Origin of the sequence: Catenovulum agarivorans DS-2, from assembly GCF_000568405.1 — a bacterium.
In the GTDB taxonomy this organism is placed as follows: domain Bacteria; phylum Pseudomonadota; class Gammaproteobacteria; order Enterobacterales; family Alteromonadaceae; genus Catenovulum; species Catenovulum agarivorans_A.
In genome coordinates, this window is sequence record NZ_ARZY01000013.1 from 57,672 (window position 1) to 101,938 (window position 44,267).

General features: G+C 40.9%; 37 protein-coding genes and 1 tRNA gene (1 of these 38 only partly in view). 20 read left to right on the plus strand and 18 right to left on the minus strand.

The features are described from left to right. The 5 genes from panP to DS2_RS19805 all read left to right on the plus strand — a co-directional run. On the plus strand, positions 1-512 hold the 3' end of the coding sequence (gene panP, locus DS2_RS08615) for a pyridoxal-dependent aspartate 1-decarboxylase PanP (protein ID WP_051479741.1). Its footprint begins 1,165 nt before the window's first position; the window shows 512 of its 1,677 coding nt (coding positions 1,166-1,677); its start codon lies off the left edge, out of view; the stop codon is at positions 510-512. A gap of 1 nt (position 513) precedes the next feature. Then, on the plus strand, positions 514-2,913 hold the full coding sequence (gene rnr / locus DS2_RS08620; protein WP_035014321.1) for a ribonuclease R: 2,400 nt from the start codon (positions 514-516) through the stop codon (positions 2,911-2,913). A 3-nt stretch (positions 2,914-2,916) separates the two neighbouring features. Further along, positions 2,917-3,660, plus strand: coding sequence for a 23S rRNA (guanosine(2251)-2'-O)-methyltransferase RlmB (rlmB, locus tag DS2_RS08625; RefSeq protein ID WP_035014322.1), 744 nt, complete (start codon positions 2,917-2,919; stop codon positions 3,658-3,660). A 15-nt stretch (positions 3,661-3,675) separates the two neighbouring features. Then, positions 3,676-4,461, plus strand: a complete 786-nt coding sequence (locus DS2_RS08630; protein ID WP_081754231.1) for a CLCA_X family protein — start codon at positions 3,676-3,678, stop codon at positions 4,459-4,461. Between the two features lie 140 nt (positions 4,462-4,601). Further along, complete coding sequence (locus tag DS2_RS19805; protein ID WP_081754232.1) at positions 4,602-7,409, plus strand: EAL domain-containing protein; 2,808 nt, start codon at positions 4,602-4,604, stop codon at positions 7,407-7,409. Here the strand turns inward: DS2_RS19805 and DS2_RS19810 are convergent. Then, positions 7,377-7,868: a TIGR02444 family protein gene (locus tag DS2_RS19810; RefSeq protein WP_051479743.1), complete on the minus strand. Its 492-nt coding sequence runs from the start codon at positions 7,866-7,868 to the stop codon at positions 7,377-7,379. The genes DS2_RS19805 and DS2_RS19810 overlap by 33 nt on opposite strands. A gap of 27 nt (positions 7,869-7,895) precedes the next feature. Continuing rightward, complete coding sequence (locus DS2_RS08645; RefSeq protein ID WP_035014323.1) at positions 7,896-9,818, minus strand: ABC transporter ATP-binding protein; 1,923 nt, start codon at positions 9,816-9,818, stop codon at positions 7,896-7,898. A gap of 40 nt (positions 9,819-9,858) precedes the next feature. Here DS2_RS08645 and DS2_RS08650 point away from each other — a divergent pair, with 40 nt between their 5' ends. Further along, complete coding sequence (locus DS2_RS08650; RefSeq protein ID WP_419177440.1) at positions 9,859-10,083, plus strand: YheV family putative zinc ribbon protein; 225 nt, start codon at positions 9,859-9,861, stop codon at positions 10,081-10,083. Positions 10,084-10,199: 116 nt separating this feature from the next. Here DS2_RS08650 and DS2_RS08655 read toward each other — a convergent pair whose 3' ends face one another. Together DS2_RS08655 and DS2_RS08660 are read right to left on the minus strand one after the other, a co-directional pair. After that, positions 10,200-10,415: a SlyX family protein gene (locus DS2_RS08655; protein ID WP_035014326.1), complete on the minus strand. Its 216-nt coding sequence runs from the start codon at positions 10,413-10,415 to the stop codon at positions 10,200-10,202. Then, a complete protein-coding gene (locus DS2_RS08660; RefSeq protein ID WP_035014327.1) occupies positions 10,412-11,389 on the minus strand; it encodes a WD40 repeat domain-containing protein in 978 nt (325 codons plus the stop codon). Before DS2_RS08660 ends, DS2_RS08655 begins: the two co-directional genes overlap by 4 nt. Positions 11,390-11,515: 126 nt before the next feature. Here DS2_RS08660 and DS2_RS08665 point away from each other — a divergent pair, with 126 nt between their 5' ends. Further along, complete coding sequence (locus tag DS2_RS08665) at positions 11,516-12,286, plus strand: FKBP-type peptidyl-prolyl cis-trans isomerase (protein ID WP_035014328.1); 771 nt, start codon at positions 11,516-11,518, stop codon at positions 12,284-12,286. 153 nt (positions 12,287-12,439) lie between these two features. On the opposite strand, the gene DS2_RS08670 is transcribed toward DS2_RS08665, so the two are convergent. Then, entirely contained in the window at positions 12,440-12,916 is a 477-nt protein-coding gene (locus DS2_RS08670) for an Rsd/AlgQ family anti-sigma factor (protein ID WP_035014329.1), read from the minus strand. Between the two features lie 159 nt (positions 12,917-13,075). Between DS2_RS08670 and nudC the strand changes: the two genes are divergently transcribed. The 3 genes from nudC to DS2_RS08685 all read left to right on the plus strand — a co-directional run bounded on the left by nudC (position 13,076) and on the right by DS2_RS08685 (position 16,718). Next, positions 13,076-13,903: an NAD(+) diphosphatase gene (gene nudC / locus DS2_RS08675; protein WP_051479744.1), complete on the plus strand. Its 828-nt coding sequence runs from the start codon at positions 13,076-13,078 to the stop codon at positions 13,901-13,903. 213 nt (positions 13,904-14,116) lie between these two features. Next, positions 14,117-15,184, plus strand: a complete 1,068-nt coding sequence (gene hemE, locus DS2_RS08680; protein WP_035014330.1) for a uroporphyrinogen decarboxylase — start codon at positions 14,117-14,119, stop codon at positions 15,182-15,184. A gap of 136 nt (positions 15,185-15,320) precedes the next feature. After that, positions 15,321-16,718 carry an SLC13 family permease gene (locus DS2_RS08685; RefSeq protein WP_035014331.1) on the plus strand — a complete coding sequence of 466 codons (1,398 nt, stop codon included), beginning with the start codon at positions 15,321-15,323 and terminating at the stop codon, positions 16,716-16,718. 13 nt (positions 16,719-16,731) lie between these two features. On the opposite strand, the gene DS2_RS08690 is transcribed toward DS2_RS08685, so the two are convergent. The 4 genes from DS2_RS08690 to hemC are packed head-to-tail and all read right to left on the minus strand — an operon-like array spanning position 16,732 to position 20,841. Continuing rightward, positions 16,732-17,934, minus strand: coding sequence for a heme biosynthesis HemY N-terminal domain-containing protein (locus tag DS2_RS08690; RefSeq protein WP_035014332.1), 1,203 nt, complete (start codon positions 17,932-17,934; stop codon positions 16,732-16,734). Beyond that, a complete protein-coding gene (locus DS2_RS08695; RefSeq protein WP_035014333.1) occupies positions 17,927-19,168 on the minus strand; it encodes a uroporphyrinogen-III C-methyltransferase in 1,242 nt (413 codons plus the stop codon). The genes DS2_RS08690 and DS2_RS08695 overlap by 8 nt, the downstream gene beginning before the upstream one ends. Then, the gene (locus DS2_RS08700; RefSeq protein WP_035014334.1) at positions 19,158-19,925 is read right to left on the minus strand and encodes a uroporphyrinogen-III synthase; all 768 of its coding nucleotides are present in this window, start codon (positions 19,923-19,925) and stop codon (positions 19,158-19,160) included. The genes DS2_RS08695 and DS2_RS08700 overlap by 11 nt, the downstream gene beginning before the upstream one ends. Then, positions 19,909-20,841 carry a hydroxymethylbilane synthase gene (gene hemC / locus DS2_RS08705; RefSeq protein ID WP_035014335.1) on the minus strand — a complete coding sequence of 311 codons (933 nt, stop codon included), beginning with the start codon at positions 20,839-20,841 and terminating at the stop codon, positions 19,909-19,911. Before hemC ends, DS2_RS08700 begins: the two co-directional genes overlap by 17 nt. A gap of 245 nt (positions 20,842-21,086) precedes the next feature. Between hemC and DS2_RS08710 the strand changes: the two genes are divergently transcribed. Further along, the gene (locus DS2_RS08710; RefSeq protein WP_035014336.1) at positions 21,087-21,926 is read left to right on the plus strand and encodes a DUF6279 family lipoprotein; all 840 of its coding nucleotides are present in this window, start codon (positions 21,087-21,089) and stop codon (positions 21,924-21,926) included. Positions 21,927-22,373: 447 nt separating this feature from the next. Here DS2_RS08710 and gppA read toward each other — a convergent pair whose 3' ends face one another. Then, the gene (gene gppA, locus DS2_RS08715; RefSeq protein ID WP_035014338.1) at positions 22,374-23,867 is read right to left on the minus strand and encodes a guanosine-5'-triphosphate,3'-diphosphate diphosphatase; all 1,494 of its coding nucleotides are present in this window, start codon (positions 23,865-23,867) and stop codon (positions 22,374-22,376) included. 18 nt (positions 23,868-23,885) lie between these two features. After that, complete coding sequence (gene rhlB, locus DS2_RS08720) at positions 23,886-25,148, minus strand: ATP-dependent RNA helicase RhlB (RefSeq protein ID WP_035014339.1); 1,263 nt, start codon at positions 25,146-25,148, stop codon at positions 23,886-23,888. A 106-nt stretch (positions 25,149-25,254) separates the two neighbouring features. Between rhlB and trxA the strand changes: the two genes are divergently transcribed. From trxA to DS2_RS08745, 5 genes are all read left to right on the plus strand, one after another. Next, entirely contained in the window at positions 25,255-25,584 is a 330-nt protein-coding gene (gene trxA, locus DS2_RS08725; RefSeq protein ID WP_035014341.1) for a thioredoxin TrxA, read from the plus strand. Between the two features lie 192 nt (positions 25,585-25,776). Continuing rightward, positions 25,777-27,045, plus strand: coding sequence for a transcription termination factor Rho (gene rho, locus DS2_RS08730; protein WP_035014342.1), 1,269 nt, complete (start codon positions 25,777-25,779; stop codon positions 27,043-27,045). A 139-nt stretch (positions 27,046-27,184) separates the two neighbouring features. Then, positions 27,185-29,140: a CASTOR/POLLUX-related putative ion channel gene (locus DS2_RS08735; RefSeq protein WP_035014343.1), complete on the plus strand. Its 1,956-nt coding sequence runs from the start codon at positions 27,185-27,187 to the stop codon at positions 29,138-29,140. An 88-nt stretch (positions 29,141-29,228) separates the two neighbouring features. Then, positions 29,229-29,305, plus strand: a tRNA-Arg gene (locus DS2_RS08740). 119 nt (positions 29,306-29,424) lie between these two features. Next, the gene (locus DS2_RS08745) at positions 29,425-30,141 is read left to right on the plus strand and encodes a sulfite exporter TauE/SafE family protein (RefSeq protein ID WP_235188569.1); all 717 of its coding nucleotides are present in this window, start codon (positions 29,425-29,427) and stop codon (positions 30,139-30,141) included. Positions 30,142-30,163: 22 nt separating this feature from the next. Here the strand turns inward: DS2_RS08745 and DS2_RS08750 are convergent, their stop codons facing one another. Next, positions 30,164-31,117, minus strand: a complete 954-nt coding sequence (locus DS2_RS08750; RefSeq protein WP_051479745.1) for an AEC family transporter — start codon at positions 31,115-31,117, stop codon at positions 30,164-30,166. A gap of 153 nt (positions 31,118-31,270) precedes the next feature. On the opposite strand from DS2_RS08750, the gene DS2_RS08755 reads away from it, so the two are divergent. Further along, positions 31,271-32,005 carry a FadR/GntR family transcriptional regulator gene (locus DS2_RS08755; protein WP_051479746.1) on the plus strand — a complete coding sequence of 245 codons (735 nt, stop codon included), beginning with the start codon at positions 31,271-31,273 and terminating at the stop codon, positions 32,003-32,005. A 127-nt stretch (positions 32,006-32,132) separates the two neighbouring features. After that, complete coding sequence (locus tag DS2_RS08760; protein WP_035014345.1) at positions 32,133-32,765, plus strand: RpiB/LacA/LacB family sugar-phosphate isomerase; 633 nt, start codon at positions 32,133-32,135, stop codon at positions 32,763-32,765. Positions 32,766-32,826: 61 nt separating this feature from the next. Here the strand turns inward: DS2_RS08760 and DS2_RS08765 are convergent, their stop codons facing one another. The 4 genes from DS2_RS08765 to DS2_RS08780 all read right to left on the minus strand — a co-directional run bounded on the left by DS2_RS08765 (position 32,827) and on the right by DS2_RS08780 (position 40,227). Further along, positions 32,827-35,352 carry a chemotaxis protein CheB gene (locus DS2_RS08765; RefSeq protein ID WP_035014347.1) on the minus strand — a complete coding sequence of 842 codons (2,526 nt, stop codon included), beginning with the start codon at positions 35,350-35,352 and terminating at the stop codon, positions 32,827-32,829. After that, a complete protein-coding gene (locus DS2_RS08770; protein WP_035014348.1) occupies positions 35,339-37,360 on the minus strand; it encodes an EAL domain-containing protein in 2,022 nt (673 codons plus the stop codon). Before DS2_RS08770 ends, DS2_RS08765 begins: the two co-directional genes overlap by 14 nt. A 119-nt stretch (positions 37,361-37,479) precedes the next feature. Further along, positions 37,480-38,907 carry a Si-specific NAD(P)(+) transhydrogenase gene (gene sthA, locus DS2_RS08775; RefSeq protein WP_035014349.1) on the minus strand — a complete coding sequence of 476 codons (1,428 nt, stop codon included), beginning with the start codon at positions 38,905-38,907 and terminating at the stop codon, positions 37,480-37,482. A gap of 198 nt (positions 38,908-39,105) precedes the next feature. Further along, positions 39,106-40,227, minus strand: coding sequence for a fatty acid desaturase (locus DS2_RS08780; protein WP_035014350.1), 1,122 nt, complete (start codon positions 40,225-40,227; stop codon positions 39,106-39,108). Positions 40,228-40,396: 169 nt separating this feature from the next. Between DS2_RS08780 and fabR the strand changes: the two genes are divergently transcribed. Beyond that, positions 40,397-41,014 carry an HTH-type transcriptional repressor FabR gene (gene fabR, locus DS2_RS08785; protein WP_035014351.1) on the plus strand — a complete coding sequence of 206 codons (618 nt, stop codon included), beginning with the start codon at positions 40,397-40,399 and terminating at the stop codon, positions 41,012-41,014. Here the strand turns inward: fabR and trmA are convergent. Then, entirely contained in the window at positions 41,011-42,108 is a 1,098-nt protein-coding gene (gene trmA / locus DS2_RS08790) for a tRNA (uridine(54)-C5)-methyltransferase TrmA (protein WP_035014352.1), read from the minus strand. The two genes, fabR and trmA, sit on opposite strands and share 4 nt — an antisense overlap. A 156-nt stretch (positions 42,109-42,264) precedes the next feature. Here trmA and DS2_RS08795 point away from each other — a divergent pair, with 156 nt between their 5' ends. Next, entirely contained in the window at positions 42,265-43,521 is a 1,257-nt protein-coding gene (locus DS2_RS08795; protein WP_035014354.1) for a DUF5610 domain-containing protein, read from the plus strand. A gap of 22 nt (positions 43,522-43,543) precedes the next feature. Here the strand turns inward: DS2_RS08795 and DS2_RS08800 are convergent, their stop codons facing one another. After that, entirely contained in the window at positions 43,544-44,005 is a 462-nt protein-coding gene (locus DS2_RS08800) for an RNA recognition motif domain-containing protein (protein ID WP_035014355.1), read from the minus strand. Positions 44,006-44,267: the final 262 nt, after the last annotated feature.

Below are 44,267 nucleotides of genomic sequence, written 5' to 3' on the forward strand. Positions count from 1 at the left end.
CTTTAGAAGGCTCTCGCCCTGGCATGGCTATGCTGGTTTATTCTGCGTTGAATATTCTTGGCCGCCAAGGATATCAATTGTTGATTGACCAAAGCTTACAAAAAGCGCAATATTTCGCCCAAAGTATCAAGCTGCATGATGATTTTGAGTTAGTCACAGAGCCAGAGTTATGTATACTGACATACAGGTATGTACCAGCTAAGGTGCAAAAATTGCTGGCCAGTGCAGACGAAGCACTGAGCCAAAGCATTAATGAATATTTAGACGACCTGACACGCTTTGTGCAAAAACGTCAGCGTGAAGCAGGTAAGTCTTTTGTCAGTCGTACGCGTATTAATGTGGCAAAGTATCATGGTCAAGTTGTAACTGTGTTTCGTGTAGTTTTAGCTAACCCATTAACGACACAGCAGATTTTGCAAGAAATCATGATAGAACAACAAGCACTAGCGCAAGAAAGTGAAATCGCCTTGCCTAAATTAAACCAATTAATCCAGAGGTTAGTAGCCAACTAGAATGAATTCACCGTTAACCACGCAACAACTCAATTATCATCCTCTACTGGCTGAAAAAGTCAGTCAATTCGTAAGTGAACAAACGCAGCCAATTTCATATTTAGAGCTGTGCAATCAGTTCAATATTGCTGACAAAGACGCTCAGCATGAGCTGACTGCCTGCTTGAAAGCACTTGAAGCTGAAGGCAGAGTGATAATTGATAAACAGCAAAACTATGCTACCCCTGAGGTTCTTGGGCTTGTTGTTGGTAAAGTGGTGGGCCATAAGGATGGTTTTGGTTTTGTTACGCTACCTAGAGGGCAAAAAGATTTATACCTATCGCAAAGCCAAATGGCGACCGTTTTACATGGTGACTTGGTTTTAGCTAAAGCATTAGGCAGCGACAACCGCGGCCGTAAAGAAGGTCGAGTAGTTCGAGTGTTGCAGCCTCGAAATGAGTCTATCGTCGGGCGCATATTTATCGAACATGGTATCGCGTATGTGATGCCAGATGATGGCCGCATTAGCCAAGAAATTATTGTCGCGAATGAACATAAAAATGGCGCACGCAGTGGTCAGATGGTGGTGGTAACCCTGCTCACCCGTCCAAATAAAAAAATGAATGCAACGGGTAAAATCAGCGAAATTTTAGGTGAGCATATGGCGCCTGGGATGGAAATTGAAATTGCCTTGCGCAAATATGAAATCCCGCATGAGTGGCCTAAAGCCGTTACTAAAGCTGCGCAGCGTGTACCTGAATTTGTTAGTGATAAAGACAAACAAGATAGAGTCGATTTGCGCGATTTACCTTTAGTGACCATAGATGGTGAAGATGCACGAGATTTTGATGATGCGGTATACTGTGAACGCAAAAAGTCAGGTGGCTGGCGTTTGTGGGTTGCAATCGCTGATGTTAGTTTTTATGTCCGTAGCAACACAGCATTAGATGCAGAAGCTCAATTGCGCGGTACTTCAGTGTATTTTCCAGACCAAGTTGTTCCTATGTTGCCTGAGCAACTATCTAATGGTTTATGTTCACTTAACCCACAAGTAGACCGATTATGTATGGTTTGCGAAATGACTGTGAGTGAACAAGGGCGCTTGTCAGGTTATAAGTTTTATCAAGCTGTGATGAACTCGCACGCTAGACTGACTTACAACAAAGTGAGTCAAATATTGCAGGGCGACGAGAGGTTAATTGAGCGCTACCAAACGCTAGTGCCGCACCTGCAAGAATTGCATTTAATGTACAAAGCTTTAAAAGGCGCAAGGCATCAACGCGGCGCCATTGAATTTGAGACTGCTGAAGCTAAATTTATCTTTAACGCGCAACGTAAAATTGATTCGATAGAATTGGTTGTACGTAATGATGCTCACAAGATTATTGAAGAGTGTATGATCCAGGCAAATGTTGCCGCTGCGCGTTTTATTGCAAAACACAATGGCAACGCACTGTATCGAGTTCATGATGCGCCTGACGGCGAAAAGCTCACGCAATTCGTCCAGTTCTTGGCTGAGTTGGGGATTGAAAGCCAATTTTTCGCTGGTGAAATTAAACCGATTCATTTCAAACAATTGGTTGAGCGTATTCAAGGTCGGCCCGATCAAGAGTTAATTCAAACTATGTTGCTGCGCTCAATGAAACAAGCTGTATATAGCCCAGACAATAATGGCCATTTCGGTTTAGCTTTACCAGCATATGCACACTTTACTTCACCTATTCGTCGATACCCTGATTTAGTGGTACATAGAACCATTAAAGCAATATTACTAGAGCAAAAGCTCATGCAAGGTCATAGTGGAGAACATGTCTATTCAGAAGCTGAAGCCGAAAATTTGGGTATAAACACTTCTATGGCCGAACGCCGTGCAGATGAAGCAACTAGAGATGTGGCGGGTTGGTTAAAGTGCGAGTTTATGCAAGATCATGTCGGTGATGTATTTAACGGTGTTATTTCGGCGGTGACCAGTTTTGGCTTTTTTGTTCGATTGGATGATATTCATGTTGAAGGACTTGTTCACGTCGCTAACCTTGAAAACGACTTTTATATCTATGACAACGCCAAACAGCGTTTAATCGGTGAGCAAAAACGTAAAGTTTACAAATTGGGCGACGAGGTGACGATTCAAGTGTTATCCGCCAACTTAGACGAACGCAAAATTGACTTTGTGTTGTACCAAAATGACACCGACAAACATCAGAAGAGCCAAACAAATCGCAAAAAATCATCTGGAAGCAAAACGCAACAACTGATGCAAAACGATGATAAGTATCAAAAACAGCCAAGTGACAAAAAAAGTAAAGGCGCTGGCAAACGCAGTGCAAAAGCCGGAAAAAAAAGCGGTGGTAAAAAATCCTCTGCTACCAGCAAAAAACACGCAAAGAAAACCAGCCGTAAATCGGCGAAAAAGCGGAGATAAGCTTTGAGCAAATCTGAAATAATTTTTGGCATACATGCTGTAGAGTCATTAATGAATACCCACCCTGAACGATTCATCGAACTATTTTGTTTAAAAGGTCGTCAGGATGATAGAGTCAATACCATTATCAACTTGGCGCGCAAGCAAGGTGTGTCAGTGCAGTTTGCCCAACGCAAAGCGCTGGATGATAAATGCCATAGCCCTCAGCACCAAGGTATAGTCGCACGCGTTAGACCCGCACCTGTTTTAAATGAGAATGATCTAGAAACGCTGTTAGAGAATTTGAATAAACCAGCATTTTTATTGGTGTTAGATGGTATTACCGACCCACACAACTTAGGGGCTTGTTTGCGCACTGCTGATGCCGCTGGTGTCGATGCAGTAATTGCACCTAAGGATAAATCTGTTGGGTTAAACGCCACCGCGAAAAAAGTCGCCTGTGGCGCAGCAGAAACCGTGCCTTTTATTCAAGTGACTAATTTAGCGCGCACGCTAAAAGCAATTCAGCAAATGGGCGTGTGGGTTGTCGGTACAGCAGGTGAAGCTACTCAAGATGTGTACCAAGCAAATTTAACCGGACCTATCGCTTTAGTTATGGGGGCCGAAGGAGACGGAATGCGTCGTCTTACTCGAGAAACCTGTGATGAGCTAATCTCAATTCCTATGGCGGGCAGTGTGTCTAGCTTGAATGTTAGTGTAGCGACGGGTGTAACATTATTTGAAATTGTACGCCAACGTTTAGCTTAAATTTGCCCTGAAACTTTGCTTTATTCAATAACTTTAGCAAGCAAAAGCTATTATCGAAATGGTCAGCAGTATCGGCAGGCGGATGTCACCTTTGCCGATATACGCCGCCAATTTGGTTTTAGAGCAATACATATTGGTCGTTGGGTTACGCAACAAGAGCAGACTAAAGCTGCTAACTTAATTTATGATGCGCTGATGGATTTAGCCACAATTTTGCAAGTCCCTCCGCAAGTGTTATCACTGCGCAATACTTTGTCGTTAGCATTTGGTACAGGAGGACAACTTGGTGTCCAGGCTCATTATGAACTCAACCGCAATATGTTGGCTTTGGCAAAAAATGCAGGTGCAGGCGCATTGGCACACGAATGGTTCCATGCATTTGATCACTACATCACCGACAAAGTATTTACCAGTGCAAAACAAAAATTTGCCTCACATGCATGGCTGTTAGATCGTGATTTTATCAATCACCCGTTGAACTTATTGTTGGTTGATGTTTATAAACAGATCTTTTTATCCACCGATGGTACAAAGGTCAGTCAACTATTTAGTCATTGTGCTCAAGTAGATAATCAGCTTGGCCAAGTTTATTACGCCCTACCTGAAGAGCTTGCCGCGCGCTGCTTTGAAGCTTTCATACAAGATCACAAGGTGAAGAATCAATACTTGGTCAGTGGCACCAAACAAACTCAAGAAGCGAAACTGGGTTTATTTCCAACAGACCAGCATAGGTCTCAAATCAATCAAGCATTTAGCCGCTATTTTTCTCAACTGGGTTATGTTCTATCTGCAGCACAATAATAGTTATCCAGAGTTCAGGTTAGTTTGATTATTTTTTTGATTAAAAAGTAATCAGGTTGGCGTGAGAACTTGTTAAATTGCAAATGTAGTGTTATAAAAACGTAAATTATACCCCACCACTTAATATTAGATTTTCGCACATGGAATACACTGATGCATTTTTCAAAAAAATAGTGCAAAGCGCCCGTTATGGAATATGGGTAATAGATGAGTGCTGTATAACTCAATATGTCAATCCGAGTATGGCAAACATGCTGGGCTATCAAGTTGATGAAATACTTAACCAACACCTGTTTAACTTTCTAGATGCGCAAAGTGTTGAAGTGGCCAAAGTTAACTTAGCTAGGCGCCGCCAAGGTTATGAAGAGCAGCGTGAAGCAAAATTTCAACACAAAGAAGGATTTGCCGTTTATACCATGCTGGTTACATGGCCAGTTTTTGATGAAAAAGGCCAGTACAAGGGCGCGATAGCTGGGGTTGTCGATGACGCTCAACGGCAAACTATGCTGCACGAGCTAACCGAAATAAAAGAGAAGTTACAGTTGTTTGATAAGGTCACCTTAGATGGCATTATCATTCATCAAGGTGGACGCATTATTGAGTTAAATGATGCAAGTTGCCGAATGCTTGAGGGGTGTCGAACTGAGCTGATGCAGCGAGATTTCACGGCTATGTGTGTGCCAGAATCCAAGCAGTTGGTTATTCAGGCAATGCAGAGCGAAAGTATCAACAAATTCGAAGTTAAAATACAAACCACTACAGGCAAAGTGCTGAATATTGAATGGACCTGCAGGCGGATGAATTACCGTGGTGATTCGGTTCGTGTTAGTGTACTACGCAATGTGACTCAATATCGTCAAGCACAAACTGCACTAGAACAAATTGAGTTAACCAATCAAGCGCTTATAGAAAATGCTCCCGAAGCCATTGTGCTTTTCGACCCAGCTAGCGGCAAAATTTTACAAGCGAATACTAAGTCGCAAGCTATTTTTGGTTTAACAGGTCAAAGCATTTTCGACTACTCGATTCAAGATTTGCTGGCAGAGCAAGACGGCAAATTAGTTGGTTATGGGCATGAATTTGAAAGTTTACTCGAGTTAGCTAACTCATGTTTAGCGCCAATGGCTGAAGTGAAAATAAAACATGCTTCGGGCGCACTGATTGACTGTGAATTAAGGCTAGTGGCCATTCAGTGGCAAGGGCGTAGTTTGCTGCGGGCATCTTTGCTCGATATCCGAGCCCGAAAACAAGCGCAAAGCAAAATGCGCCAGTTATCTAGTGCATTGGAACAAAGCGCGGATATGGTACTGATTACCAATCGGCAGGGCACCATAGAGTATGTTAATCAGGCTACAACTTTAATTACCGGCTACAATCAGGCTGAATTAATTGGTCAACAGCCAGATATTTTTAATTCTGGTCAGCATGATAAAACATTCATTAAAAATTTATGGAGCACCATTCTAAAAGGCAAAGCGTATCGAGATGTGTTGGTTAACCGTAAAAAAAATGGCGACATTTATTACGAAGAGAAAACCATCACCCCTTTAAAAAATGACCAAGGTGAAATAACCCATTTTGTTTCGACTGGTAAAGATATTACCGAACGCATGGAAATTCAGGCAAATTTGCGTCATTTGGCGTTCCACGATGTGTTAACTGATTTACCGAACCGTGCTCTGTTTAATGATAGGCTCAAAACAGGTTTGTTGAATACTAAGCGCCGCAGACAACAAATGGCGTTATTGTTTTTTGATATTGACCATTTTAAACGGATAAACGACACCCTAGGTCACGACATTGGTGATGTATTGTTGCAACAAGTGGCCAAAAAGCTGAAAAAAGGCTTGCGAGGTAGTGATACAGTTGCACGTTTAGGTGGAGATGAATTTGCCGTTATCCTGAATGACTGTCAAGACGAAAATGCAATTCGACATACCGCAGAAAAAATTATTGAGCTGATAAATAAGCCTGTTAAGTTGGCCGATAGAGAGTTGTTTGTCACCACAAGCATAGGTATTGCGGTGTACCCACAAGATGGCACAGATAGCCAAGCCTTGCTGAAAAATGCGGATGTTGCTATGTACCGTGCCAAGTCATCAGGGCGAAATACTTATATGTTTTATCGCCAAGAAATGAATGCACATGCTTTTGAAAGGTTGACGCTTGAATCTGAACTGCATAGAGCGATACAGCAACAAGAGTTTGTTTTATATTATCAACCTAAAGTTTGCCTGCAAACAGGCCTGATACTCGGTGTTGAAGCTTTGCTGCGCTGGCGCCACCCTGAGTTGGGTATTTTATTGCCTGAGAAGTTTATTCCGTTATTAGAAGACACAGGATTGATTGTGCCAGTTGGTCAGTGGGTTATAGAACAAGCTTTAGCTGATTGTAATCAGTGGTACGAACAAGGGCTTGAGCATATTAAAATGGCGGTCAACTTATCACCGAATCAATTGAAAGACGTTAAGTTTATTGAAGGTTTGCAAAATGCACTGGCACAACACCAGTTATCGACCAGTTGTTTAGAGTTAGAAATTACTGAAAATACTATGATGGCTGATGGTGAAAAAGCTTTTGTGCTGATGCAACAGCTACAACAAATAGGCATTAAGTTTTCGGTAGATGATTTTGGCACTGGTTATTCATCTTTAGCTTATTTAAAGCGTTTACCGGTCGAAACCATTAAAATTGATCGCTCTTTTATTCAAGACATAGGCATTGAACAGGAAGATGAGATTATCGTCAAAACTGTGATTGCGATGGCTAAAAGTCTTGGTTATCGAGTGGTTGCAGAAGGTGTTGAAAACCTAGAGCAAGTGAATTTTTTAAAGTCGCTCAATTGTGATATTGCGCAAGGCTTCTTGTTTAGCCGTCCTATTCCATCCGCTGAATTAGTTTCGCATTTACAGGATTTACAGCACCAAGCGTCTAACCTGTGCCATTAATTTAGCTATTTGTTGTTTGGGGAGTTGGTATTGCTCCAATAGCCAGTCTAGCGGCAGATGTTTGCTGGTGTTTTGTTCTGTGTTTTGCGTTTTTTCCGCTGTATTTAACTGTTCCAGTATCAGTTGTTGCTCTAGTTGTTCAAACAATAATTCTGTTTGTAGTAGCTGTTGTTTTATTTGTTGGTAGTTTTGATGTTGCTCTGAATTTCGCCAGTTGTAGCGGCATTGACGAAGAAGCCGCGTATGCTGCTGGCTGAAACTTTCAAGTTGCTGGCTTGTTTGTTCGAGAGTCGCTTGTGAATAACTGTGCTTTTGCTGCTGTAAAATAGCAGCTAACAACAGCCAATTGACGTTGACTCCGTAGCTATCTTGCCAGCTTAAACATAGCTGTTGTATTGGTTTATTTGCGTATAGCTCACAAATTATTGGCCAGTAAGGATTTGTGGTGGAGTTGGTCATGTATATTCCAGTTTTGTTTGATGAATCCTACTCAGCGTCAAATTGCGCCTGTAATTCTGCCAATTCTTCTTCCAGCTCCAACCATGTTTCTTCGGCCTGTTGCAGCTTAGGTTTGATATCAGCTTGTTCAGCCAATAATTTAGTTAATTTGTCTTTATTTTCAGCCAAATATAAATCATTGTCTGCAAGCTGCTGTTCTATTGCTGACAACCCACTCTGTAACTTATCGACTTGTTGCTCTGTCTGCTCTAGTTTTTTGCGCAACGGGCGCGTTTGTTGTCTAAACTCGGCTTCTCGGCGCTTTTTATCTTGGCGGCTTTGCGCGGAGTTCGACTTATTTTCTAGTTTATCCTGTGATCTTACGGCTGATTTTTCTTGGCGACTTTGCTCAACTAACCAAGTTTCGTAATCATCTAAGTCACCATCAAAAGGGGTAACTTGCCCATCGGCTACAAGATAAAAATCATCACAGGTACTGCGTAAAATATGTCTGTCATGCGATACAATAATCATCGCGCCTTCGTAACCTTGTAATGCAACAGTTAGTGCATGGCGCATGTCTAAATCTAAATGGTTAGTTGGCTCATCGAGTAATAGCAAATTTGGCTTTTGCCAGACTAATAATGCTAAAACTAGTCGCGCTTTCTCTCCACCAGAAAATGGTGCAACTGCACTGGTGGCTTGATCGCCATTAAAGCCAAATCCACCGAGGTAATCACGCAGCTGCTGTTCTGTATGCTTAGGTGCTAAGCGTTGTAAATGTAATAATGGTGATGCTTCGTCATCTAATTGTTCGAGTTGATGCTGAGCAAAATAACCAATATTTAAGCCTGTACTGCGGCGCACATCACCAGATAGAGGCGCTAAATCATTCGCCAGTAATTTAATTAGGGTTGATTTACCGGCACCATTGCGACCCAATAACCCGATACGACTGCCAGGAACTAGGTTGAAAGCGATTTTATCTAAAATGATATTTTGCTCATAGCCTGCAACCACTTTGTCCAAATTGATAAGAGGATTTGGATTTTTCTCTGGTAAGTAAAATTCAAAATGGAACTGACTATCTACATGCGCTGGGGCTATTTCTTCCATTTTTGCTAGCGCTTTTATTCTAGATTGGGCTTGTTTTGCTTTACTTGCTTTGGCTTTAAAACGATCGATGAAAGACTGCATATGTGCTCGTTCTCGCTGCTGGCGCTCAAACATGGCTTGTTGCTGCTCAAGTTGAATGGCGCGCTGGCGTTCAAACGAACTGTAGTTACCCGTGTAGCTATTGGTTTTTTTATTTTCAATATGAATAATGTGGCTGCAAACTTGATCTAAAAAATCTCGGTCATGAGAAATAACAATCAATGTACCTGAATATTGGGTTAAAAACTTCGCTAGCCAAATAACCGCATCTAAATCTAAGTGGTTGGTTGGTTCATCGAGCAAGAGTAAGTTAGAACGACAAATCAAAGCTTGGGCTAAATTTAAACGCATGCGCCACCCACCAGAAAAATCACTAACTGGTAAGTCGTGTTGTTTGTCATTAAAACCTAGTCCATTGAGCAATTGGCCCGCACGAGCATGGATTGTATAGCCGTCTATATGCTCCATTTCGGTGTATAACTGCGCAACTTTTTCACCTTGCTGGGCATTTTGTGCGTGGTCAATTTGTTCACACAAATTGCGGTATTCGCTATCTCCGTCAATCACATAATCAAGTGCGCTTTTGCTAAGCGCGGGGGTTTCTTGTTTTACATGGGCGATTTGCCAGTTAGCTGGTAGTGAAAAGTCACCTTGGTCAATTTGTAGTTCTTGGTTAAATAACGCAAATAAACTGGACTTTCCGCAACCATTTTTTCCAACCAAGCCTACTTTTTGACCGGCATGAATGGTTGCACTAGCTTGTTCTAATAAAAAAGCTTGGCCACGCTGCAATGAAATTTGATTTAAGGTGATCATACATACAATCTACTGGTAAACTATGCGGGTATCATACTAGGTGAGTGAATTTTTAAAAGTGGATAAGAAATTTAAAAAGCGGTTTATCGCTGGTGCGGTTTGTCCAAAATGTAAAGCACAAGACAGTTTGCTATTGTTTTTTGACAACGGTGTTGAGCGCATTGAATGTGTTGATTGTGGTCATACCCAAAGCCAAACCGAAGCACAAGTCGCCAAAGCGGGTGTTAAACAAAACGATGTAATTGGCGTATTTAAACCAGAATAACCTTATTTAACCTAAATTCCAGCTATTAAGTACGCCAATTCGCTTTGTTGTAAGACTAACACGCTCTAGCATGGTTATAATTGGTTTTGCTTCTAAGCTAGGTTGGTTTAACTGCTTTAATAGTGCGGTGGTGGTGTTTCTTCTGACATTGACGCGACCGCATCAGGCTGCATACCTTTGAGTTTTTTCGCCAATAAGCCCAAGTTATGTTCCAACGCGCTGATTTGCAACTGCTGGTTAATCAATGCTTGATTGAGCGATTGAATGGTATCTTCCTGAAAAGCCAGCTGAGTTTCTAAATCGTCAATGCGTTTGTGTAAATGAGTTGTCATGGTATTTTCCAGTATTCGGTGAAGCCTATTGAGCTTTGGCTGACTATATAAGGGTATTCATGGTCAATTGCAAGGCTTTGTATCATACCACCGTCTACAGCGCGTGACGACTTTGCTTGTGCTGACCAAGTTTTAATGCGTTTGCCCGTTTTTATATCCCAAAGATTTATTTGCTGCTGCGAATGACCAGTAATCAAATAGTTTTGCTCTGCATACCAATAGGCTGCGCTGGTATAGGTTTTGTCTAACCCAGCTAAACTAAATTTAACCACGCCTGAGTGTAAGTCGATAATTTGGTGCTCTGTCGTCGTTGTAATATAACCCAAGTTTGCTGTGAGTAACTTAGCAAAGTGAATGCGACTTGGCATAGTGTATTTATGTTTAACTTTGCCCGTTGCTGCATGCCAATATAATGCTGAATAATCATCAGCGACCGACAACACCCATTCACCTTGATCATCTATATCTAAGTGATTGACTGCGTGGCTGTGGCCATAAAACTCTAAGCGTGATTGCTGATTTGGATTAAAGACGATTATTTTTCCATCAGATTGAGCAATAAATATCGCAGAGCCAGCGTTATTGACCTTGATATCACGTATTTTTGCATCTTTTACTTGCCAGTAGCCTAAATTTTTGCCACTGTGAGCGTCCCAAAGTGCAAACGCACTAGACGCGGCAGTAACGACGTATTGGTTATTGCTGGCGATATGGGCCAAATAAATTGGATCGTTTAGCTGTGAACTTTGTTGCCATATATAGGTCAAACTCTGTTTTTTCAGGTTCCAAAAATACACAGTGTTGTCGTGGTTGATGTTGACACTATATTGCCCGTCCTCGGAAATATAAGCGTTTACGCTTCCATGTGGGGCATGATTGAAGCTTAACTCGGCTTTTGTTTGTGGCTTAGAACATGCCAACAAGAGCTGAACTAAACACAAAAGCATGAAATGATAAATACTTGTTAATTTCATGGATTATTTATTGTTAATCGCGCAGATATCATTAGTATAAGTGGTTTTCTCGCTGAAATCTTAATGCAATTTTACTTTCCTAAAGTGAAATCGGATTAAGGCTATAGTCAATTTGGAGTGTTAGATATGCAAAAATTAGGAGTTGTGAGCGCATTGGCAGCGGCTTTGGTTTTGGCTGGTTGTGGTAAAGACACAGAAGCAGATAAGGCAGCAAATACGCAAGCTAAAACTACTGAACAAACTCAAACAGAAGAGGCAGTAACTTTGCAAACTTTAAAAGAAAAACAAGCTTATGGCTTGGGTGTTAACTTTGGTACTCAATTAAAATCAACAGTTGAGCAAATCAATGGTGTTGGTTTAACTTTAGATATCGAAAAAGTTAAACAGGGTGTTGCGGACGCATTAGCTGGTACCCCTGCATTAGATCAAGCAGCTATTCAAACTGCTTTACAAGAATTACAAAAAGAACATCAAGAGTTAGATGCGGCTAAGCGTGCTGAAGACGGTAAAGAGTTTTTAGAGCAAGGCGAAGCTTTCTTAGCTGAAAATGCGAAAAAAGAAGGCGTACAAACGACTGAGTCTGGTTTACAGTACGAAGTGTTAACTGAAGGTGAAGGTGACAAACCAGCTGCAACAGACACTGTAACTGTGCACTATACTGGTACTTTAATCGACGGTACTAAATTTGATAGCTCTGTTGACCGTGGCGAGCCAGCTTCTTTCCCACTTAACCGTGTTATCCCAGGTTGGACTGAAGGTGTTCAGTTGATGAATGTTGGTTCTAAATACCGTTTCTACATTCCTTACAACCTAGCTTACGGTGAAAATGGTACAGGTAGCATTCCTCCATTCTCAACTTTAATCTTTGATGTTGAGTTAATCTCAATCGAAGGTTAACAGTTTTAATGGGGATACTAACAAGGTTGGAGCGATAAGTATGCTCAAACCTTGTTAACTGAACCAAAAATAAAAAAAGCGGACTAGTTAACTAGTCCGCTTTTTTTATATCCCTTGTGCGTTTTGAGCTTTTATTCGCTTAGTGTCTTGGTTCTACGCTACTTCTGAATGTTTGGTAAATAACGTATGAATCAATTGGTCTTCGAAGTCGAATCTATCTTCTAGCGCTTGACCTAAATCAGATAAATCTTTGTCGAAGTCACCCCAATCGGCATTTTCATCAAGCTCTGCATATGTCGCATCGAACTTAAGAGCAATATCTGTCGTTTCGTTTATCTTAGGCCACAAGGTTTTGGCTAACTCTAAACTTTCACCACCATTGACTTTGCACTGTGAAACAATATTATCAAATACTTCGAAGTGGCCTGCTGACAGGTAGTCCACAAGAACTTGGCAGAATTGAATCACTTCTTCATGGCTCGGCAGTTGACTTTTATCCGCTTCAAATGGCGGTAATCCAGCAAGTTTGCAATAACGTACAAGTAAGTCACGACGTTCTTCTAACCAGCTGTCAATAAGTTTGTTTGCGCCACCATATTTTTGCTGTGCTTTTTGCAATTCTGTCAACATAAATTTATATCACCTTTTGGCTTACTTCCTGAGTTGATATCTAACGACATTGGAGCATAAATTGCAATATGGTTAGCGCAATTTAGTTAAAAAAGTGCTAAAAAATTAACAATGTATAAAAAAATGAAATATAGCAATGAGAAATAGTAAAGGAGCCTTATGCTGATCGATGCGATAAGCCAAAATGATTTGACCTCAAATGCCTATTGGCTAGTCGTGCGTCAAGATGAGTTGTGGTTACTTGAAGCTGCCCCTTGGCTTCCATTCGGTAAGGCTGACGATTTATTTGTGGACTACAAAATCAATAAAGTTATGGTGGTGGGAGAACACAATGGTCATCCTGTGTATATGGTCAATGAAGGAGCAGTGGTATTGGCTGCTGAATATCCTGCTGAATTTTGTGAGTTTAGAGAGCTCATCACCCAAACTCAGTTAGAGCAGCACTTGTTTTCAATTGCAGCTAAGGCAATTCAGTTTCAACATTTTTTAGCAACGCATAAATATTGTGGCCGATGTGGAAAACGTATGACCCCTGTGTCTTGGGAGCTGGCTATGCACTGTAAACATTGCCGCCACAGATGTTATCCTCGTTTGTCTCCTTGTGTCATCATGGCGGTTTTGAAGGACAAGCAGCTGTTGCTCGCTCGCGGTAAAAAAAGCCGTTCGGGAAAATTTTCTATCCTTGCTGGGTTTGTTGAACCTGGCGAGACTTTAGAGCACGCTGTTGCACGCGAGGTTAAAGAGGAAGTCGGTGTTGAGATCAAAAATATTCGTTATGTTGGTAGTCAACCTTGGCCTTTTCCGCACCAAATCATGGTTGGATTTGTTGCAGATCATCTATCGGGCGAAATAAATATAGATGAGCAAGAAATTGCGGAAGCAGCTTGGTATACTCTGGATAATTTGCCTGAAACGCCAGGCGAGTATTCTATTGCTGGTAGAATGATCGGTCAGTTAGTTGAAAACTATTTGTCTGATGGTCAATAAATCGGTTTTAGAAACAAAAAAGCCTTACATAAGTAAGGCTGAATGTTAGTGCTTGAGGTCCCGATTATTCGAGCTTCTGCTTGTTATCTTCACTAGCGCGACATATTTATAACAAATGAGTGATTTTGGTGCAACAAAATTGTTTAATTTTTTTATCAAAAATATTAATGAACGCCTCGGCGTGTGTTAACTGAACGTGAGTTAGGAAAAACAATGGCTGAACTTAAGAACAGACGATACTTAGATGCTTTATTAAAACGCAAAGTCGATCGCACGCCTATTTGGATGATGCGCCAAGCTGGGCGTTATTTACCTGAATATAGAGCGACACGTGCGCAAGCGGGCGATTTTATGTCATTGTGCAAGAATGCAGAGCTTGCCTGCGAAGTAACTTTACAGCCATTGCGTCGTTATCCTCTAGATGCGGCCATTTTATTTTCAGACATCTTGACTATCCCTGATGCTATGGGGATGGGGTTGTATTTTGAAACCGGTGAGGGTCCTAAGTTTACAAAAGAGCTTAAAGACCTAACGGATATTGCAGCATTGCCTGTGCCTGATCCTAATAAGTCGCTCAAGTATGTGATGGATGCTGTTTCTACTATCAAAACTGCGCTAAATGGTGATGTACCTCTTATTGGTTTTTCTGGAAGCCCGTGGACATTAGCAACTTATATGGTTGAAGGTGGTAGCAGTAAAACCTTTTCTAAAGTAAAACGCATGGGTTATGAAGCACCGGAAGCATTACATTTGTTGTTGTCTAAACTTGCCGAATCCGTCACAGAATATTTAAATGCGCAAATTGACGCTGGCGCACAGTCGCTAATGATTTTTGATACTTGGGGCGGAGTATTGTCGCCGCGCAACTACCGAGAATTTTCGCTTGATTACATGGCTAAAATTGTTGATGGGTTAAACTTAGGTTCTGGTGAACAGCGAATTCCGGTTACCTTGTTTACTAAAGGTGGTGGCCAATGGTTAGAATGGATTGCGGACACTGGCTGTGATGGTATTGGGTTAGATTGGACCACTGATATCGGTGAAGCACGTCGCCGAGTTGGTGATAAAGTTGCGCTACAAGGCAATATGGACCCTTCAGTATTGCATGCATCACCACAGGTTATACGCCAAGAAGTACAAATGATTTTAGACAGTTATGGTCAAGGTACGGGTCATGTGTTTAATTTAGGACATGGTATAACACCCGATGTTAAACCTGAAAATGCAGAAGCTTTTATTAAAGCTGTAACAGAGCTAAGCCCAGTCTATCATTCAGAATAAAGATAGCACTGAGCTTTAACCATCAGTGTCGGGCGGTTTTAGCGACTGCCCCGACCATTTTGTTTTTACTTTTAAATCTTGGCGACAAATATTAAGCTAAAGTTCACCCTGTTTATGGAAGTTGCCGCTTAAAGTCATGAAAACGGAATCGACACCCAAGATTAAATTACTGCTTCTAGCGCCCACCTTAGCCTTAATCTCTGTATTAGTTGCCATAAGCTTTAACTTAAGCTTCAGCATTTGTGCAACAATTGGCATCACCACATTGACCGCAGTTTGGTGGATCACCGAAGCCATACCGATACCTGCAACTTCTTTAGTTCCAATCGCTTTGCTGCCGTTGCTGGGGGTGATTGATCATAAAGCTGCTGCATCTTCGCTTGGCTCTCACGTCATTTTACTGTTAATGGGCGCGTTTATGTTGTCTAAGGGCATGGAGAAGTCAGGTGTCCATAAACGTTTGGCGGTGAATTTAATTCAGCTGTTTGGTGCTGACAATCCGCGCAAAATTCTTTTTGGTATTATGCTTACCGCTGCTGTTTTAAGTATGTGGGTTAGCAATACCGCGACCACTTTAATGCTGTTGCCTTTAGTTGTCGCTTTAGCCAACGGCTGCGATTCAAAACGATTTGGTAAGGTGTTGTTATTAGGGGTTGCTTATGCGGCAAGTGTGGGTGGGGTAGGTACTTTGATTGGAACTCCGCCAAACGTTATTTTCGCCGCTGTTTATCAGCAACAATTTAATACAGAGTTTAGTTTTTTACACTGGATGAAAATTGGTGTGCCTGTGGTGCTAATCGCTATTCCTTTGATGGCGCTGTGGTTATCTAGAGGCTTAACTAAAAAGATCCAGTTAACCCTGCCAACCGTCGGTATGTGGAGCCAAGCTGAAATACGTGTCTTGATGGTTTTCAGTGTTGTCGCAATGATGTGGATATTTCGCAGCGAACCTTTTGGTGGATGGACTGGTTTGATTGGCACAAACACGATTGGGGATAGCACTATTGCACTGTTAGGCGTCGCAGCGATGTTTTGCATTAAAGGCGAAAACCACCAAGGTGAAAAAAGCTATTTATTAGATTGGCATACTGCCAATCAAATACCTTGGGGTATGCTATTGTTGTTTGCTGGTGGGATTTGCATCGCCAAAGCCTTTGCTGCTAGTGGTTTAAGTGAGCTATTAGGGCAAGGGCTGACTGGTCTTGCGCAATTGCCTAGTTATTTAATGATATTAATGGTTTGTTTGGCAGTGACTTTTACCACGGAAGTGACCAGCAACACAGCCACGACAACTTTATTGATGCCTGTGTTGGCTGCTGCGGGTGTAGCGGCAGGGATAGATCCCAAATTATTGATGATCCCTGCTGCGATGAGTGCTAGCTGCGCTTTTATGTTGCCTGTTGCAACCGCGCCAAATGCCATAGTTTATGGCGCTGACAAGTTTGATATTAAAACCATGATGCAAGAAGGAGTCGTACTCAACTTCATTTTGGCAGCAGTAGTGAGCACAAATTGCTTTGTGTTATTGGGTTGAATGGCCCTAGCAATCACTGGTTGATGGCTAGCTGTAGCCCTTTTTCAAAGCATAATTTGGCTTTATCTTCTATCTTAGCTTGTTGGTAAATTTCGCCCATTAGTTGATAACTATAAGGCGACTTAAGGTGTTTAATTGCACTTTCCATTGCTTGTTGTGCCAGCTGCACATCCGAGTTTTTTAGCGCACAAATTGCTAAGGCAATTTTCAGTACATTCGCCTCTGGTTGTTTTTTTAGCTGTTTTTCTAGCCAAGCAATCAGTTTGAGAGGCTGAGTAAATGCTAGGTTACTCAATAGCTTTAGGTTGTTTTCATTTTGCTGATTAAGTTCGGTTTTGTTTTCACTTTGTTCAAACAGCTTAATAAAAAACTTTTCTGCTTGTTGGTTGGCATCTAGTTTCACCAAACTTGCTAGATAAACCTGCAAGATGGTTTGGTTTGGTTCAACTAACTTATTAATATGTTTAAAGCTTTGTTCAAGCAAAGCCAAGTTTTTCTGCTCGACTGCTTCAGTGAATTGTGGCTGATAAGCAGCAAAACACATGCCTTTTAATTCAGTAGGGCTGATATCTGTGTATTTTTTTACTTTAGGCAGTAGGTTTTGTAGCAATTCAAACTGCTTATTGTATTGGTAAGCTTGCGCAAGCAATAACAGAGCAGCGGAATCTTTGTTGTTGCGTTCGAGCACTTGCTCAATAGTGTTGATTGCTTGCGGATATTTTTCTTCATTGATTAAACTTTTCGCTGTCGCTAATTGTTTATCGCTCTCGCTACCATCTTGTTGCGCTCTTAATTGATATAAACTGCTTTCGTCTAATTCTCCAAGCTGTTTGCTTGCTTCTGCTGCAATTAAATAGTGACTAGCAGGAATCGGGCTATTGTGTACCTGTTTTAAGCTCAAAGCCTGTGCCTTACGCCATTGTTGATTAAACAATGCTTCAATTGCAGCCGATAAGTTATTTAAGCTAGTGGCTTGTTTGTTTTTAGCTCGCCAGGCACTGAAGTTTTTACGTGCTCTAAATAAACCAATTAAAAAGGTTTCGACAACTTTGAAAGCTAAGTAAGCAAGCAATAATACAAACAAAAAACCAAAAAAACTCGCTTCCCATACGTAACCAGCCAAATTGATTAAAACATAACCTTTTTCTTCAACTAACACGGCGCCTAAGGCTAGAAATGCACAGGCTAATAAAAATAGAATGAGCATCTTAATCATGGTGGGGTCCCAGTAAATCTAGTGACGATAATTCAACTGTTGCAAAATTACCCGTGATATCTAACTCTGACAGTTCAATTAATTTGTCGATGCTGTCCATCACTCGTATATCATTGGTTTGATAATAAATGCTCAGCCAGTTTGCCGCTTGTTTAAGTGCAGCAGATAATACTTCAGGGTTTTTATTCAAAGCCGCCCATTGCGCTTGATGCAATACACTAACTAAATTAAGTTCAATGTTTTGGCTTTGCTCAGGTGTTAATAAAGCTTCTACGCTTGCATTGCGCTTTTTCGGGGTAAACAGTTGTAAAAAGTCTCGCCATACAATTACTAAATTTTGCCAACTGGTTTCTGTACTGGGTTTATTTTCAGCTGTATTTGGCTGTTTTTTAGTTAGCTCGGTTTGTTGCATAGGCAATAAGCGTACTTGGCCAATTATTTGTGCTAAGGCTAAATATACATCTTGATTTTGTTGGCTGGCTAGCTCGGTTAGTAATCCGATATCTTGGTTAATTGCAGATGATAGTTCGATGTATTGAGGTAAGTCGGCTTGCTTCAGTGTGTCGGCGGCCAGTTGCATGGCCAATAAAGCCGCAGTCGGATTTTTTTCTAAAACGAGTTTATATTGAGCCTGCTTGATTAAATAATTGACATCGTTGAGTAACAATTTATTTTTGTTGTTTTGACTGTTTTGTTTAACTTGATTTAATAAGTTGGATAATTCAGCTTGTTGATTTGCATAAGTTTGTTGTTGAGCTTGGGCTAAGTCGTTGGCATATTGTTGGAGATCTTGCTGTAAGTTTTGCTCAAATTGCTGTTGCTGATTTTGCGCCTGTTGGCGAATTTGCTCGGCTAGTTGATTTAGCCCTTGTTGCTGGCTACTCATTTGCTCTAGATTTTGCTCGACTTGATTGAGTTGGCTAAGCCAATTTTGCGGCTTGTATTGTGCTTGCCAATATAGGTAGCCGCTTGCACCAACAGCTGCCAGGGCAATCAATAAGCTAAGCAAAGCAATGCCTTTTCCTGACGATTTAGTTGCTTGCTCCGTCACCGCTGCCACTTCGGATTTATCCTTTTCAGCTGCAGGTTTGCTGGGTTTTTGCTCACTTTCGACTGAACTCGCCTCTGGATGTTGGTCGGGTCTATTAGCCGACTGTTCAGTCGGTAGATTATTGTGTTCTGCGGCAGTTGTTGGTTCGCTTTGATTTGTCGCAGATTCCGTTTTATCTGTCATATTGTTTATGCGCCTGTAAAGCTTGAATTATGGTTAGGTTATTTGCGCCTTGCATATTGATAACATGAGTCGCACCAAGCTGTATTAACTTAGATGCAACGCGCTGTGAAGGAACAAAAGTGCAGACATCCAGCCATTGCTTTAAAACACTTTTATTCATTTTTTTCACTGCTTGGTACAACTGTAACGCAATTTCGCCACTGGTAAAGACAAAGTAGTCGCAACTCAATGCTGCGTGCAATTGGCATGGCGTTACATTTTGCCAGTGTCGTTTATAAATATTGTAGGTAGTTAATTTTCGATTAGCCAGTTTAAATGCATGTTCTATTGCATTCCGCCCTTGTTCTCCTTTAAATAACATTGCTTGCTGGCTTTGCTGAACTTGCGGCAGTGCAAGTATGCCATCTGAGTCGTTTACTTGAGGTAAGTGTACTTTGTTAAATCCAGCTCGTTTAAGCTGTTGTGCGGTTTTATCTCCCACCGCGACAATATGTGTTTGTTGGAGCTTGGCTAAATCATTATCGGATAGGTGCTGCAACAGCTTAGCAACGGCATACTGACTGGTGACTATGGCTAAATCCAGCTTTAACAGCTGTTGGCGAAAGTTAGAGGAAGACAGCGACACACAATCACTGCCGTCGAGTATTTCAAAAATAGCCAAGTGTACTGGCTCAAACCCAGCACTAACCAAGTTTTGATTAAGTTCTGCAGCACTGTTGCCGTGCCGACAGTGTAAAACCTTATTGGTTGTTCCCATATACTTCGTCTAGGACACTTTTAGCGCCAGCTTGCAGTAATTCTTCTGCTGCGGCAATACCTATTTGTTCTGCTTCTTCTGGCAAACCTGATTTTTCAGTGTAGAACACTTGTTTGCCATCAACCGATGCTACTAAACCGCGGAAAAAAATTTCTGAGCCTTTTTGCTGCGCATAACCTGCAATCGGCACCTGGCAACCACCATTTAAGCGAGTGTTAAATCCACGTTCAGTCGTGACTATAGTTGCAGTATCTGGGTGGTTTAATACGGCCAGTAAATCAAGTGTTTGTTGGTCGTTGGTGCGGCATTCAATGCCAACTGCACCTTGGCCAACTGCGGGTAACATAATATCGCTATCGATAAATTGCTGGATGCGCTGCTCAAGTTCCAATCGAATAAGGCCTGCGCTGGCTAGGATAATGGCGTCAAACTCTCCGTCGTCCAATTTACGCAAGCGTGTTTGAACATTACCTCGCAATGATTTTACTTGGAGATCTGGACGGCGACTTAATAATTGGCATTGACGACGCAGGCTTGAAGTACCAACTACTGCACCTTGAGGTAAGTCGTCAATTGATTTGTAGGTGTTAGAAACAAATGCATCACGAGGGTCTTCACGCTCGCAAATAACCGCTAGTCCTAACCCTGCAGGAAATTCCATAGGGACATCCTTCATTGAATGTACTGCGATGTCTGCATCGCCATTCAACATTGCAACTTCCAATTCTTTTACAAATAAGCCTTTTCCACCAATTTTCGCCAAAGGCGTATCTAAAATTTTGTCACCTTTGGTTTTAATTTTAACCAGTGAGACTGTTAAATCTGCGTGCGCAGCTTCTAAACGAGATTTGACATATTCAGCTTGCCATAAGGCTAATAAACTATCGCGGGTGGCTATTTTTAAATGTTTCGACATAAGTGAGGCTATCTGTTTGAATTTAGCTAAAAACTGGCTTTATCTTAGCTTATCTGCCAGCCTGACCCAAGGTATACTGCAAAATATCTTTGCTTGTTTGATTTGGTTGATAAAGAATGAAGTACATATTTTTCAGTTTATTGAACTAAGCGAATACTACTGGAGTCCGAACTAGTAATACTTTAGGTATTGCCACAGCTCGGGCGAACCCAGTTTTAAGCCATTGTCAGTTCACAAGGACAGTTATGTTTAAGAAAATCGTGTTATTCATTTTGGTGTTTAGCCTTGCAGGTTGCAGTTTGTCGTTTATGTATAACCGTGCACATTGGTGGGCTGATTGGTATTTAGATGATTTTGTTGATTTAACCTCAGCGCAGCAGGATGTTTTTGACCAACAGTTTGAACAGTGGCACTTATGGCATAGAAATGAGCAGTTGCCTTTGTATGAAGCCCAATTTGCATTGGTTAAGCAGCAATTTGAAAATGGTTTAGGTGAAAGTGGATTAACGGAAGCGGCACTACTAGAGCATGTCAATGCGTTTGAGACGTTTTGGCGTCGCTTACTCAAACATGTCGCGCCTGAATTAGCACAGCTTGCAATTACTTTGTCGACAGAGCAAAAACAGCAGCTCATTGGTAATATCCGTAAGAACAACCAGGAAAAACAGCAAAAGTGGGATGAGCAATCTGACGAGGAAAAACATCAAAATTTCATTGATAAGCAAGTTGAGCAATATCAAGACTGGTTTGGTCGCTTAAATAGGCAACAAAAGCAGTTAATTTCCGAGCAAAGTAGTTTGTATGTCGGGACTCGTGGGCAATGGTTGCAATATCAAAGTGATTGGTTGGCTGCATTTGAGCAAGCTTTGTTGGCTTCGGATGTTGACCGAGTCTCCAGCTTAATTGCTCGGCCTTATGATTTACGCAGTGAAACTTTGCAGCAAAACGTCATGCGTAATCGCGGTTTGTATGTCAAAAATACTTATCAACTTATGTTGGGTTTGTCTGAGAAGCAGCAGCGCCATTTGTTGTCTGAGCTGGATGATTACGAGTCGACCTTTCGAAAGTTACATCAGGATTATTGAATTAAAAACTGCTCCCAGCTCGTTTACACAAAAATTCAAGGTGCTGGAATTTATGTAACCAAGCCCGTTTATACAATCGTTTAAGCTGTTGCTAATACGTGCAACCGAGCTCGTTTGAAGCATAATTTTCTAAAATCGCTTTTCGCCAGTCCCTGGCCGCTCACAAAAGATATCCCTATCTTTTGAAGTTTTAGAAAATCAGCATTTAAACAGCCATAAAAATGTAAAGGCAGGTGGATGGATGTGTTGCGAGCAAAACTTCACAAAACATGGAAGTTTTGTGCGAGCGATTCAGGGACGAACTTGCAGCGCTTTTGTGAGGAATACTCCATTTGCCTGTCGGCGTCTCTGCCACGAATCCAACAGCAATAAATCAGCCCAACTTGGGAATGTGGGAACAAACGAACTAACCTTGACTTGCGCGGAGGCAATTCGAGAGAGTTCGTATTAACTAAAAGTAAAATGCCATCCCACTTTCTGATGATATTCTTGCTCTTGTTGCAACTCACTATCCATCAGTGGGTGAGCCGTTAACCAATTGGCTTCAAAGGTTAAATTTAAGTCATTTAAACCTGTGCTGCACAGCTTTACTTTTGGTAAAACTTCATCTTTCCGACGCATGGTTAACAACACAGCCAAACGCAGTAAGCGTGTTAACTGGCCTGCAAGTATTGGGCTCGTCATGGTTTGGCTATTAACCTCTTCCATATCAATGTCTTCGCGGTAATTTTTAACAATGGCAATAAGTAGTTTGCGTTGGGCCAAGCTAAAGCCAGGTATGGCAGTGTTACTTAAAATATAGGCGGCGTGTCGCGCGGCAAATTTAAAATCAACAGTTAAACCGACCTCGTGCAAGACACTTGCAGCTTCTAATATCGCGCGGCTATCGTGTTGCTCTAATGCCCAATGCACATGCAGTTGGTCGAATAAACTAAGGGCAATGTCGCGCACGCGAAAAGCTTGTTCTTTATCTAAGCGGTAACGTTGAATAAAGCTAGTTAAAGTGCGCTGGCGGATATCTTGTTGTTGTAAGCAGGGGATCATACCATAGATAATTCCTTCACGCAAAGCACCACCTGCAACGACCATATAACTGATATTTAACGCTTGGAAAATTGCAATTAAAATAGCTAAACCACTCACAAATACTGGACGGCGCTCGTGAGCTAAACCAACAATCTCAAGTTTATCAATATGGCCACAGTCGATACAGGTATCGCGTAGTTTTAGCAGTTTATCTAAGGTGATCATTTCATTATCACCTTGCGCTATTAACACTTCTTGAATAGCTTGTGGGGTGCCAGATGCGCCTAAACAAGCTTGCCAGCCAAATGCCATATAAGGCTGAAGCTTGCCTGACATTTGTGCTTGCGCGGCGCTAATGGCCATTTCAAAATTGCGCAGGGTGATTTGGTCGTTTTCAAAAAAACGTTTTTTGTAGGTTACACAGCCCATGTTTAAGCTGTTGACAACAACAGGGGTAAAACGCTCACCACAGACCATTTCAGTGCTGGCGCCGCCAATATCGATAACTAGCTTAGTGACTGAGGTGCCAGAGGTATGGGCAACACCTACATAAATTAGCCGAGCTTCTTCTTCGCCACTAATCACATCGATTCTGTGGTTGAGAATTTGTTCGGCTTTATCTAAAAATACATCGGCGTTTTGAGCCAAACGTAATGCCGCTGTGCCGACAATACGTACATTTTTTGCTGGAATGTCTTGCAAGCGTTCTGCAAATAATGACAAACAATCCCATCCGCGTGCCATTGCCGCTTGGTCTAATTCGCCATTATCCTGCAAACCTGCAGCTAATCGCACTTTTCGTTTAATCTTGCCTATCGTTTGTACGCTCCCTTCTACTGAGCGCACAATTAACATATGAAAGCTGTTTGAACCTAAATCAATAGCAGCATAAATTGGATAATGCTGATCAGCCATATAGGCGACACTCCTTAATTAACGACGACCTCTTGTTCTGTTTTTGCTGTCGGTACGTCCACCTTGCATTCGTCTCTTATAATGCGGTTTAGGTGGGGTGACATCATCAAGCAGTGCTGTCGGATCATACTTACTTACAGGTATAGCATGATCTATGTATTCCTCAATAGCTGGCAAGTTATAAACATATTTTTCGCAAGCTAAACTAATTGCATGACCAGTGGCTCCAGCTCGGCCAGTTCGACCTATGCGGTGGACATAATCTTCACAGTCATCTGGTAAGTCGTAGTTAAATACATGGGTGACTTGCGGAATATGTAAACCACGCGCAGCAACATCGGTAGCGACTAATATATCTAATTTGCCCTCGGTAAATTGCTTTAAAATAGTCAAACGTTTTTTCTGTGGCACATCACCTGTTAACAGGCCTACTCTGTGTTTGTCGGCTTTTAACCACTGATATACGTCTTCACAGCCATGTTTGGTATTGCTGAAGACAATTGCTTTATCTGGCCATTCATCTTCTATTAGACTTAATAGAAGGAGCATTTTATCTTCGTTAGCCGGATAAAATAGTTCTTCACTTATGCGTGTGTTGGTCATTTCTTCAGGTGCAATGTGCACATGGGTTGGACTATCCATATGTTCATAAGCTAATTCTTGTACACGCATAGACAAGGTAGCGGAAAATAACATGCTCAGTCTTTGTTTGGCTGCAGGCATGCGACGGAATAAAAATCTAATGTCTTTAATAAAGCCTAAATCGAACATGCGATCAGCTTCATCTAACACTACGGATTCAATTTTGCTTAGATCAATAAGACCTTGCTTATAATAATCTATAATACGTCCAGTCGTACCAATTACGATATCGGCACCGGCTTCAAGCTGCTCATTTTGTGCTTGATAACCTTCACCTCCATAAATTAAAGCTAGCTTCAAACCTGTATGTTTGGCAAGCAAAGCTGCGTCGTTATGAATTTGTACAACCAGTTCTCGCGTAGGCGCAAGGATAATCGCTCTAATTTGTTTTGAGCTCCTATCCTGCGGGGCTTGGCTAGACATAAGGTGGTTAAATACGGCCACCAAAAAAGCCATTGTTTTGCCCGTGCCTGTCTGTGCTTGACCCGCAACATCGCCACCAGCTAACGCAACTGGCAAGCTCTGAGCCTGAATAGGTGTACAGTGTTTATAGTTAGCTTCAGCTAACGCTTGTTGAACCTGTGCATGCAAGTTTAATGATGCAAATTCAACCTGTGATAAGTGAGTTTGTATTGTCATAGTTGTTCAAGCATATCAGTTTCAGCTTGCAAAAAGAATCCGAATAGATTAAAAAAACAGTCTGTTTTATTCTCATCGGTTTAAGCCGTAAAATTTGGAGAAATGAATGAGCTCTGATGCCATTGTAACTTTATCAGACGCTAGCTTTGAGTCTGATGTATTAAACTCTGAAAAGCCAGTATTAGTAGATTTTTGGGCAGAATGGTGTGGTCCTTGTAAAATGATTGCGCCAATCTTGGACGAAGTTGCCAATGATTATGCAGACAAAGTAACTGTAGGTAAGTTAAATATTGACCAAAACAACGCTTCACCAGCTAAATATGGTGTGCGTGGTATTCCTACATTATTATTGTTTAAGTCTGGTAGTGTTGCCGCTACTAAAGTTGGTGCTTTGTCAAAAACACAACTTAAGCAGTGGTTAGACGAGAACCTATAAATTAGGTTTTTAAACTGCTAGAGAAAAGAAGCTCGAAAAAAGAGCTTCTTTTTTCTGGATCTAATTAAATTTAAGTGCTACCTTATTTTTTAGTTGTTACTTTTTCAAAGTTCAACGCCCAATTATTTTCCCTGTTAATCCTAATCAAGCAAATACTGTTTCAGCCAGTCTCTGAGATAAGAACCCACCAATATGAACTTAACGGAACTTAAAAACAAACCTATTAACGAATTGGTCAAACTAGCCGAGTCAATGGGACTCGACAACATGGCGCGTTTACGTAAACAAGACATTATTTTTGCAATCTTGAAAAAGCATGCCAAAAGTGGCGAAGACATCTTTGGAGATGGTGTGCTTGAAATTTTGCAGGATGGATTTGGCTTTTTGCGTTCAGCAGACTCGTCATTTTTAGCCGGACCAGACGACATTTATGTATCACCTTCGCAAATCCGCCGATTTAACTTACGCACGGGTGATTCTATCGCGGGTAAAATTCGCCCACCAAAAGAAGGTGAGCGTTATTTTGCATTATTAAAAATTAACCAGGTTAACTTTGATAAACCTGAAAACTCGCGCAATAAAATTTTATTTGAAAACTTGACCCCGTTACATGCCAACGAACGTATGGTGATGGAGCGTGGTAATGGTAGTAAAGAAGATATTACTGCACGTGTTTTAGATTTAGCTTCACCCATTGGTAAAGGCCAGCGTGCATTGGTTGTTGCTCCGCCAAAAGCGGGTAAAACCATGTTATTGCAAAACATTGCCCAGTCTATTTCAGCTAACCACCCAGAATGTCAGTTAATGGTCTTACTCATTGACGAACGTCCGGAAGAGGTGACCGAAATGCAACGTTTGGTCAATGGTGAAGTTGTTGCTTCAACCTTTGACGAACCTGCTAGCCGTCACGTGCAAGTTGCTGAAATGGTTATAGAAAAAGCTAAACGCTTAGTTGAACATAAAAAAGACGTTGTCATTTTACTTGATTCAATTACCCGTTTAGCACGTGCTTACAATACGGTGATACCGTCGTCGGGTAAGGTACTGACTGGTGGTGTAGATGCAAATGCTTTGCACAAGCCTAAGCGTTTCTTTGGTGCTGCACGTAACGTAGAAGAAGGTGGTAGTTTAACTATTATTGCCACAGCATTAATTGATACTGGCTCTAAAATGGATGAAGTTATCTACGAAGAGTTTAAAGGTACAGGTAATATGGAAATTCACTTAAACCGCAAAATTGCGGAAAAACGTGTATTCCCTGCTATCGACTTTAATCGTTCTGGTACACGTCGCGAAGAGCTATTAACATCGCAAGAAGAGCTACAAAAAATGTGGATCTTACGTAAAATTGTTCATGAAATGAGTGAAACAGATGCGATGGAATTCTTAATTGATAAATTGTCGATGACAAAAACCAATGATGAATTCTTTGAAGCGATGAAACGTCAGAAAGGTAGTTAAGTCACAAAATAGCTTAGGCTAAATAGTTTTAAAATGGCTGATGCAATGCTAAATTTTTAGTAGCTGCACCGGCCATTTTTTGTTTTACCCGATAAATAGCGTAATTCTAATTTACCCATCTATTAGGGAATGTGTTTATATGCCTTTACCGCTCAAGGTTAATGTTTTACAGCCTATCGATAAGCTGAAGTTTTTTGTTGAACGGCAACTGATTAAAGGTGCTGGATATCAGTTGTTTGTAATAGTTGGTGTAATCGCTTTGGTTTCAATGGTAGGAGGCTTTTTATTAGCGCCGATTAGCGATCATCAAAGTAATTTGGCCGAAGATATCTGGTGGGCTTTTCTACGATTAACTGACCCTGGTTATTTAGGTGATGATCAAGGCGCATGGAAACGCATTGTTTCGACTTTGCTGACCATGTGTGGCTACGTGCTGTTTATGGGTACGCTGGTGGCTATTATGACCCGCTGGTTAATTGCGTTTATGGAGCGCCTCGAACAAGGGTTAACCCCAGTTTCTATCCAACAGCATATCGTTATACTTGGTATGAGTAGTCGGGTAACACCTATAATTCGTGAATTACTCGGTATCGAAGCAAACCGGACCTTCTACAAAAAACATCACAAAGATAAAAACGTAACTGTGGTGTTGCTCGCTGAGCAAGCCAATGCTGCGATTCACCAGCAACTGTTGGCGGAAGTCGCATTACCCGCTAAGTGGTCACGCCAGCTTATTCTGCGTTCGGGCAATGCATTACAGAGCGAAGCGATTCACAGAGCCGCCTGTTTGCAGGCATCTGCGGTTATCTTATCCAATAAATATCAAAGATCAGATTCGTTAGTCACGACAGATGTGGAAACGATTAAAAGCTTGCTTACCATCAACGTATTGGCTAAATCAGCAAATACCTTTCCTCGGTTGGTGGTTGAATTAGACGACGTGCGCCACACTGCACTGGCGAAAAAATCTTATCAAGGACAAGCAAATATCTTGGTGACAGATCAAACGATTAGTCGTTTAATGGCACAGTGTGCAGTTGCACCTAATTTACTTAAGGTATACACCCATTTGCTCAATAGCCAGAATCAAGGGCGGTTTTTTATCAAAGACGGTACTAGCCATGTTGGAAAGACATTAGCAGAAGCGCGTTTGTATCATAAAACTGCAATTTTAGTTGGCTTCATTGACACAAGCAGTCAAATTTTTAAGCTAGCCGTTGGCGCACAAGCCAAACACCGCATAGTCGCAAGTGATAGCTTGGTTTATGTTGCCAATGATGTAAATCTACTAGAGCCTAGCATCGAGCCTGCACGACCAAGTGTGCTGCCCAACAAAAATAGGACTAAAGAAACAGTCGATTCGGTTAGATCACGTAAAAAGTTATTGCTGTTAGGCTGGAACCGCAGAGTCCCCAACATTATTCATGAGCTAGATAGTTACACCAATGAAAGTTTTGATGTAACTTTAGTCTCTACTATGTCAGCACAAATTCGTCAGCAAGAAATTAATAAATTAGGTCAATTTAGCACACGAATTAACCTCACTTTGTATGAGGCTGACTACATGATAGAAAATGAAGTTCGGCAGTTTAATCCGCAAGAGCAAGATATTATATTGCTGGTGTATAGTGATAGGCTCGATTCAGCAGAGGAAGCGGACGCGCGCGTATTAGTTGGCTCGATGGCGCTAGATCAAATTTTAGAACAGTATCCTAACCGCCCACATGTATTAATTGAATTAAGCGATCCATCGAATGAAAATTTCTTGGAGCATTCAAAAACCGATACGTTTATCACGCCTTTATTGATGAGTCACTTATTGTCGCAGGTAGCCTTGGTACCTCAACATCAAATTTTATTTGATACCTTAATGGAAGCTGAAGGGGTACAAATTTATCTTAAACCACTTAGCCACTACACTGACAAACAAATGCTTAAATCAGCAGAGCTGCAGCCACTGGTTGAAAGCCAAGGCGAGCTTTTGTTAGGTGTGTTTCAAGCAGACGCAGGCGACAAAGCAATTCAGCTTAGTTTGAACGCAGAGCGGAGAATATCTTCCTTGTCGAACGATTTATTAATTGTTATTGGTGAATAAACGGATAAAAAATATCCAGTTGAACGCTAAGTTGAAAAAATTACTGGCAGTTTTTATTTAGATAGCTAGAATCACAAGTCTGCATTGCGCGTCTGTAGCTCAGCTGGATAGAGTAGGTGGCTTCGAACCACTTGGTCGGGAGTTCGAATCTCTCCAGGCGCGCCATTTATCTTCTACTTAGTTTTTCTTATCAATATCGCGTTACCTTTATATGAGGTATCAATTTTATTACTACCATCTAGCCAAGCTAGATATGGTATTCTTGCATATAAATGCGTAGTTGAGTGTCTATCTTGATCGAAATATTACTGGTTAATTTATTTTTGTTTGTCGGTGCATTTGTGCAAGGCATTATCGGTTATGGGCTGGGTATCTTGAGCGTACCGCTGGTTTTTATGGTAATGCCAAGCATGATTCCTGCACCTATGATATTTAATTCGATATTTTTGTGTTTGATTATTGCAACGGACAATAAAAATTATATCGACTCAAATATACTCAAATGGCCCATTGTTGGTGCGCTTGTGGGTACTGCAACAGCGGCTAGCGTTTTAGCTGGGGTGGAAGAGCGAACTTTTGCTTTGGTATTCTCATCAATGTTACTGGTATTAATTAGTTTGTCTGTGCTCAAAGTGAAATTGCCCATTAACGTTTCATCTAGCACGACAGCTGGTTTTTTCTCTGCGCTTTCTGGGACCATCACTGCAATCGGTGGGCCACCAATTGCGCTGTTGTGGCAAAATTTGCCGCCGCAGGTCATCCGCGCCAATATGTCGGTATTCTTTATTGCCTCTAGCATTATTGCACTTGTGGCGTTATTCCTAATTGGTAAATTCGGCTGGGCTGAAATCAAGCTTTCAGCCGCGACATTACCGGGTGTGATAGTTGGATTTTACTCATCTAAATTAATCGTTAATCGAATACCCGCACAGCAAGTTCGCTTGGGGATTTTGCTGATGAGTACACTATCAAGTTTATTTTTGTTTTTTAAATACTTTTAAGCTAACAGGCGGGCGCTACCAATTAAACAATATAGCCCGCTGTTTTGAGTGAAAATATGCCAATTGATATACTGACGGTACTTAACAAGGTGGTAATTGCTATGACCTCAGCCGCTAATTGAGCTTGATTGGTCATTTGTTTTGCCATTACATAACTTGCAGCGGCAGTAGGTGTACTCATATAGATAAATAACAAGGTAATTTGCTCTGCGGTAAAAGCGAATGCCATTGCGCCAAGTACCGCGGCTGCAGGCATTGCGACAAGCTTGACTACACAAGCCCACATCACCCACTGTTTATTTTCTTTTAAACTGGCTAGTTTCAAACTGCCACCAATACAAATCAGGGCGAGCGGCAGGCTGAGGCTAGCAAAGTAATTACCGGTTTGTTTTACAACTGAAAATAACGGGATATTTAGTACAGACCATACAGTGGCAAAAAAGATAGATAGAATAAGCGGATTCATCATCAGGCTTTTGAGTCTTGCCCAGCTGAATGCTTTGCTGTCGGTTTGTAGGATAAATACCGCAACAATATTGTAAACCAAGGTCATAAAGCCCAGATAGACAGCAGCAACCGCAAGTGCATCCGAATTATCTGCATATATGTTAAATATCAAGGCTAAACCCACTATGCCCATGTTGCCGCGATAACTTGACTGGACAAATACCGCTATTTTTTGCACGTTTAGCGAAAAGTATCGACAAACCCACTGTAAGCTGATCACAGTTCCAATAGTCACAGCCAGTGCATAAGTTAAATAGGTTAAATCAAAGTTTTTGGTAATTGGCGCATCGGCAATTTTTACAAAGAGTAAACAAGGGAGCGCTAAATTAAAGACCAGTTTGTTACCTATGTCGGTAAAGTGTTGGTCAATAAAGCCCCTTCGTTTAAGCCAAATACCTAAACAAAGCACAACAAGTACAGGTAAGGTGACATTTAAGGTAAAAAGGATATTTGCTAGCAAATCAGCCATGGGAGAACTTAGGTTAATTATTTTATTTGATCTTCGTTTGTTCATTAATAAAAAGCAACTTTAGTTCATTTATTTGCTGTATCACTTTTGACTATTAGTCGCGCTAACTTGTAGAATTACCTTTCATCAGACAAAAGATACGAGAGAGCTGCTTTGCACCACTTAGCGTTGGCAAAAATTCGTCGAGCTAGCAATTTAACGACAGAGCTTGCGGATTTATTACGCCAACAGATCAAACAAGGCCAATATGCTGTTGGTAGTAAACTGCCATCGTCAAAATTTATTGAGCAACAAGCTGGTGTTAGCAGAAGTGTTGTACGAGAAGCTATTGCTCAATTAAAAGCTGAAGGCATCTTATATAGTCAGCAAGGTGTTGGTGTTTTTGTTGCTGACAAGCCGACGAGTTTAAGCTTTTCGATTGATGCTCAAGAGTTTAAATCGATTCATGAAGCAATTCTAATCTTAGAATTGCGCAAGGCGGTTGAAGTCGAAATGTGTGGCTTAGCTGCAGTTAGGCGCTCTGATGAGCAGTTGGAAAAGATAAGGTTTTGTTTTAAACAAATCAATCTAGCGATTGAGCAGGGGCGAGATGGTGTTGCCGAAGATTTTAATTTTCATCAGGCCATAGCCGAAGCATCCAGTAACCATTATTTTGTTCGTTTTATCGATTATATTGGCGCTGGAGTAATACCTGCAAGAGAAATTATTACTCAACGCAGTGCTCAAGCATCGGTTGATTATGTTGCCCTTATCCAAAAAGAGCATGAGCAGATTTTACGTGCGATAACACATAAAGATAAAGGTGGTGCTCGCGCGGCAAGCAAGGCGCATATAGAAAATAGTATTTTGCGTCACCAACAATTGATCTCTGGTAGAGAATCAGCATAAGGTTTGAGTCGTTTAATGATTAACTGATTGTTCTTTATACTTGTCAGATAAGCATATAACCTTGCTGGTTTTGTTAGATGAAAGTTGAACGACTATGTTTAATGTGGAAATAATTTAGGAGCTAAATATGAAAATTGCATTAATGAATGAGTTTAGCCAAGCGGCTAAAAACCCGATTGTCTTACAAGAGTTAAACACTGTAGCCACTGAGCTTAATCACCAAGTTTATAATGTTGGTATGGATGGTGATAACGACCATAGACTTACCTACATTCATTTGGGGATTATGGCTGGTTTATTATTAAATTCTAAAGCTGTTGATTTTGTTATTGCAGGTTGTGGCACAGGGCAGGGCGCACTGATGTCATTAAATGCTCACCCTGGTGTAACTTGTGGTTATTGTATTGATCCATCTGATGCGTATCTTTTTGCTCAAATTAATAATGGTAATGCGTTGTCTTTACCATTTGCAAAAGGTTTTGGTTGGGGCGCTGAATTAAATGTGCGCTATATCTTTGAAAAGGCTTTTACTGGTGTTAAAGGTCAAGGTTACCCACCAGAGCGTAAAGCTTCACAAGTAGAAAATGCGGGTATATTAAACGATGTTAAGCTGGCGATGTCGAAAGACTTTTTAACAGGATTGAAAGCGTTAGATCCAGAGCTGGTGAAGCAAGCTGTTGGTGGACCACGCTTCCAAGAGTGCTTTTTTGCAAATTGCCAAGACGAACAAATGGCAGAGTTCGTAAAATCTTTTATCTAGCCACTCGAGCATCTGCATGTTAGGGCGACAGCAACCAATCATGGCGCTGTGGCCCTTTTATTTAATCTACTTTGCCGATTTGTTCTCTTATTGAGACCATCACGCCATTGTTGTAACTTTCTAATTGATAGGGCGTCACTGACACTTCAACTCTGCGTTCAGGTCCTATTGTGAAGGTTTTAGTTTGTGGTTTGCCTCGAGAATTTACCTCAGATATAACTTGGTTTAAGTTCGGGAAGCTATATTTAAACGTCAAGTCAAATATTTTTCTATCTAGGTCAAACTCAATTACGTTTAGATAGTCGCGTACCGCATCCGTGTAGCGACGAATTTTCAGGTCTTTATCTAAAAATAACACCGCTAGTTTTGTCGCTTTGAGTAAGTTTTCCAAATCGTTGTTAATATTGGTTAATTCAACAATTTTTTGTTGGTATTCACTATTGACGGTATAAAGCTCTTCATTAACCGATTGTAGTTCCTCATTGGTAGACTGTAATTCTTCATTTGCAGCCATCAGCTCTTCATTACTAGATTGCAATTCTTCTCGAGTTGTATCTAAGTCTTCGAGTGTTTCGCGGTAGAGCTTTTGGCATTCGATAAGTGAATTATCTAATTCGGCAATACGATTTTTTACTTGTTGATCTAAATTGTATTCGCTGGCGGCAGCTCGCGCGGTAAACACGTTATCGGCCAAAAACGATAAAGCTAGATATTGATTGTCTTCTTGTTCATTGTCGCTAAAAGTAAAGCACTTGATTGACCAAGCGCGCTCTTGATTTCCTTCTACATCTTTAAATACATTCTCAAACAGCACACTAGCGCCATCTCGCAAGACTTGGTGTGAAGCCGAGATACATTGACTGACAATGTCTGGGCGCAATATATCCGAAATATCATTGGTGACATGGCCCGGTTGAATTTTTTTGGTAAAAGGAGAAGTATCTCCATAACTGTACACCAGAGTTAGCTTTTTATTAAAAATCAAAGTGGGTGGTGCAAACTGTTGCAACATTGCATCAAAACCAATTTTGAATGTTTTCGGCGGCTCTGAGCTTTTTACCGAACGCGTAATATATTGTGGCAGCGATTTCGGCTGATATGTTTTGCTTTTTAGCCCGGTATTATTGAGTGCTCTTATCGGAATTCGAATATCTTTGTTCTTTTTGTACACCCTATGCCTAGCCTCAAACGCGTCAAAGTAGTTGCTAAAGCTGCCTGTTGTCTCGGCCGTGCCGAGCAGTAAATATCCACCGTGTTTGATCGCAAAGTGGAAAAACGCCATAGCTTTTTGTTGAGCTGGATTTTGCAAGTAGATAAGTGCATTTCGGCAGCTAACCAAGTCCATATTGGAAAACGGTGGATCTTGAATTAGATTGTGGGTGGCAAAAACCACTAACCCACGTAACTCTTTTGATACCTGATAACCACCGTCAGCTGTTTGGATAAAATTATTTGAGAACAAGTGACTGGGTATTTCAGAGGCAATTGACGGTGGATAAATGCCATTGGCTGCATAGGCAACTGCAGATTGGTCAATGTCTGATGCGAATACTTTTATTGAGCGTTCTACATTAAGCTCTTTGGTGGCAGCCCGAAATAACATCGCGATAGTGTAAGGTTCTTCACCAGTGGAACAGCCAGCACACCAAACGCGAATTGGGTCGTCACTGCTGCGATTCAATACCATAGGAGTGATGACTTTTTTGTACAAGTAATCCCAAACTTCTTGGTCCCTGAAAAATTGCGTCACCCCGATTAATAGGTCTTGTTTGATTAGTTCAATTTCTTTTTTATGCGTGATTAGGTAGTCGTAGTATTCAGGTAAAGATTTTATATTGTTTATACTCATTCGGTGTTCAATCCGACGAGCAACGGTTGACTCTTTATAGGCTTTAAAGTCTAGATCAGTTTTTTCATGTACTAGGTTTAGAATACTATTTAGAATCTCTTCATTTTCGGAGAGGTGATATTTAAACGCTTTGTCACGGTTGACCACGAGTGGGTGATTAATAAAATTCCGAATCTGCTCGGGCATATCCTGTGTATTGAGAATAAAGTCTACCGCACCTGTGTTAATCGCATTCAGCGGCATACCATCGAATTTGGCTTCATCAGGGTTTTGTGCAACCACTAATGCGCCAACTTCTTTCAGTGCTTGTGCACCTCGGCTGCCGTCAGAGCCTGTACCAGAGAGAAGGATACCAATAGCGTGATTTTGTTGGTCTTCAGCTAACGAACGAAAAAACTCATTGATTGGTAAACTTACCCTATTGTCTGGAGGTAAGTCTGATAGATAAATTTTGCCTTCTACAACACGCATCAGCTTTCCTGGTGGCATCAAGTAAACTGAATTGGCTTTTACTTCTTCACCTTCTTCTGCTTGATGAGTTGGCATACCGGTGTGCTTCGACAGCAATTCGGCCATCATACTTTTAAAGTCAGACGATAGATGCTGTACAACCACATAAGCGACCCCTAGGTTGTTGGGCATTTTGGCAAAAAGTGCTTGCAATGCTTCTAAGCCGCCAGCTGAAGCGCCAATGCCAACGATATGGCTTGGTTTATTCGTTTTTTTATGCGCTTTCATTTGTTTGTCCTATGTATTCTATTATTTGATTTAACTGCATGGGCTTAGCAAAGAAATATCCTTGGAAGAGTTCTATATCACTGTCTTGGCAAAGCTGTGCATCTTCCTCTGTTTCTATACCCTCAACAACTAGTTGTAGATTAAGCGCTTTGCCTAACTGAGCTGAGGCTTGCAAGGCTGATTTCTTTTGCTGTCGCGTAAGATTTTCTGATAAAAATATTTTGTCGATTTTTAATTGATTAAAGCCGAGTTTGAGTAATCGCTCTACTGAACTATAACCTGTTCCAAAATCATCTAGGGCTATCTTAACGCCGTGCTCCCGCAATAGGTTGAGATTGTCAAAAACAACGTCCTCTATATGTGAGTAGGTGTCTTGTTCGGTAATTTCAATTGTTACTTGAGTCGCCTTGACGCCATGTTTGGCTAGTACGGTCAGGAAGGTGTGACTAAAATTACCACTGTGTAAAAGCTGCAATTCAATATTTAAATTTAGCCCAATATGGGCAGCTTGTGTGGCTTGAACAATTTGTGCGTAGCTTGCAACATTATTCTCAACAATGCTCTGTAAAATTTCTCGAGAGCGTTTGTGCTCTTTGATATGCCCGAAAGCCTCTGATAAATTCATTAACGCTGGTGAGCTAAAGCGGCAAAGCGCTTCTAGCGAATAAAGCTCAGCCTCTTTGGTCAAGATAGGTTGAAAATAGCTTTCAAATAGTGGCGTTTGCAGGAGTTTCTCGATTGCTGATTGAATGTTAAGAATATGGCTGAGTTCACTTGATAGTTCTTGGTTATACAGCACGATTTGATGGCCCTTTTGGGCTTTTGCTTTGTACATTGCCGAATCCGACGCATTTAACCAATGTTCTACCATTGCATGGGCATCTTCGGTAACAAAGCTGTCGATGATATCCTGGCCCATGGTTAAGCCTATACTGAGATGCACATTTATTTGTTGTTGGTCAATTTTTACAGGCTTGTTTAAGTTGTTCGCGATTGCTTGCGTTCGTTCATAAGCGATCTCAATACTTTCAACCTGTTTGAGTAAAACGATAAACTCGTCGCCGCCTATTCTGGCGACTAAATCATCTGTGCGTGTAACATTCAATAGACGTTTGGCTACCACAACTAATAGCTCGTCGCCAATATGGTGGCCAAGTGTATCGTTAATATATTTAAATTTATCTAAATCGATAAACAGTAGGGCACACGAAGATTGAATGAGGGGTTCAGCGCAGACGACTTCTAATTCACTAATTAACGATGAGCGATTGAGCAATTGAGTTAAAGAATCGTGCGTTGCCAAATGTTTTAAATAGTTGCTCTCTGCGTATTCTTTGCTGATATCTTGCAGCATGATATGGTAACCGAGGATATTACCAACCAAATCTATTTGTTCGTGTATAGCGATCGACAGGATGCGCTTTTTCCCCAACGGAGTGATGACTTCTGCAATCACCCTTAAGCCAGTGGGGTTGTTGTATGTGTCAGAAAAAAATGAAAAGATTTTATCTCTGCTTTCTGTATCTAGCGCATTTATCCACTTTCTACCGTAAAGCTCTTGGTTGCTTAAACCAAACAACTCGTAGCAATGAGTGTTGCAAAACTTTAGATGAAGCAAGTGGTCGGCTTTCATAACGCCAATCGGAAAAGCGTTGTAAAGTTCGCTGAGGACGTGTGTTTCAGGGATGCCCAATAATATTAGAAACATTTCGTCTTGATGGTAGACTTCGTTCAGCGTAACTTGGTAGCCGCTAATAACTACTGACTTGTGCTGGCTAAGCTCATCGCCAAATATTTTATGAACTGCATTAAAGTTTAAAATTTCTCTAATGCTGGGCGTTAACTCTGTTGGAAGTTTACTGCTACTCAGGACTGCAGAACCCTGAGAATCAAACAAAACATAAAAGCCGCCTTGCCCTTCAATATAATTTATCAAAAAGCTTGTAAGCTCTTCGCGGACACCAAAGTTTGTTGAACTAAACTCAGGCGGCAATATTTTTTTGTTCATACGTCCTTCATATGGCTTGAGATGATAACCCTATCTAAGCTTAGTATAATATAGTCTTATTCACAGCTTCTCAAACATTTCAGGGTGTGGAAAGCAGTACTGGGTACTGCTTTCCTTTCTTAAAAAAGTCGGTTTAAGCCATTTAACGCTGCCACTCGGTAAGCTTCTGCCATGGTTGGGTAGTTAAAAGTTGTATTGACGAAATAGTCTACGGTATTTGCGCCACCTTCTTGCTGCATGATGGCTTGACCTATATGGATGATTTCAGAAGCTGAGATGCCAAAACAATGTATACCAAGAATTTCTCTAGTATCTGGGTGGAAGAGAATTTTTAACCCACCCGTTGTGGAGTTGGCAATTTGTGCTCGAGCGAGGTGTTTAAACTGGGCTTTACCAACTTCATATGGAATTTTTGCTGCGGTCAGTTCTTGCTCAGTTTTGCCTACAGAGCTTATTTCTGGAATGGTGTAAATACCAGTTGGTATATCTGCAATGAGTTTAGATTGAATTCCCGACTTTGTTATAAAGTTGGCGGCAATTCGCCCTTGGTCGTATGCTGCACTAGCTAAGCTAGGATAACCTATCACATCACCAACAGCGTATATGTTGTCCACCTCGGTTTGATAATTTTCGTTTACTTTCACTTGACCGCGACCATCAGATGTTAGCCCGACAGCAGACAAATTAAGTGTGTCAGTATTACCCGTTCTACCGTTGGCAAATAATAAGCAGTCTGCTTTAAACCGTTTGCCAGATTGAGTTTTTAAAATAACACCATCGTTAGAAGCAGAGATAGCCTCGTATTCTTCACCGTTACGAATGACTGTGCCATTATTGCGAAGGTGGTAACTAATTGCATCTGAAACTTCGTTGTCTAAAAATGCCAGTAAGCGATCACGTGTGTTGATTAAATCTACTTTTACTCCAAGCCCTCTAAATATGCTTGCATACTCTGAGCCAATGACCCCAGCACCATAAATAACGATGCTGCGTGGATCATGTTTGAGTGACAATATGGTATCGCTGTCATAAACGCGCGGATGGTTAAAATCAACATCAGCGGGGCGATAAGGTCTTGAACCAGTCGCAATCACAATTGTTTTTGCTTTAATTTCTTGGGTAGAACCGTCCTGATGGGTAATACAAATGGTATTTTTATCAATAAATGAAGCTTCGCCCTTAATTAGGCTTACACGATTTCGATCGTAAAAACTGGCACGTAAGCGAGTTTGCTGACGGATAACGCCTTCAGCATGTTTGAGTATTTGCGGGAAGGTAAAATGTTTATCTCTGCCACTTTCGCTAAACAAAGGGTTACTATTAAATTGCATCAATTGAGAGACAGATTGGCGTAGCGCCTTAGATGGAATCGTTCCCCAGTGCGTGCAACCGCCACCAACAGCAGAGTGACGTTCTACAACTGCAACTGTTTGCCCAGCTTTTGCAAGCCCCATAGCTGCACCTTCACCACCAGGCCCTGTTCCTATCACAATTGCATCAAAGTCGTATGAAATTTGAGAGTCGTTTTGTTTTTGCTGTTTTGCCATGGTGTGTTGGTTCCTAAAAATTTGCTTTTATAATTTGGTTAACTTTAATTAAAACTTATGACATTTCTGCTTATAAGTACAGATTAAACAAAGTCTTTTTATTATGGTGGATATAGAAGGCGCTTTATAACAAAGCTTAAATATAGAAAAGAGGTATAAAGAAACCTGAGTTCTGCCAGCAGAACTCAGGTTTGCAAATTAGGCTGCTTGCGGAATGGTTAGGTCGAAAAACTTGTTTTTGTGTTCTTCAAACTTTAGTTTTAGCTCTTGAACTTGAGTGTATAGCTCAGTTTTCTTGTAGTCTTTTGCAAGCTTTTTACGTTTTATTTCCAACAAACGTTTGCGAGCTGAATAGAAGTCGTTCATCTTTTGCTGCAAAGCTTCATATTCATGTTCTAATTTTTTCACCAATGGGTGGTTATGAGGCAGGTGTAACAAGCGCTGTTTTAACGTTTCGAAATGATTTTCTGCGAGCGCTTTTTCAATTCTTTCTTCTGGTGTTATGCGAAGTTTACTTGTTAAACCCACGTAACTGGCGGCCTTTATAAACCATTTAGTTGGATCAAAATGCCACCATCGAATGCCATTGCGGTAGTCATATTCAAAGGTATGATGGAAGTTGTGATAACCCTCACCATAGGTCAATAAAGCCAAAAACGCGTTATCTTTTGCGGTGTGTTGTTTGCTATATGGTTGTGAACCCCAGATATGTGCTAGTGAATTGATAAAAAAGGTAAAATGATGACTCAGTACCAGGCGTAATACACCGGCCCATAATAACATGCCCAAAATATTGCCATTTAACCAGCCCAGTAAAATGGGTATGCCAAAGTTCGTTGCAATCGCCAGTGGTAGGTAATATTTGTGTTGCCACATCACAATTTTGTCTTTTTGTAAGTCTTTTGTATTATTGTAATTTTTGTATTCTTTACCTTGGTACTCGCGAATCATCCAGCCAATGTGTGAATGCCAAAACCCGCGTTTTGCTGAATATGGGTCTTTGTCATTATTATCGACAAATCTGTGATGGTTTCTATGGTCAGAACACCAATGTAATATACTATTTTGCAATGCAAACGCACCGCCTATCGCATAAACAAATCTAACAAACGCATGTGCTTGGTATGTTTTATGTGACCAAAGTCTATGGTAACCAGCGGTGATAGACATACCGCAATAGCCTAAACATAAAATTGTCGCGATTATTTGTACGGTATTGAGGCCGTTAAAATAAATATCTAATGGTATTGCGATCAGGGCAATTAAGCCAGTGATCAGGAAAATGAGTAAATTTACCCATACGATAGGAGCTTTGTTCATTGTTGAGCCTTGTTCAATTACGACCGATGTAACTAATAAAATTAGCGTACACGTGTTAGCTCAATTTTAGTGTATGCAGCTTCAGGATCAAGTTGTTTATGACAAAAGATCTTTTAAGTATACTTGCAATACATTTAACAGGCTCTAGATTTTTTTGCGAGGCGGTATTATGGGCATTCGAGCTCAACAAAAAGAAAAAACTCGCAGAGCGATAATTCAAGCAGCGTTTGAACAGCTGTCCGCTCAAAAAAGCTTTACTCAGCTTAGTTTGCGAGAAGTGTCGCGACAGGCCGGAATTGCGCCGACTTCATTTTATCGACACTTTAAAGATCTAGACGAGTTAGGTCTAACTTTAGTTGATGAAGCGGGTGTTATGTTGCGCCAACTGATGCGCCAAGCTCGTAAGCGAATTGCTTCGCAGGGCTCTGTGATCACAACTTCGGTGCAAACCTTTGTGGAATTCTTGCAAACCAACGAAGGTGCATTTCGTATTTTGCTGCAAGCAAATAGTGGCACATCTGAAGAATTCAGAGCCGCAATTTCTCGAGAGGTCGACCATTTTATTGCAGAGTTAGCGGATTACATCAGCAAGTCGCAAAATTGTGAGCATGTATTTGCAATCACTCAAGCCGATGCAATGGTTAAGTTAGTCTTTCATGCTGGAGCGGAGGTAATTGATATGTCCATTAGCCAACAACAGGCTGTTGCTGAGCGCTTGGTCGCTCAGCTCAGACTAATTGTTAGTGGTGCCAAACATGAGTTAAAGCGGCTAAACCCACATCATTAGCGTTTGGTCAACCATACTGCTGATTCTATATGGTGGGTGTACGGAAACTGATCAAATAAACATATGTCTTGCACTTGATGAGTCGATTGGATTGCTCGAATATTGTTGGCAAGCGTTTCTGGGTTACAAGATATATAAAGTATGTTGTCGAATTTACTGACCAGTTGTTCAGTATCTCTATCTAAACCAGCTCTGGGAGGGTCAACTAAGATAGTTGAAAACTGATAGTCAGATAATTTGATATCTTTAAGCGATTTGACGGATTTCCCTTCAAAGTATGCTGCGCTAAAATCTTCAGCTGAAGATTGACCTATGACGACATTATCTATGTTGTTTAAACTGATATTGAATTGTGCCGCTTTTACTGAACTTCGGGCAATTTCAGTTGCAAGCACTCGATTAAATTTGCAGGCCAAAGCTAAGCTAAAATTGCCATTGCCGCAGTAGAGTTCCAATAAGTCTCCATTTAGCTGGTGGCTAATATTTGCAGCCCACTCCAACATTTTTTGATTAATAAATCCATTTGGTTGAGTAAAGCTATTTTCGATTTGCTTATAACTGAGCTGTTGACCATTCACATCAAAAGTTTCGATGATATAGTCTTGGTCGAGCAATATTTTTGTTTTTCGAGCTCTGCCGATCAGGTTGACTTTGGTAATTTCATTTAACTGTTGCTTTAAAATTTTTGCTTCGTTTTGCCATCTGTCGTCTAAAGGCTTGTGATAAATTAAGCTAACTAGCGCTTCGCCGCTAAGTGAAGTTAAAAAATCAACTTGGTAAAGTTTGTAACGCAATTCTGGGTTTACTAAAAATGCTTGGCGGACGGCTTGCATTAACTTATTTAATAGTTCGCTGCCAGGTAGATAATAATCAACTCGGTACTTTTCTTTAGTTTCCGGATCAAACATTATGTAGAAGCTATCTTCGTCTTGATGCCAAACTCGAAATTCAGCGCGTAGTCTATAGTTTTGTTTAACGGACTCGACAACACTTGGCTTAGGGACTTCAATCCCAGCAAAATAAGTTAAGGTATGCTGCACTTTATCACTTAACAATTTACCGTATTGGTTAGGATCGATCTGATTGACTCGCATATAGGCACTTCACGCTGAAATAAAAAGCGTATTTTACTTTAATTGGCTCGATTTTCAGTAGTAGCAAGGAGTATTTTTCAAAAAAGATGATTTTGACTAAAATATATTCAAACATGGCCGATATAGCTTATAAGCAAAAAATTATGTGGTGGCGGTATGGACATATCAAATATTACTAATCAAACAGAGAAAACTTTGCCAACTAGTCGTAATCAATCGGCTTCAGCTAGGTCGTTACAGCCAGAATCAACTGGAAATAATGCGCAAGCGAATGTACAGAATAACCCAGTTGAAGATCAAGCTCATATTAGTCAGCAATCAACAAGTAAACTCGGTTTATCTATATTACAGCAGAATTTCAGTCAACAATTACAGATTTGGCAGAAACGTTCAACGGAACAGTTACAATCGCAGCCAACTTCGTTTGAAGATATTAAAGCTCGTAATGACAAGTTATTTGATTTTGAAGCGGTCGCCAATAATGTCTTAAAATTTGTCGATGGCGTGATTACATCCGCGCAGGAATCAGGTGCGGAATCTGAGCAGCTAAATGAAATGTTATCTCAAGCACGTAAAGGTGTTGCGAAAGGTGTTTCTGAAGCAAAGAAAATGCTTGGTGTGTCTGACGAGCAGGACGACGATTTAGCAAATGGTATTAAACAAGCACACAGCCTGATTAACCGAGGCTTAGATGATATCTATAATCGAATTAATGATGTTAACCAAGCTAACACAGTCAGTGAGGCTGGGCTGCAAACACAGGTAACTCAATCTAATTCAACCAAATTAGAGTTAACCACTAAAGATGGTGATCGTGTTGTAATTGACTTTTCTGCCCTAAGAGAGCAGATCAATATAGTTCAAGCCAACCGAGTTGAGTCTGAGCAACAAAGTCAAGAAGGTTTCTATTCATTATCCAGCAAATATTCACAAGAAAGCTTACATTTTTCGGTAGAGGGTGAGTTGGATGAAGATGAGCTAGCTGCAATATCAGATCTAGTAAAAAACGTCGGCTCTGTTGCTGATGAGTTTTTTAACGGTGATGTCGAAGCTGCTTATGAGCAAGCGCTAAAGCTTGGTTTTGATAAAGATGAAATCAGTGATTTTGCGCTAGATCTCAACAAAAGGGTCAGTCAATCGACGGTTGCGTATCAAATGTACACAGAAAATAGCAGCGACAAACTGCCAAATAGTGTGAAACAGCCAATACAAGAATACGTTGAGCAGCTTAAAGATCTAGTTGCCCAAGGCAGAGCGCAGTTGCAGGACCAACAAGAAGTAGCTCACCTAGTTAGTCAAGTGCTCAGTAATCAGTTTCAATTGGAAGGAAATGAATTGCTTGAAGCAGTAAACAGGTTTAATCACTTTAATCAACAATTGCTTAATAGCGGGGATGAAGACAAAAATGAATAAACCTGGAATAGGCGGCAGCAACTTATGCGTTACTGTCGTTGTCTTGCTGGGTTTTGTCTTTCGCTTCACGAACCTTCAACGTACGTTGTTGGAACTCTTGGTCGTTTAAAGCGTTGATTGCTTTATCAGCACAAGATTCGTTTATTTCAACAAAACCAAAACCTTTTCTTTTACCAGTATTGCGGTCACGCATTAGACGAACAGACCTAACGTCACCATGTTGGGCAAATAATTCTCGGACTGCAGCTTCATTTGCTCTATAAGGTAAGTTACCTACGTAAAGTGTTTTAGACGGCTCGTTGGTAGACTGAGCTTCAGTTGCAGAAGCAGGTGTCAGGAAAATAACAGTAGCACCACCAACAATAACACCCAAAGCAAGCGCAATGTTAGCTTCTATGTTTATCGATAAAGCAGGCACGATAAAAAAACTGACTAGCGCAAGCACAACAATAACCAAAGCTTGCTTGATTACAACGTTTGACATAAAAACCTCAAAAAAATCTAAAAATTAAAGATTGTTATCATTAGAAATAAAATACATATAAGTATGCACGCTATAAATTAACCTGTTTGTTTTGACTTTTGTACTCCTAAATAGAAAAAAGGTTAAAAAAAAGTCAATGCATGGAGTAAATTTGGGCTCATTAGTATGAATTATGAGCGAACGAAACTTTATTTGAAAAAACTTAAGAAAAAGCGTTGACGGCACTTCTTTTCTCCCTATAATGCGCCCCCACAACGCAGCG

Bases quoted from the DNA above. Each gene is read 5' to 3' on its own strand.
- hemE (WP_035014330.1), top strand. From the start codon at position 14,117: ATGGCTGAACTTAAGAACAGACGATACTTAGATGCTTTATTAAAACGC.
- DS2_RS08655 (WP_035014326.1), bottom strand. From the start codon at position 10,415: ATGACAACTCATTTACACAAACGCATTGACGATTTAGAAACTCAGCTG.
- DS2_RS08770 (WP_035014348.1), bottom strand. From the start codon at position 37,360: ATGAACAAAAAAATATTGCCGCCTGAGTTTAGTTCAACAAACTTTGGT.
- DS2_RS08710 (WP_035014336.1), top strand. From the start codon at position 21,087: ATGTTTAAGAAAATCGTGTTATTCATTTTGGTGTTTAGCCTTGCAGGT.
- DS2_RS08800 (WP_035014355.1), bottom strand. From the start codon at position 44,005: ATGTCAAACGTTGTAATCAAGCAAGCTTTGGTTATTGTTGTGCTTGCG.
- fabR (WP_035014351.1), top strand. From the start codon at position 40,397: ATGGGCATTCGAGCTCAACAAAAAGAAAAAACTCGCAGAGCGATAATT.
- rnr (WP_035014321.1), top strand. From the start codon at position 514: ATGAATTCACCGTTAACCACGCAACAACTCAATTATCATCCTCTACTG.
- DS2_RS19810 (WP_051479743.1), bottom strand. From the start codon at position 7,868: ATGACCAACTCCACCACAAATCCTTACTGGCCAATAATTTGTGAGCTA.
- DS2_RS08795 (WP_035014354.1), top strand. From the start codon at position 42,265: ATGGACATATCAAATATTACTAATCAAACAGAGAAAACTTTGCCAACT.
- DS2_RS08645 (WP_035014323.1), bottom strand. From the start codon at position 9,818: ATGATCACCTTAAATCAAATTTCATTGCAGCGTGGCCAAGCTTTTTTA.
- DS2_RS08670 (WP_035014329.1), bottom strand. From the start codon at position 12,916: ATGTTGACAGAATTGCAAAAAGCACAGCAAAAATATGGTGGCGCAAAC.
- DS2_RS08765 (WP_035014347.1), bottom strand. From the start codon at position 35,352: ATGAAAGCGCATAAAAAAACGAATAAACCAAGCCATATCGTTGGCATT.
- trxA (WP_035014341.1), top strand. From the start codon at position 25,255: ATGAGCTCTGATGCCATTGTAACTTTATCAGACGCTAGCTTTGAGTCT.
- DS2_RS08750 (WP_051479745.1), bottom strand. From the start codon at position 31,117: ATGGCTGATTTGCTAGCAAATATCCTTTTTACCTTAAATGTCACCTTA.
- DS2_RS08660 (WP_035014327.1), bottom strand. From the start codon at position 11,389: ATGAAATTAACAAGTATTTATCATTTCATGCTTTTGTGTTTAGTTCAG.
- DS2_RS08735 (WP_035014343.1), top strand. From the start codon at position 27,185: ATGCCTTTACCGCTCAAGGTTAATGTTTTACAGCCTATCGATAAGCTG.
- DS2_RS08760 (WP_035014345.1), top strand. From the start codon at position 32,133: ATGAAAATTGCATTAATGAATGAGTTTAGCCAAGCGGCTAAAAACCCG.
- trmA (WP_035014352.1), bottom strand. From the start codon at position 42,108: ATGCGAGTCAATCAGATCGATCCTAACCAATACGGTAAATTGTTAAGT.
- hemC (WP_035014335.1), bottom strand. From the start codon at position 20,841: ATGTCGAAACATTTAAAAATAGCCACCCGCGATAGTTTATTAGCCTTA.
- rhlB (WP_035014339.1), bottom strand. From the start codon at position 25,148: ATGACAATACAAACTCACTTATCACAGGTTGAATTTGCATCATTAAAC.
- DS2_RS08685 (WP_035014331.1), top strand. From the start codon at position 15,321: ATGAAAACGGAATCGACACCCAAGATTAAATTACTGCTTCTAGCGCCC.
- gppA (WP_035014338.1), bottom strand. From the start codon at position 23,867: ATGGCTGATCAGCATTATCCAATTTATGCTGCTATTGATTTAGGTTCA.
- rho (WP_035014342.1), top strand. From the start codon at position 25,777: ATGAACTTAACGGAACTTAAAAACAAACCTATTAACGAATTGGTCAAA.
- DS2_RS19805 (WP_081754232.1), top strand. From the start codon at position 4,602: ATGGAATACACTGATGCATTTTTCAAAAAAATAGTGCAAAGCGCCCGT.
- DS2_RS08780 (WP_035014350.1), bottom strand. From the start codon at position 40,227: ATGAACAAAGCTCCTATCGTATGGGTAAATTTACTCATTTTCCTGATC.
- nudC (WP_051479744.1), top strand. From the start codon at position 13,076: ATGCTGATCGATGCGATAAGCCAAAATGATTTGACCTCAAATGCCTAT.
- DS2_RS08665 (WP_035014328.1), top strand. From the start codon at position 11,516: ATGCAAAAATTAGGAGTTGTGAGCGCATTGGCAGCGGCTTTGGTTTTG.
- sthA (WP_035014349.1), bottom strand. From the start codon at position 38,907: ATGGCAAAACAGCAAAAACAAAACGACTCTCAAATTTCATACGACTTT.
- DS2_RS08690 (WP_035014332.1), bottom strand. From the start codon at position 17,934: ATGATTAAGATGCTCATTCTATTTTTATTAGCCTGTGCATTTCTAGCC.
- DS2_RS08695 (WP_035014333.1), bottom strand. From the start codon at position 19,168: ATGACAGATAAAACGGAATCTGCGACAAATCAAAGCGAACCAACAACT.
- DS2_RS08700 (WP_035014334.1), bottom strand. From the start codon at position 19,925: ATGGGAACAACCAATAAGGTTTTACACTGTCGGCACGGCAACAGTGCT.